This window comes from Kushneria indalinina DSM 14324 (assembly GCF_003385845.1).
GTDB classification, from domain to species: Bacteria; Pseudomonadota; Gammaproteobacteria; order Pseudomonadales; family Halomonadaceae; genus Kushneria; species Kushneria indalinina.
The window spans coordinates 552620-608104 of sequence record NZ_QRDJ01000007.1 but is presented as its reverse complement, the minus strand read 5'-3'; the positions used below and the strand labels follow the sequence as shown (position 1 = coordinate 608104).

Annotated in this window: 53 protein-coding genes (2 of these 53 only partly in view); 23 read left to right on the top strand and 30 right to left on the bottom strand. The window is 61.1% G+C overall.

The features are described from left to right. From C8D72_RS09475 to C8D72_RS09455, 5 genes are all read left to right on the top strand, one after another. On the top strand, positions 1–868 hold the 3' portion of the coding sequence (locus C8D72_RS09475; RefSeq protein ID WP_115854162.1) for an SIS domain-containing protein. Its footprint begins 44 nt before the window's first position; 868 of the gene's 912 nt are visible here — the last part of the coding sequence; its start codon lies off the left edge, out of view; its stop codon occupies positions 866–868. Between the two features lie 114 nt (positions 869–982). Beyond that, positions 983–3181: a DNA helicase II gene (gene uvrD, locus C8D72_RS09470; protein ID WP_115854161.1), complete on the top strand. Its 2199-nt coding sequence runs from the start codon at positions 983–985 to the stop codon at positions 3179–3181. 130 nt (positions 3182–3311) lie between these two features. Further along, positions 3312–4037 (top strand): phosphate signaling complex protein PhoU, encoded by a 726-nt coding sequence (gene phoU, locus C8D72_RS09465; protein ID WP_115854160.1) that lies wholly within the window; start codon positions 3312–3314, stop codon positions 4035–4037. A gap of 101 nt (positions 4038–4138) precedes the next feature. Next, positions 4139–4867: a sulfate transporter CysZ gene (gene cysZ / locus C8D72_RS09460; protein ID WP_115854159.1), complete on the top strand. Its 729-nt coding sequence runs from the start codon at positions 4139–4141 to the stop codon at positions 4865–4867. 172 nt (positions 4868–5039) lie between these two features. Then, positions 5040–6011, top strand: a complete 972-nt coding sequence (locus C8D72_RS09455) for an N-acetylmuramoyl-L-alanine amidase (protein WP_115854481.1) — start codon at positions 5040–5042, stop codon at positions 6009–6011. 32 nt (positions 6012–6043) lie between these two features. Here C8D72_RS09455 and phoR read toward each other — a convergent pair whose 3' ends face one another. The 4 genes from phoR to C8D72_RS09435 form a co-directional block, all read right to left on the bottom strand. Next, positions 6044–7348, bottom strand: a complete 1305-nt coding sequence (gene phoR / locus C8D72_RS09450) for a phosphate regulon sensor histidine kinase PhoR (RefSeq protein ID WP_115854158.1) — start codon at positions 7346–7348, stop codon at positions 6044–6046. A gap of 5 nt (positions 7349–7353) precedes the next feature. Then, positions 7354–8037 carry a phosphate regulon transcriptional regulator PhoB gene (gene phoB, locus C8D72_RS09445; protein WP_115854157.1) on the bottom strand — a complete coding sequence of 228 codons (684 nt, stop codon included), beginning with the start codon at positions 8035–8037 and terminating at the stop codon, positions 7354–7356. A gap of 156 nt (positions 8038–8193) precedes the next feature. Next, entirely contained in the window at positions 8194–9060 is an 867-nt protein-coding gene (gene ubiA / locus C8D72_RS09440; RefSeq protein ID WP_115854156.1) for a 4-hydroxybenzoate octaprenyltransferase, read from the bottom strand. 78 nt (positions 9061–9138) lie between these two features. Continuing rightward, entirely contained in the window at positions 9139–9690 is a 552-nt protein-coding gene (locus C8D72_RS09435) for a chorismate--pyruvate lyase family protein (RefSeq protein WP_115854155.1), read from the bottom strand. Positions 9691–9968: 278 nt separating this feature from the next. Between C8D72_RS09435 and C8D72_RS09430 the strand changes: the two genes are divergently transcribed. Next, positions 9969–10265 carry an HU family DNA-binding protein gene (locus C8D72_RS09430; RefSeq protein WP_281271620.1) on the top strand — a complete coding sequence of 99 codons (297 nt, stop codon included), beginning with the start codon at positions 9969–9971 and terminating at the stop codon, positions 10263–10265. Between the two features lie 70 nt (positions 10266–10335). Here C8D72_RS09430 and trpA read toward each other — a convergent pair whose 3' ends face one another. Together trpA and trpB are read right to left on the bottom strand one after the other, a co-directional pair. Continuing rightward, on the bottom strand, positions 10336–11151 hold the full coding sequence (trpA, locus tag C8D72_RS09425) for a tryptophan synthase subunit alpha (RefSeq protein WP_211308824.1): 816 nt from the start codon (positions 11149–11151) through the stop codon (positions 10336–10338). Next, the gene (gene trpB / locus C8D72_RS09420; RefSeq protein ID WP_115854480.1) at positions 11151–12479 is read right to left on the bottom strand and encodes a tryptophan synthase subunit beta; all 1329 of its coding nucleotides are present in this window, start codon (positions 12477–12479) and stop codon (positions 11151–11153) included. Before trpB ends, trpA begins: the two co-directional genes overlap by 1 nt. A gap of 157 nt (positions 12480–12636) precedes the next feature. Between trpB and C8D72_RS09415 the strand changes: the two genes are divergently transcribed. The 3 genes from C8D72_RS09415 (at position 12637) to C8D72_RS09405 (ending at position 15125) form a co-directional block, all read left to right on the top strand. Continuing rightward, positions 12637–13536, top strand: coding sequence for a LysR family transcriptional regulator (locus tag C8D72_RS09415; protein ID WP_115854152.1), 900 nt, complete (start codon positions 12637–12639; stop codon positions 13534–13536). Between the two features lie 128 nt (positions 13537–13664). Further along, on the top strand, positions 13665–14498 hold the full coding sequence (locus tag C8D72_RS09410) for an AraC family transcriptional regulator (protein WP_115854151.1): 834 nt from the start codon (positions 13665–13667) through the stop codon (positions 14496–14498). Between the two features lie 15 nt (positions 14499–14513). Beyond that, on the top strand, positions 14514–15125 hold the full coding sequence (locus tag C8D72_RS09405; protein WP_115854150.1) for a LysE family translocator: 612 nt from the start codon (positions 14514–14516) through the stop codon (positions 15123–15125). Positions 15126–15250: 125 nt separating this feature from the next. Here C8D72_RS09405 and C8D72_RS09400 read toward each other — a convergent pair whose 3' ends face one another. The 5 genes from C8D72_RS09400 to C8D72_RS09380 all read right to left on the bottom strand — a co-directional run bounded on the left by C8D72_RS09400 (position 15251) and on the right by C8D72_RS09380 (position 20101). Next, the gene (locus C8D72_RS09400) at positions 15251–16528 is read right to left on the bottom strand and encodes a TRAP transporter large permease (protein ID WP_115854149.1); all 1278 of its coding nucleotides are present in this window, start codon (positions 16526–16528) and stop codon (positions 15251–15253) included. After that, positions 16525–17019: a TRAP transporter small permease gene (locus C8D72_RS09395; protein ID WP_115854148.1), complete on the bottom strand. Its 495-nt coding sequence runs from the start codon at positions 17017–17019 to the stop codon at positions 16525–16527. The genes C8D72_RS09400 and C8D72_RS09395 overlap by 4 nt, the downstream gene beginning before the upstream one ends. Positions 17020–17081: 62 nt before the next feature. Next, positions 17082–18056: a TRAP transporter substrate-binding protein gene (locus C8D72_RS09390; protein ID WP_115854147.1), complete on the bottom strand. Its 975-nt coding sequence runs from the start codon at positions 18054–18056 to the stop codon at positions 17082–17084. Positions 18057–18328: 272 nt separating this feature from the next. Continuing rightward, positions 18329–19048 (bottom strand): transcriptional regulator NanR, encoded by a 720-nt coding sequence (gene nanR, locus C8D72_RS09385; protein WP_115854146.1) that lies wholly within the window; start codon positions 19046–19048, stop codon positions 18329–18331. Positions 19049–19078: 30 nt separating this feature from the next. Then, positions 19079–20101, bottom strand: a complete 1023-nt coding sequence (locus C8D72_RS09380; RefSeq protein ID WP_115854145.1) for a Gfo/Idh/MocA family protein — start codon at positions 20099–20101, stop codon at positions 19079–19081. A 173-nt stretch (positions 20102–20274) separates the two neighbouring features. On the opposite strand from C8D72_RS09380, the gene C8D72_RS09375 reads away from it, so the two are divergent. From C8D72_RS09375 to C8D72_RS09360, 5 genes are all read left to right on the top strand, one after another. After that, on the top strand, positions 20275–20979 hold the full coding sequence (locus tag C8D72_RS09375; RefSeq protein ID WP_147301524.1) for a D-apionate lactonase family protein: 705 nt from the start codon (positions 20275–20277) through the stop codon (positions 20977–20979). Then, on the top strand, positions 20976–22151 hold the full coding sequence (locus C8D72_RS09370) for a D-apionate lactonase family protein (protein ID WP_115854143.1): 1176 nt from the start codon (positions 20976–20978) through the stop codon (positions 22149–22151). Before C8D72_RS09375 ends, C8D72_RS09370 begins: the two co-directional genes overlap by 4 nt. 147 nt (positions 22152–22298) lie before the next feature. Beyond that, positions 22299–22421, top strand: coding sequence for a hypothetical protein (locus C8D72_RS17750; RefSeq protein WP_281271615.1), 123 nt, complete (start codon positions 22299–22301; stop codon positions 22419–22421). An 18-nt stretch (positions 22422–22439) separates the two neighbouring features. Then, positions 22440–23240: a sugar phosphate isomerase/epimerase family protein gene (locus C8D72_RS09365; RefSeq protein ID WP_211308823.1), complete on the top strand. Its 801-nt coding sequence runs from the start codon at positions 22440–22442 to the stop codon at positions 23238–23240. Further along, positions 23233–24105, top strand: a complete 873-nt coding sequence (locus C8D72_RS09360; RefSeq protein ID WP_115854141.1) for a phosphogluconate dehydrogenase C-terminal domain-containing protein — start codon at positions 23233–23235, stop codon at positions 24103–24105. The genes C8D72_RS09365 and C8D72_RS09360 overlap by 8 nt, the downstream gene beginning before the upstream one ends. Positions 24106–24214: 109 nt before the next feature. On the opposite strand, the gene C8D72_RS09355 is transcribed toward C8D72_RS09360, so the two are convergent. The 3 genes from C8D72_RS09355 to C8D72_RS09345 all read right to left on the bottom strand — a co-directional run bounded on the left by C8D72_RS09355 (position 24215) and on the right by C8D72_RS09345 (position 28208). Next, positions 24215–25054 (bottom strand): oxygenase MpaB family protein, encoded by an 840-nt coding sequence (locus C8D72_RS09355; RefSeq protein WP_115854140.1) that lies wholly within the window; start codon positions 25052–25054, stop codon positions 24215–24217. 134 nt (positions 25055–25188) lie between these two features. Beyond that, the gene (gene recG / locus C8D72_RS09350; protein ID WP_115854139.1) at positions 25189–27294 is read right to left on the bottom strand and encodes an ATP-dependent DNA helicase RecG; all 2106 of its coding nucleotides are present in this window, start codon (positions 27292–27294) and stop codon (positions 25189–25191) included. Then, positions 27291–28208: a hydrogen peroxide-inducible genes activator gene (locus C8D72_RS09345; RefSeq protein WP_115854138.1), complete on the bottom strand. Its 918-nt coding sequence runs from the start codon at positions 28206–28208 to the stop codon at positions 27291–27293. The genes recG and C8D72_RS09345 overlap by 4 nt, the downstream gene beginning before the upstream one ends. A gap of 111 nt (positions 28209–28319) precedes the next feature. Between C8D72_RS09345 and C8D72_RS09340 the strand changes: the two genes are divergently transcribed. Then, complete coding sequence (locus C8D72_RS09340) at positions 28320–29195, top strand: SDR family oxidoreductase (protein WP_115854137.1); 876 nt, start codon at positions 28320–28322, stop codon at positions 29193–29195. A 110-nt stretch (positions 29196–29305) separates the two neighbouring features. On the opposite strand, the gene C8D72_RS09335 is transcribed toward C8D72_RS09340, so the two are convergent. The 7 genes from C8D72_RS09335 to C8D72_RS09305 form a co-directional block, all read right to left on the bottom strand. Beyond that, positions 29306–29695 carry a RidA family protein gene (locus C8D72_RS09335; protein ID WP_115854136.1) on the bottom strand — a complete coding sequence of 130 codons (390 nt, stop codon included), beginning with the start codon at positions 29693–29695 and terminating at the stop codon, positions 29306–29308. 59 nt (positions 29696–29754) lie between these two features. Next, positions 29755–31881 carry a RelA/SpoT family protein gene (locus C8D72_RS09330; RefSeq protein ID WP_115854135.1) on the bottom strand — a complete coding sequence of 709 codons (2127 nt, stop codon included), beginning with the start codon at positions 31879–31881 and terminating at the stop codon, positions 29755–29757. Between the two features lie 26 nt (positions 31882–31907). Beyond that, positions 31908–32159 carry a DNA-directed RNA polymerase subunit omega gene (gene rpoZ, locus C8D72_RS09325; protein ID WP_115854134.1) on the bottom strand — a complete coding sequence of 84 codons (252 nt, stop codon included), beginning with the start codon at positions 32157–32159 and terminating at the stop codon, positions 31908–31910. A 91-nt stretch (positions 32160–32250) separates the two neighbouring features. Further along, entirely contained in the window at positions 32251–32883 is a 633-nt protein-coding gene (gene gmk, locus C8D72_RS09320; protein ID WP_115854133.1) for a guanylate kinase, read from the bottom strand. A gap of 74 nt (positions 32884–32957) precedes the next feature. Beyond that, a complete protein-coding gene (gene grxB / locus C8D72_RS09315; protein ID WP_115854132.1) occupies positions 32958–33614 on the bottom strand; it encodes a glutaredoxin 2 in 657 nt (218 codons plus the stop codon). 72 nt (positions 33615–33686) lie between these two features. Further along, on the bottom strand, positions 33687–34421 hold the full coding sequence (locus tag C8D72_RS09310; protein WP_115854131.1) for a glutathione S-transferase: 735 nt from the start codon (positions 34419–34421) through the stop codon (positions 33687–33689). Positions 34422–34537: 116 nt separating this feature from the next. Then, complete coding sequence (locus tag C8D72_RS09305; RefSeq protein WP_115854130.1) at positions 34538–35929, bottom strand: aminotransferase-like domain-containing protein; 1392 nt, start codon at positions 35927–35929, stop codon at positions 34538–34540. Positions 35930–36041: 112 nt separating this feature from the next. Between C8D72_RS09305 and C8D72_RS09300 the strand changes: the two genes are divergently transcribed. The 3 genes from C8D72_RS09300 to C8D72_RS09290 all read left to right on the top strand — a co-directional run bounded on the left by C8D72_RS09300 (position 36042) and on the right by C8D72_RS09290 (position 38543). After that, complete coding sequence (locus tag C8D72_RS09300; protein WP_425453279.1) at positions 36042–36641, top strand: LysE family translocator; 600 nt, start codon at positions 36042–36044, stop codon at positions 36639–36641. A gap of 35 nt (positions 36642–36676) precedes the next feature. Continuing rightward, positions 36677–37243, top strand: a complete 567-nt coding sequence (locus C8D72_RS09295; RefSeq protein WP_115854128.1) for a GNAT family N-acetyltransferase — start codon at positions 36677–36679, stop codon at positions 37241–37243. 250 nt (positions 37244–37493) lie between these two features. Continuing rightward, positions 37494–38543, top strand: a complete 1050-nt coding sequence (locus C8D72_RS09290) for a homocysteine S-methyltransferase family protein (RefSeq protein ID WP_115854127.1) — start codon at positions 37494–37496, stop codon at positions 38541–38543. A 109-nt stretch (positions 38544–38652) separates the two neighbouring features. Here C8D72_RS09290 and C8D72_RS09285 read toward each other — a convergent pair whose 3' ends face one another. After that, positions 38653–39891, bottom strand: a complete 1239-nt coding sequence (locus C8D72_RS09285; protein WP_281271614.1) for an MFS transporter — start codon at positions 39889–39891, stop codon at positions 38653–38655. 413 nt (positions 39892–40304) lie between these two features. Here C8D72_RS09285 and C8D72_RS09280 point away from each other — a divergent pair, with 413 nt between their 5' ends. Then, complete coding sequence (locus C8D72_RS09280; RefSeq protein WP_170140557.1) at positions 40305–42461, top strand: TonB-dependent siderophore receptor; 2157 nt, start codon at positions 40305–40307, stop codon at positions 42459–42461. Between the two features lie 113 nt (positions 42462–42574). On the opposite strand, the gene C8D72_RS09275 is transcribed toward C8D72_RS09280, so the two are convergent. From C8D72_RS09275 to narH, 4 genes are read right to left on the bottom strand one after another with little or no spacing between them, the layout of a single operon-like run. Continuing rightward, on the bottom strand, positions 42575–43393 hold the full coding sequence (locus C8D72_RS09275; protein ID WP_115854124.1) for a peptidylprolyl isomerase: 819 nt from the start codon (positions 43391–43393) through the stop codon (positions 42575–42577). Between the two features lie 12 nt (positions 43394–43405). Then, complete coding sequence (gene narI, locus C8D72_RS09270) at positions 43406–44083, bottom strand: respiratory nitrate reductase subunit gamma (RefSeq protein ID WP_115854479.1); 678 nt, start codon at positions 44081–44083, stop codon at positions 43406–43408. Between the two features lie 21 nt (positions 44084–44104). After that, the gene (gene narJ / locus C8D72_RS09265; RefSeq protein ID WP_115854123.1) at positions 44105–44842 is read right to left on the bottom strand and encodes a nitrate reductase molybdenum cofactor assembly chaperone; all 738 of its coding nucleotides are present in this window, start codon (positions 44840–44842) and stop codon (positions 44105–44107) included. Then, positions 44835–46412, bottom strand: a complete 1578-nt coding sequence (narH, locus tag C8D72_RS09260) for a nitrate reductase subunit beta (RefSeq protein WP_115854122.1) — start codon at positions 46410–46412, stop codon at positions 44835–44837. Before narH ends, narJ begins: the two co-directional genes overlap by 8 nt. A 371-nt stretch (positions 46413–46783) precedes the next feature. Between narH and C8D72_RS09255 the strand changes: the two genes are divergently transcribed. Further along, positions 46784–47530: a KilA-N domain-containing protein gene (locus tag C8D72_RS09255; protein ID WP_115854121.1), complete on the top strand. Its 747-nt coding sequence runs from the start codon at positions 46784–46786 to the stop codon at positions 47528–47530. A 40-nt stretch (positions 47531–47570) separates the two neighbouring features. Then, positions 47571–48569, top strand: coding sequence for a DUF3644 domain-containing protein (locus tag C8D72_RS09250; RefSeq protein WP_115854120.1), 999 nt, complete (start codon positions 47571–47573; stop codon positions 48567–48569). 233 nt (positions 48570–48802) lie between these two features. Here the strand turns inward: C8D72_RS09250 and C8D72_RS09245 are convergent, their stop codons facing one another. Continuing rightward, entirely contained in the window at positions 48803–49480 is a 678-nt protein-coding gene (locus C8D72_RS09245) for an RES family NAD+ phosphorylase (protein ID WP_115854119.1), read from the bottom strand. Then, positions 49477–49878 carry an antitoxin Xre-like helix-turn-helix domain-containing protein gene (locus C8D72_RS09240; RefSeq protein ID WP_115854118.1) on the bottom strand — a complete coding sequence of 134 codons (402 nt, stop codon included), beginning with the start codon at positions 49876–49878 and terminating at the stop codon, positions 49477–49479. Before C8D72_RS09240 ends, C8D72_RS09245 begins: the two co-directional genes overlap by 4 nt. A 230-nt stretch (positions 49879–50108) precedes the next feature. Between C8D72_RS09240 and C8D72_RS09235 the strand changes: the two genes are divergently transcribed. Next, positions 50109–52148 (top strand): glycerophosphodiester phosphodiesterase family protein, encoded by a 2040-nt coding sequence (locus C8D72_RS09235; RefSeq protein ID WP_115854117.1) that lies wholly within the window; start codon positions 50109–50111, stop codon positions 52146–52148. 42 nt (positions 52149–52190) lie between these two features. On the opposite strand, the gene C8D72_RS09230 is transcribed toward C8D72_RS09235, so the two are convergent. Both C8D72_RS09230 and C8D72_RS09225 read right to left on the bottom strand, forming a co-directional pair. Then, positions 52191–52577 (bottom strand): hypothetical protein, encoded by a 387-nt coding sequence (locus C8D72_RS09230; protein WP_115854116.1) that lies wholly within the window; start codon positions 52575–52577, stop codon positions 52191–52193. Positions 52578–52727: 150 nt separating this feature from the next. After that, positions 52728–54797, bottom strand: a complete 2070-nt coding sequence (locus tag C8D72_RS09225) for a TonB-dependent receptor family protein (protein WP_115854115.1) — start codon at positions 54795–54797, stop codon at positions 52728–52730. 191 nt (positions 54798–54988) lie between these two features. On the opposite strand from C8D72_RS09225, the gene C8D72_RS09220 reads away from it, so the two are divergent. Further along, a protein-coding gene (locus C8D72_RS09220; RefSeq protein ID WP_115854114.1) for a TetR/AcrR family transcriptional regulator crosses the window boundary here: on the top strand, positions 54989–55485 show its 5' portion. The gene runs 28 nt beyond the window's last position; 497 of the gene's 525 nt are visible here — the first part of the coding sequence; its start codon is at positions 54989–54991; its stop codon lies beyond the right edge, outside the window.

The window sequence follows — 55485 nt, the reverse complement described above, 5'->3', positions numbered from 1 at the left end:
CTTTCGCCGCTCCGAACAGAAGGTGGCCCGTTTTGTACTGCGCAATGCCGATGAAGTCATTCATTTGCCGCTGGCCGCGCTGGCGGCCCGCGTCGGCGTCAGTGAGCCCACGGTGATCCGCTTCTGTCGCGCCATCGACTGCACGGGCTATCAGGATTTCAAGCTCAAGCTGGCGCAGACGCTGGCCACCGGCGAGCAGTTCTCGGAATTCTCGATGAACGAAACCGACAGCGTGGCGGAGTTCTCCCGCGGCATCTTTGACTCCACCGTGGGCACGCTGCTGGGCGTGCGCGACCGGATCGATGCCACCAGCATGACCCGCGCCATCAATGCCCTGTCGGACGCCAGCCGGGTCGAGTTCTACGGCTACGGCGCCTCCGGGGCGGTGGCCATTGATGCCCAGCACAAGTTTTTCCGCCTGCGCATCTCGACGGCGGCCTACTCCGACCCGCACATGCAGCACATGTCGGCGGTGACGCTGGGCGAGCATGACGTGGTGGTGGCCATCTCCCAGACCGGGCGCTCCAGCTCGCTGCTCTCCAGCGTCGACATCGCCCTGTCTCACGGCGCCACGGTCATCGGTCTGTGCCCGGCGGATTCGCCGCTGGCCGAAAAATGCACCATTGGGCTTTATATCGATGTCTTTGAAGACAGCGAGGTGTATCGGCCCATGAGTTCGCGCATCGCGCATCTGGTGGTGATCGATATTCTCGCCGTGGGCGTGGCCAAGACCCGCGGACCGCAGCTGGCCGAGCATCTGGTGGCGGTCAAGCGCAGCCTGGACCCGCTGCGCACGGCGCGCCCCGACCCCTTTGATCGGGCCCGTCAGGACAGCACCCGCACCCGGGGCAAATCCGACGATAAATAGGCGTCGGGCGGCCTCACAGGAGGGACCGGCGGCGCCGTATATGCTAGGGTAGAGACTTCTTTTTGATCTCTTCTCTCAGGCCGTTTCCGGCCGATTTCCAGGGTATCTGATTTCATGGACGCCTCTGCGCTACTCGATTCTCTCAATTCCGATCAGCGCGACGCGGTCGGCGCCCCGCAGGGCAACATGCTGGTGCTGGCCGGTGCCGGCTCCGGCAAGACCCGGGTACTGGTGCACCGTATCGCCTGGCTGATGGAGGTCGATGGCCTGTCGCCCTGGTCGATTCTGGCCGTGACCTTCACCAACAAGGCCGCCCGCGAGATGCGCTCGCGGCTGGAGACGCTGTTGAAGGTCTCCCCGCGCGGCATGTGGGTCGGCACCTTCCACTCCATTGCCCATCGGCTTTTGCGCACCCACTGGCAGGATGCCGGACTGCCCGAACATTTTCAGATCATCGACAGTGATGACCAGCTGAGGCTGGTCAAGCGCTTGCTGCGCGATCACGGTATCGATGACGAGCGCTACCCGCCCAAACAGGTGCAGTACTTCATCGGCGGCTGCAAGGAAGAGGGCATGCGCCCGGGCGATATCGACGCCCACGGCGACGCCTACATGCAGCAGATGATCGATCTCTACGAGCTCTATCATCTCGCCTGTGAACGCGGCGGGCTGGTCGATTTCGGTGAGCTTTTGCTGCGGGCGCTCGAGCTTTTGCGCGATAACCCGCGCCTTTTGCAGCACTATCGCGAGCGCTTTCAGCACCTGCTGGTCGATGAGTTTCAGGACACCAACACGCTGCAGTACGCCTGGCTCAAGCTGCTGGCCGGCGACCGTGCCTGCCTGACCGCCGTGGGCGACGACGACCAGTCCATCTACGGCTGGCGCGGCGCGAAGGTCGAAAACCTGGCGCGCTTTCGCGAGGAGTTCCACGACACGCGTCTGGTGCGCCTTGAGCGCAACTACCGCTCGACCAGTGCCATTCTGGAGGCGGCCAACGCGCTGATTCGCCACAACGCCGGGCGCATGGGCAAGGAGCTCTGGACCGATGTCGCCGAAGGCGAGCGCATCTCTCTCTATGGCGGCTTCAACGACCTGGACGAGGCGCGCTTCATTGTCGATACCATCGCCACCCAGGTGCGCGAGAAGGATCGTCCCCGCAAGGACATCGCCATTCTCTACCGCTCCAACGCCCAGTCCCGGGTGCTGGAGGAGGCGCTGATTCGCCAGGGGGTGCCCTATCGCATCTACGGCGGTCAGCGCTTTTACGAGCGCCTCGAGATCAAGAACGCGCTGGCCTATCTGCGCCTGCTGGTCTCGCGCGATGACGACGCCTCGCTGGAGCGCGTGATCAACGTGCCGGCGCGCGGCATCGGCACCCGCAGCGTCGAGCTGCTGCGCGCCCATGCCCGTGACGAGGGCGTCTCCTTGTGGCAGGCCCTCAATGATGCCCCCTCGAAAGGGCTTTTGAAGGGCCGCGCCGCTTCGAGCGTGACCACCTTCAGCAACCTGATTGATCAGCTCGACAACGACACCGCCGGCCTGTCACTGCACGAAATGATCGATCACGTGATCGGCCAGACCGGGCTGATCGAGCACCACCGTGCCGAGAAGGGCGAAAAGGGCCAGGCGCGGGTCGAAAACCTGGAGGAGCTGGTCAGCGCGGCGAAGGCGTACACCCAGGGCGACCCCTTCAGCCCGGTCAATGACGGCGAAGATGATTCACTGGGCACCTTTCTGGCCGAGGCGGCGCTCAACTCCGGGGACCATGAGGCCGACGAGTTCGAGGACGCCGTTCAGATGATGACCCTGCATTCGGCCAAGGGGCTGGAGTTTCCGGTCGTGTTCGTGGCCGGCATGGAAGAGGGGCTCTTTCCGCACAAGATGTCGCTGGAAGAGCCCGGGCGTCTCGAGGAGGAGCGCCGGCTCTGCTATGTCGGCGTGACGCGGGCGATGGAGAAGCTCTACCTGACCCATGCCGAATCGCGACGTCTGCATGGCAAGGAAACCTTCCAGCGACCGTCGCGCTTTCTGCGCGAGCTGCCCGAAGAACTGGTCGAGGAAGTGCGACTGCGCGGTCAGATCTCGCGGCCGGTCACCTCAAGGGAGTCCTCCCCCCGCCAGGAGCAGGTCGATGGCGGTGAGGCGCTGCCGAGTCTGTCGCTGGGCCAGCGGGTCAGCCATCCGGTCTTTGGTGAAGGCGTGGTGATCAACGCCGAAGGTCAGGGTCAGCGTGCGCGAGTACAGGTCAGCTTCGAGGACGACGGTGACAAGTGGCTGGTACTGGGGTTTGCCAAGCTGGTGCCGCTGGGCTGAATCTTGCCGATCACGTGAACGGGTAACAGGTATGTCAGCGTTTGTGTCATCAAAGTGTCATTATCGTACGCGATGCTTTTGCCAACATGGCGCTGCCAGGCAGCGCCCCTGATACGTGAACGGAGTCACCATGGACATTACCAACGACCCTCACAGCCAGCATATTTCGCGTCAGTTCAATCAGGAGCTGGAGTCACTCAAGACTCAGCTGTTGGCCATGGGGGGGCTGGTAGAGCGCCAGATCAACGAGGTCATTGCCGCGCTTCTGGAAGGCGACTTCGAGGCGGCCGAGCGGGTGCGCGACAACGACCGGGAGGTCAACAATTTCCAGCTCGAGATCGATGACGAGTGCGCCCATATTCTGGCCCGTCGCCAGCCCACGGCCTCCGATCTGCGCCTGGTACTGGCCGTTACCCGTGCCACCTCCGATCTGGAGCGCATGGGCGATGAGGCCAACAAGATCGCTCGTCATGCGCTGAGCCTGATCGAGGAAGGGCTGACCAGCCGCGGTTTCACCGAAATCCGCCATATCAGCACCCGCGTGCGGGACATGGTCCGTCATGCCCTGACCGCCTTCGCCCGCATGGATGTGCCCATGGCCCGCGAAGTGCTGGGGGAGGACGAGATTGTCGATCAGGACTATCAGACCGCCATGCGCTCGCTGGTGACCTTCATGATGGAAGATCCGCGTTCGATCAGCTCGGTGCTCAACGTCATGTGGATCCTGCGCTCGCTGGAGCGCATCGGCGATCATGCCGACAACCTGGCCGAATCCGTCATCTATCTGGTCGAGGGCGACGACATTCGCCATGCCAGCAGCGGCCAGTCCGCAAGCGACAGCGCCCCCAAAGCGTAAGCCGCCCGCCTCCTCCCCTGACCGGTTCGCCATCTCTGCGATGGCGACCGGGTATGATAGTCTGCCTGCCCAACCCCTTTTGATGACTGGATAATCCTTCAATGGTGTATGCCGTCTCCGCGCTGGGGCGCGGATTTTCCATGGTGCTCTCGCCCGGGCTTCGGCGTTATGTCGTGATTCCGTTGCTGGCCAATCTGGCCATCTATGCCACGCTGTTTACCCTGGTGATTCAGCGCTTTTCCGGCTGGGTCAACTACTGGATGGCCAGCGTTCCGGGCTGGCTCGAGTGGCTTGAATGGCTGATCTGGCCGCTGGTGGTGCTGTGTCTGATCATCGTGTTGGCCTTTACCTTCACCGTGGTGGCCAACCTGATCGCCTCACCCTTTTACGGCTTTCTGGCCGACAACGTCGAAAGACGCCTGTCCGGTCAGCAGGAGAGCATCGACAACCGCTCCCTGTGGCAGCAGGGCATCGACAGTCTGAAACGCGAGCTGCAAAAGCTGGCCTGGATGGCGCCCCGGGTGCTGCTGCTGCTGTTGATCGGGTTCGTGCCCGTGCTGCACGTGGCGGCGCCGCTGTGCTGGGCGCTGTTTTCCATCTGGAGCATGTCGATCCAGTATCTGGACTACCCAATGGACAACAATGGGGTCAGCTTCGCCGACATGAAAAAGCGCCTGAGCGCGCGCTGGTGGCCCACGCTGACCTTTGGCGGTGTGGTCTCGGCGTTGATCTGGATTCCGATCGTCAATCTGCTGGTCATGCCGGCCGCCGTCGCCGCCGGCGTCATGATGTGGCGCCGACACTACATGGCCCTGCCGCCGCCCCGATAATCACGGCGCACCCTGCGATCACGCCGGCAGGGGTGAATAACACTGCCATGATGACACCGCATTGTTGTAACCTTGCGTAACCCATGGTTTGAGGCAGGCCTTTGTGCCTGCCTCGTAGCGCTTGTCACATGGCGTCCCGGGTGTCCTGATTACCGTCGTGATGGAAAACAACATGTCAAAATTTCCCCTGATCGGGCTGGCCGTGGCCCTGATCCTGGCCGGCTGTGCCAGTACGCCAGCACCGGCTCCCTCGCCCGTGGTCGATACCGACGCCATCGATCGCATTTTCAGTAACGTGCCGGTCATTGATGACGCCGCGCCGCCCCGGCGCTATAGCCCGGCGCAGGGCGCGGCACTCGAGCGCCGCAGCGGCTATCGGGTGGATCGCTCGGTGTCATCCAGCGGGCAGAATCAGCGTATTCGCTTTCTGGTGCTGCACTACACCGGCGGCGATGATACGGCCGCCTTCCGGGCGCTGACCGGGGGCAACGTCAGCGCCCACTATCTCGTCACGGCCGCTCCCGGTGAGTATCAGAACCAGCCGGTGGTGATGCAGCTGGTAAACGAGGACAAACGGGCCTGGCATGCCGGTGTGAGTGCCTGGGGGGATCGCGTCAATCTCAACGATACGTCAATTGGCATCGAGATCGTCAATCGCGGCCATTACAACTCGCCCGATGGGCTGGTCTGGGATCCCTACTCCCGTGCCCAGATCGAGCTGGTCACCGCCCTGACCCGCGATATCGTCAACCGCTACAACATCGCGCCGGAAAACGTACTGGGCCACAGCGACATTGCGCCGGGGCGCAAGGTGGACCCGGGCCCGTTTTTTCCCTGGCAGCGCCTTCATGAGGCCGGTGTGGGTGCCTGGCCCGAGCGCCATGTCGTCACGCGCTATCAGCGCGAGCTGAGCACCGCGCCCCTGTCCATGGCACAGCTACAGCGTGCGCTGGGTGTCTGGGGCTATCCGGTGGCCGTCACCGGTACCCATGACGAGCCGACCCGCAAGGCGCTGGGCGCCTTCCAGATGCACTTTCGACCGGCGGATACACGCGGCAATGTCGATGTGGAAAGTCAGGCGATTTTGCTGGCGTTGATCGAGCGCTATCACGGCCTGGCAGACGTGCGCACCGTTCGTCAGTAGGGCTGCTGTGACGACATGCACGCCGCCTGCGCTCAGGCAGACGCTGCTTCTGCTTCCATGCGGGTGGCGGGGAAGATACAGCGAAAGCAGGCGCCCTCGCCGGGCTGGCTGTCGATATCGAGCCGGGCGTCATGGCGCAGCAGCACGTGCTTGACGATGGCCAGCCCCAGTCCGGTACCGCCGCTGGCCAACGAGCGGCTCTTGTCGATCCGGTAAAAGCGCTCGGTCAGGCGCGGCAGGTGCTCCGGAGAGATGCCGTCGCCGTCGTCGATGACTTCAACGGCGGCGCCGTCCTTGTCCCAGCCGCGATAGCGAACGGTAATGTGACAGCCCGGCGGCGTGTAGCGCACGGCGTTGTAGATCAGATTGGACAGCGCGCTCCGCAGCTCCTCGACATCACCGAACACTCGCCGCGTCTCCTCGATCCGACAGCTGATCTCATGGCTGCCGGCGGAGAGCTCCTGTCCATCCTCGGCAATCTGCTCGCACAGCGCGGCCATGTCGATCGAGCGCTCGGTGTGCTGGCGCTCGCTGGTTTCCAGCCTTGAGAGGGTCAACAGGTCCTCGACCAGATGCTGCATGCGCACGGTCTGTTCCTGCATACGACTCAGGCCACGCTTGTAGGAGGCAGGCAGCGCGCCGTCGTTGTCCTGCCAGGTCTCGACATAGCCGGTCAGCACCGTCAGCGGGGTGCGCAGTTCGTGGGAGACATTGGCGACGAAGTCCCGGCGGGTCTGTTCCAGGCGCTGCAGGCGGGTGACATCGCGAATGATCAGCAGCCGTTCATCGTCGCCAAAGCGGGTGATCTGACACGACAGCGTGCGCGCCTCGTTGGTGGGCGCCCCGATCGTGATCGGCTCGCTGTAGTCCATCTGGCGGAAGTAGCGGATAAAGGCGGGGTCGCGCAGGTAGTTGGTCAGGTGATGACCGCGGTCGTGGCGATTGTCCAGCCCGACCAGGCGTTCGGCGGCGCTGTTCCACCAGTCCAGACAGCCACGGGAGTCGAGCATGACCACCCCTTCGCTCATCGACTCGGCGGATTCCTGAACGCGCTTTAATACCGAACGCAGGCGGCCCTGCAGTTGCTGCTGGCCCTTCTGATAGCGATAGAGCCGGTCAAACAGATCGCCCCACACCCCTTCACCATCCGGCGGGCGCTGCTCCACCGGCGCCTCCAGCCAGCGATAGAGTCGTCTCAGGTGTCTGAGGGTAAAGGCGAGATGAATGGCCAGCCCCAGGGCCAGCCCCCAGCCCGGGTAGCCCAGCAGCGTGCCCAGAATGGTGAAACATACGGCCAGATAGGCCAGGCGCCAGAGTTCATTGAGCCAGTAATGCATACAGGCTACCGCGACGAGAAGCGATAGCCGGTACCCCGTACGGTCTGCACCAGATGTTGATGGGCGTCGCCCAGCACCTTGCGCAGGCGGCGAATATGGACATCCACGGTGCGCTCCTCGACATAGACGTTGCCCCCCCACACCTGATCAAGCAGCTGGGTGCGGGTATAGGCCCGCTCCTGATGGGTCATGAAAAACTGCAGCAGGCGGTATTCGGTCGGCCCGATTTCCAGTGCCCTGCCGTCGACGCTGACGCGATGGCTGACGGGATCGAGCAACAGACCGCCCACCTCGACCGTCTCCTCAACGCCTGCCGGCGTGGTGCGGCGCAGCACGGCCTTGAGCCGGGCGATCAGCTCGCGGGGCGAAAAGGGCTTGGTGATGTAGTCATCGGCGCCGCTTTCCAGCCCCTGGACCTTGTTGTCTTCCTCGCTGCGCGCGGTCAACAGCACAATCGGAATATCGCGGGTGGTGGATTCGCGCTTGAGCCGGCGAGCGAGATCGATGCCGCTGATCCCCGGCAGCATCCAGTCCAGCAGGATCAGGTCCGGGCGTTCATCGACCACCAGTTCGTGAGCCGTTTTGGCATCCTCGGCCTCGAGAATGCGAAAGTCGGCCATCTCGAGTGCCATGGCAATCATTTCACGAATCGGCGCTTCGTCATCGACGATCAAAACGGTTCTGGACATGAATGGCTTCCCCTGCCGGATAACAATGGCGACTGCCGGGACGATAAACACAAGGGTGTTCAGTCATCGGCCCCGTCATGTGATCGTCATTCAAACGTCTTCATGTGACAACTTTATGACAGGCCGATCAAGTATGACGCCATTGCTTTCAGGGGATTAGGCCTGCCAGGTCGCCAGCGCGATACCGGCAAAGAGCAGGATACCCACCCAGTGATTGTTCAAAAAGGCCTGAAAGCACCCCTCGCGGGTGCGCGTGCGACACAGCCGCTGCTGGTAGCCAAACACGATGGCGATGGCGACCAGTGCGGCCCAGTAGAAACCGTCCAGTCCGGCCAACTGACCGACGACGGCCAGCAGCAGTAGCATCAACACCTGAAGCGCGCCCTGAATGACCAGATCCATACGGCCGAACAGTACCGCCGTCGACTTGATGCCGATTTTCAGATCATCGTCGCGATCGACCATCGCATACCAGGTGTCATAGACCAGCGTCCAGACGATATTGGCAAAAAAGAGCCACCAGGCCACGGCCGGCACATGACCCTGCTCGGCGCCGAAGGCCATCGGAATGCTCCAGCCAAAGGCTGCGCCCAGCACCACCTGCGGCAGGTGGGTATAGCGCTTCATGAACGGGTAGCTCGCCGCCAGCGCAACGGCCCCGAACGACAGCATGATGGTAAAGGTGTTGGTAAAGCAGACCAGCACAAAAGCGATCACCAGCAGGGCGCCAAATAGCGTCAGCGCCTCGCGCTCGCTGATGCGACCAGTGGCCAGCGGTCGGTCATGGGTACGCTTGACGTGGGCATCGAAGTGGCGATCGGCGTAGTCGTTGATTACACACCCCGCCGCGCGCATGACGTAGACCCCGGCGATAAAGATGATCAGATTGTGCCGCTGTGGCAGGCCATCACCGGCCAGCCACAGCGCGGCCAGCGTCGGCCACATCAAAAGCCAGGTGCCGATGGGACGATCAAGCCGGGTCAGGCGCAGAAAGTCGGGGAGTCGAGCGAGGGGCGACGGCATCGTCGGGGCTCCAGTCAGCGTAAAAACACGAGTCTACCCGAAATGACGCCGTGTCGAAGGGTCCAACCATGCCGCCTGTTATTGACGGTAAAAGCGCTCATGCACGAAATACTCCTGCACCAGCAGCGGGGGACGACCGGCGCCCAGGGTGAACAGCGAGCGCCGGCCCCATGCCGCGGGCAGTGCCAGAAAGCCGGGATCGGATCGGGTCATCTCGATGCGGGAGCGCCTGACGAGGGCCTTTTGCGGTGCGCGGGCGCTTCTGGCAAAAAGCTGATGGCCCAGCGCCTGTGTGCCCAGTCGGGCCATCCAGGGCGGACAGCCCTCAAGCGTCGTGACCGAGCGTGCGGCCACCAGCACTTCCCCGTTGGCTTCCAGCGTCACTTCCCGTCGCCAGACCCGCTGCCCGGCCGGCAGGCCCAGTCTTGTCAGTTCATCAAGGCGCCCCCGTCCGGCACCCTGAGCGTGCAGACGAACCGTGATGGGGGCATCCACCAGACGTGACAGACGCACCGTGAGCGAATCCCGTGAGGCCATCAGGGTTCCGAGCGGGTCTTCAAGCCAGATACCGGCAAGTGCAATCGGCTGCCAGCGCCGCGGCAAGGGGGGATATCGGGGGCATTCGGGCATGTATAAAACATCCACAAAGAGGGCCAGCGGGTATTTTTTTGTACTCGTAAGGTAAAAATATCATCCATTAGGGGGGATAAAGGCCACAAAGTGCCATTTTGTGCAGTTTTGGCTGGCGTGAAGCAGGGCGGCGTTGCTAGTCTAGGCCCGTCGAACAGTGTTCGCCCTGCAAGGCCGGCCTCATGGCGCTGGTGCAGGGCAGTGAGCGACCCTTCGCGCACCCCTTGCAGTGTGCGAATTCGATATAACAATGGGCGGCACTAAAAAATCGCCATGTTATTGCCCAACCAGGAGGCGTTATGCGCAAACCAGAACTCGCCGCGGCCATTGCCGAGCAGGCGGATCTTTCAAAGGACAAGGCAGGTCAGGTACTCAACGTCGTACTCGACGAGATTACCCGCAGTGTCGCCAAGGGCGAAGATGTCACCCTGATCGGGTTTGGCACCTTCACCGTACGCGAGCGCGCCGCGCGTACCGGCAAGAACCCGCAGACCGGCAAGGAAATCCAGATTCCTGCCAGCAAGAACGTTGCGTTCAAGGCTGGCAAGGGTCTCAAGGACGCCGTTTCCAAGTAATCCCCGCCAAAGGGATGACAATGGCGTTGATATCACCGGCTGCCCCAGGGCAGCCGGTGCTGTATCCGGCCTACACCTGACGCGCGCGGCGCACACCGCTTGAGAGTTCGCGCACCAGCGCATGCACATCACGCGTACCGGCGTCCACGCTGTCGGCCTGTTCGATGCACTGAATCAGCGCTGAACCCACCACCACAGCATCGGCAAAGCGTCCAATCCTGGCCGCCTGCTCGGCACTGCGAATGCCAAAGCCCACGGCAATTGGCAGGTCGGTATGGGCCCGAATGCGCGTGATCGACTGCTCGACACTCTCCGGCGTCGGCGCCTGAGCACCGGTCACACCGGCCACCGAGACGTAGTAGATAAAGCCCGAGGTGTTTTCCAGCACCCGCGGCAGACGCTTGTCGTCCGTGGTGGGCGTGGCCAGACGAATGAAGTCGATCCCGGCCCGCGCTGCCGGCAGACACAGCTCACTGTCATGTTCCGGCGGCAGATCCACCACGATCAGCCCGTCAATGCCGGCCTCGGACGCGTCCTTTAGAAACCGTTCGACGCCATAGCGGTAGATGGGGTTGTAGTAGCCCATCAGCACGATCGGCGTGTCCTGATCATCGCGCCGAAACTCGCGCACCATCTCCAGCGTTTTGTGCTGGGTGTGCTCGCCTTTCAGCGCACGCAGGGCCGCTTTTTGAATGGCCGGGCCATCCGCCATCGGGTCGGTAAACGGCATGCCCAGCTCGATGATGTCGGCACCGGCCTCGGGCAGCCCCTTGAGGGTGTCGAGCGAGGCCTGATAGTTGGGGTCACCGGCCATGGTAAAGGTGACCAGTGCCGCACGGTCTTCGGCCTTCAGCGCGTCAAGGCGACGGGTAATACGTGTGGCCATTATTCGGTCTCCCCGGTTTTCTTCGCCACGTCATGCGGCGGCTGCATGTCATCGATGCGGCCGGGCTCGGCGGCCTCCACCGTGGTGTCCGGCAGCTTCTCGGTGTCGCCGTGCTCCTCGAGCCAGTTGGCAACGCTGGCCATGTCCTTGTCGCCGCGCCCGCTCATGTTGAGCACGATCAGGTGATCACCTGGCAGATCCGGGGCGATCTTTCGCAGATGCGCCAGAGAGTGCGCCGACTCCAGTGCCGGAATGATGCCCTCGAGTTCACAGCACAGCTTGAAGGCCTGGATTGCCTCGTAATCGGTAATCGAGACGTATTCGACCCGTTTTTGGGTGTGCAGCCAGGCGTGCTCGGGGCCGATGCCCGGATAGTCCAGACCCGCCGACACCGAGTGGGCATCGGTGATCTGACCGTCGAGGCTTTGCAGCAGGAAGGTGCGGTTGCCGTGCAGCACGCCCGGCTCGCCACCGTTGAGGCTGGCGGCGTGTTCGCCGGTCTCGATGCCGTGACCGGCCGCTTCCACGCCGATCATGCGCACGCTCTCGTCATCGAGCATCGGGTGGAACAGCCCCATGGCGTTGGAACCGCCGCCGATGCAGGCCATCAGCGTGTCCGGCAGGCGCCCTTCCTTGTCCAGAATCTGCTCGCGGGTTTCACGTCCGATCACCGACTGGAAATCGCGCACCATCGCCGGATAGGGGTGCGGACCTGCCACGGTACCGATCAGATAGAAGGTGTCGCTGACGTTGGTGACCCAGTCGCGCAGCGCCTCGTTCATGGCGTCCTTGAGGGTGCCGGTGCCGGATTCGACCGGAATGACCTCGGCGCCCAGCAGCTTCATGCGAAAGACGTTGGGCTGCTGGCGCTCGATGTCGGTGGCGCCCATGTAGATCACGCACTCCATGCCAAAGCGCGCCGCGACCGTGGCGGTCGCCACGCCGTGCATGCCGGCACCGGTTTCGGCGATGATGCGCTTTTTGCCCATCTTGCGCGCCAGCAGGATCTGGCCAATGCAGTTGTTGATCTTGTGCGCGCCGGTGTGATTGAGATCCTCGCGCTTGAAGTAGATCTTCGCCCCACCCAGATGCTCGGTCAGGCGCTCGGCGTAATACAGCGGCGTGGCCCGGCCGATGTAGTCGCGCTGATAGCCTTCAAGCTCGCGGCGAAAGGCCTCGTCGGTACGTGACCACTCCCAGGCCTCCTCGAGTTCGAGAATCAGCGGCATCAGAGTTTCGGCGACAAAGCGGCCGCCGAAATCGCCATAGAAGCCGTCGGCGTTTGGCCCCTGTGAAAAGCGTTTGGTGGAATCAGTAGCAGACGACATGGTGATCTCCCTGTCCGTCATGAAGGTCGGTCATGAAAGCACGAACTCATGAAATGGGTATCGATGCGACGATCGATAATGCCCCCTATCCTGGCAGCTCGAGGCGCGGTATAACATCGATAAATCAGCCACCACCGTTGAGAAAAACTCACATTACATGCTGGATTCACTACCGCCACTCAATGCCCTGAAAGCCTTTGAAGCCGCCGCCCGGCTGGGCAGCGTCACGGCCGCCGCGCAGGAGCTGAGCGTCACCCACGGCGCCGTCAGTCGCCAGATTCGTGCGCTGGAAGCACATTTTGACACGTCCCTTTTCGAACGGGCCGGCCGCGGACTGGTGCTGACCCGCTACGGCCGCCAGCTTCACGCCGGCGTCAGCGAGGCCTTTACCGGGCTGCGGGCAAGCTGTCGCGCCCTGAATCGCGAGATCGAGGGCGCGCCCTTTACGCTGGCCTGCCCGGGAAGCCTGTTGGCGCGATGGCTGATTCCGCGACTCGACCGGCTGCATCGGGAACTGCCGTCACTCAGACTTAATGCGCTGGCCAGCGACGGTGAACCCGACCCGCGGCGTGGCGATATCAGCGCGGCGCTGGCCTTCATTGCCCCGCCCTGGCCCTCTGATATGGAAGTCATCGAGATCGCCCCCGAGACCATCGGCGCGGTGGCCGCCCCCGGTATTGCCGAACGACTGACGACGCGCCCGTTTGATGCGCTGTTCGACGAAACCCTTCTGGATACCGCCTCGCGCCCCCAGGCCTGGCCGCAGTGGGCGCATGCCTGTGGACTGGATGATGACGCGCTGGTTCGCGCCCGCCAGTCGGGGCAGAGCTTCGAGCACCTCTACTATCTGCTGGAGGCGGCGCTGGCGGGGCTGGGCGTGGCCATCGCGCCACGGCTGGTCATCGAGGGCGATCTGCAAAGCGGCCGGCTGGTCGCACCCTGGGGCTTTGTCGACACCGATGCCCGGCTGTGCCTGCTGCTGGCCCGTGGCACGCCCCGCCAGAGCGGTGAGCAGCTGGCGACGTGGCTACGCCACGAGGTGACGACCCGGGCGTGAGGCCGGGGCGTGAGGCCGGGGCGTGAGGCCGGGGCGGTGATTGAGCAATAATGTTCAAGCATTGTGAGGTCGACACCCCGTAAGCTTCAGGACTGACGCTTTGGGACTGAAGTTTTGGGAGAGCCATCATGAGCCGCGCGTTCGAATTTCAGTTTGCCAGCAGTCGACATGTCCCCACACTCAAGGTGCTTCGGGCCTCAATTGATGATTTTCGCTACGACCGCCACGCGCATACGGAGTACGCCTTCGGCGTGACCCTGTCCGGCCGGCAGGATTTCTTCAGCGCCGGGGCCTATCACCGCAACCCGCCGGGCAGCGTCATCTTTTTCAACCCCGAACAGCCTCATGACGGCGAATCCGGCGGCGAGCATCGTCTGGACTACGTCATGACCTACATCGCCCCCGGGGCGCTGGCGCCGTTATTTGCCGAGGCCGCCGGTGATGAGCGAGCACAGCGTCTGATCAGCCCTCGGACCCTGATCACGGACCCCTTCCTGCGCAATGCCATTCTGGCGCTGTCGCGACTGGTCAGAAGCGGCATTGGCAGTCGCATCGATCAGGAACATCTTCTGCAGCAGATTGCCACGAGGATGGTGCAGCGTGCCGGGCGCTATCAGAGGACCTCCCCGAGCGTCGGGCGCCCCGATGCGCTGTTAAGGCGTGCCTGCGACTACATCCGGGCCCATCTTGAAGAAGAGCTGTCGCTGGAGCGCATCAGCGCTGCCGCGCATCTCTCCCGCTATCACTTTCTGCGCCTTTTCCGCGCGCAGTTCGGCATGACCCCGCATCAGTACGTGATCAGCTGTCGCATTGATGCCGCGCGAGGCGCGCTGGAAGCGGGCGCAACCCCCGGTGAGGCGGCGCTGCGCTACGGCTTTGCCGATCACAGTCACTTCAATCGCCGCTTCAAGCGCATCCACGGTGTCACGCCCTTTCATTATCAGCGCTGTCTCACCCACTGACCCGGAACGACCCTCATGCTTGCGATCATCATCTACGCCCTGGGCATCATGTATTCCCCCGGGCCCGTGAACCTGCTCGGCCTTAACATGGGCCTGCACGGTCAGGCGCGACGCTCGATCGGATTTTGCTTCGGGGTGGGACTGGCCATGCTGAGCCTGTTTCTGCTGTTCGGGCTCGCCGGCGCGGCCTGGGTGCAGCCGAACGTGCTGGCCCTGCTCGGAGCGCTGGGGTGCGGCTACATCCTCTATCTCGCTGTTAAAATCGCCCGGGCCAGTATCGACCCGGCCTCGATGACGCCCGCGCCGCGCACGCTGGGGTTTCGCGATGGCCTGATCATGCAGCTGGGCAATCCCAAGGGCGTGGTCGCCACACTGCCGATTGCCACCCTGCAGTTTCCGGCCGCCGGCATCGATGGCGGGCTGCTGATCGTCTGGTCACTCGGGCTTGCCGCACTGGCCGTGGGCGCCCCGGGCAGCTATGCGATGCTCGGGGCGCTTCTTGGCCGCCGGCTGGAGAGTGTGCGCCTGCTCCGGGGGATCAATCTGGTCATGGCGGCGCTGCTGGCAGGGGTGGCGCTGTCCATGGGATGGGAGCATGTCTGGACGCCGTTGGTTGAGCAGGTATAAATCACGGGAGTCGACATACCCGGTGCTCACGATCATGTAGGCGGTTCGAAGAAACAGATCAATGTAATACACAAGAGCCGCACTCGAGCGACCCCGAGTGCGGCCAACCCTTGTCTCGCAAGCAATCAACCGGCAAGAAGCTGGTTGAGTCCCAGTGACAGCATGGGGACATAGGTGATTAACAGCAGTGCGGCCAGCATGAAGGCGATGGGAATCAAAAGGGGGCCGAACAGGCGCTGGACCGGTATTTTTGCGACCGAGGCGGCGGCGAACATGTTTACCCCAAGCGGCGGGGTGAACATGCCCAGTGCCAGATTGACCACCATGATCACGCCGAAATGCACCGGATTGATCCCGAAGCCGATGGCGACCGGCGTCAGGATGGGCGCCAGCACCAGGATGGCGGCGGCGGTTTCGACAAACATGCCGACAAACAGCAGCAACACGTTAACCCCCAGCAAAAAGAGCACGGCCGACCCGAGGTGCGCCTCGGCCCAACTGCCGATGGCTGAGGGCAGATCCGACAGGCTGATGAGAAAGCTGAACAGCGAGGCCGCCGAGATGATCAGCATGACGACCCCGGAGGCCACCGCGGCTTCGCGAAAGAGCTCAGGCAGATCCCGAAGGCGAATCTGGCGATAGACGAAAAGGCCCAGAATCAGCGCATAAACCACCGAGACGGCGGCGGCTTCGGTAGGCGTAAAGATGCCGCCGTAGATGCCGCCGATGATAATGATCGGCATCAACAGCGCCCAGAACGCCTCCTTGATGGACTGTAGAAGCGATGACCGCCCTTCGCCGTCGCGCTTGCCATGGCCCTTGAGGCGGCACCAGAGCTGCACCATGATCAAAAGGCTGCCCACGATCAAAAGCCCCGGCCCCAGACCCGCCATAAAGAGCTCGGTGATCGAGGTTTCGGTGGACACGGCATACAAAATCAGCGGCACGGAGGGGGGAATGATGACTCCTAGCCCCGCCGATGACGCCTGCACCGAGGCGGCCATGGTCACCGGGTAGCCGTAGCGGACCATGGCGGGAATCAGAATGCCCCCGACGGCAAAGGTGGTGGCGACCGAAGAGCCTGAAATCGCGGCGAACACCATGCAGGTCAGCACGCACGAGCAGGCCAGTCCGCCCTGCAGGCCGCCAACCAGGGCACGGGCGAATTCAACCAACCGGTGTGAGATGCCGCCTCGGGTCATGATGACGCCTGCCAGAATAAAAAACGGCACGGCCATCAGTGGAAAACTGTCCAGACCGGTAAACATCTTCTGGGGCACGACCAGCAGCGGCAGCGACGAGGCAAACGTAATTGAAAAGATCGACGCCAGCGCGATCGAGACGGCCACCGGCACCGAGATGGCAAACAAAGCCAGCAGGGAGAACATCAACAGCGCATTCATGATGTCTCTCCTCCTCCAGCCGCCTCACGTTCCATCTGCAGGTGGCGCAGCAACACGCCGGGAATGGCCATCAGACCGCCTGCCGGTAGCGCGGCGTAAAAATAGCTCATGGAAAAGCCCAGCATGGCGATCCGCTGAGAAGACACCCGTTCGGTCATGGCCCAGCCCTGCTGGATCAAAACGCCCAGAAAGACCAGGGTCAACAGCGTGACCACCCGCAGCACCCAGATCTGCCCCTTTGCCGGCAGCTGTTCGCGCAGAAAATCGATGGGAATCATCGCACCCAGCCGAAAGCCGGCCGCCGCTACCAGAAAGGTGGACCAGATAATGACACCACGCGCCGTTACCTCCGACCATACGGCGGCGTCGCCCAGCAAAAATCGCGTGACGACCTGAAAAAAGACCAGCGCTGTGGCCAGCGCCAGAAGCGCTGCCGCCAGATTGTGCGCCAGGCGGACAACCCCTTCTCCAACGCGCTCCAGAAGATGCATGGGCCTTGTATCCTGTCTTGGGCGGCCCTGCCCAGGCAGGGCCGTGAAGATGGCGTCCGAACTCACTGCTGGGCGGCGCGAATACGCTCGATCAATTCGGGGGCGTAGCGCTCGGCATACTGGTCGTAGACTGGCTGTACGGCCCGCTCGAAGGCCTGCTGATCGATCGATTCGACCACCGTCATGCCGTTTTTCCTCATCCTTTCAATACCGGCCTGCTCATTGTTGGCCACGGTCTCGCGTGAGGCTTCAGCGGCAGCTTTGGCGGCTTCGCGAAACCATCCCTTCTCCTTCTCGCTGAGCTGATCCCAGTAGATCTCCGACATGACCACTGCTGCCGGTGAATAGGCGTGGCTGGTGAGCGTGGCGTAGTCCTGCATCTCCCACATGCTGTTGGCCGTGATGATCGGTACGGGGTTTTCCTGACCATCAATGGTGCCCTGCTGCAGCGAGGTCAGTACCTCGGTCCAGCTCATGGGCGTCGGGGCGGCGCCCAGAGCCTGAAAGGCGGCAATGTGCACTTCGTTTTCCATGGTTCGAAGCTTCAAACCCTTGAAATCCTCCGGATTTTCGATCGAGCGTGTGGAATTGGTCACATGACGAAATCCGTTCTCCGCCCATGCCAGTCCAATCAACCCCGCCGGCTGCAGGGCATCCAGAATGTCCTGGCCAATCTCGCCATCCAGCACCTCATGGGCGCTGTCATAGCTTTTGAACAAAAATGGAAAATCCAGCGCATAGACTTCCGGCACAAAATTACCTATGGGCCCTGTAGAGGAGATCGCAAGCTCCACGGTCCCGATCTGCATTCCCTCTATCACGTCCCGCTCGCCCCCCAGGGCGCCGGAAGGTTTGAGTGCAATATTGATCTCGCCGTCGGACAGTGAATCGATTCTATCGGCGAAGGCGCGCCCTGCATCGCCATAGTGGGAATCCAGCGGTGGGGTAAAGGCGAGGTTCATGGTGCGTTGCGCCAGAGCGTCGGTGCCCAGGGTGGCGCCGGCGAGCAGCGTGGTCAGCAGAGCGATCTTTTTCATGGGTTTCTCCAGCAGGAAAGCAGCAAGCGGACTCGCTTCACGTCAAGTGAGTCGCTGATAAACACACGATGAGGCTAGAGGTATGATGAGGTGATGATGATACCCGGCGATATTACCCATGGGTCTTATAGCCACTGGTCGTAAACGATCGATACTGCGATGGCGTTTGTCGTGTTTCGTGGTGGCATCGGCTCCCCGGGCAAGACCGGGGGCCGTCACCCGAGGAAGGATTGTTACGAAGGAAAGGTTATCGAGAAGGCAGGATCGCTGGATCAGGCCTGATCGGAGCGCTGTCGATAAAGCTCGCTGGCGCGGGTCAGGTGGTTGCCCATGGCGCGGGCAGCGCCCTCGACGTCATGTCTTGAGAGGTAGTGAACGATCTCCCGATGCTCCCTGAGCGTGACATCTTCGGCGCCCTGAAAGCTGACGATCGCGACATGATAGTCCTTGAGCCAGTGCAGCATGCCCCTGGCAGTGGCGGCAAAAATGGGGTTGCCGGTCATGTCGGCGATCGCGTGATGAAAGGCCATGTCCTGTTCGATAAAGGCGGCGCCGGTCTGCTGGTGGCTGAGTTCTTCGGTCAGGGCCTCGAGATGAGCGATGTCCTCGGGCGTGGCACGAGCTGCGGCCATGCGTACCATGCCGGTTTCGAAAAAAAGGCGCGCCTGTATGAGATGATCGACATTTTCCGTCGAGCCCGACAGCAGCAGTCGTGCGGTGGTGTCGAATTGATCGATCATCGAGGCGACACTGAACTCGCTGACGCGGGCCCGCTCACCATGGGAAATGGTGATCAGGCCTCTTGAGGCCAGACTCTGCATCGCCTCACGAACGGCCGGGCGACCCACGCCAAAGCGGGTCATCAGCTCGCGTTCGGGTGGCAGCTGATCGCCGGGTCTCAGCGCGCCGCTGCGGATATCGTCCAGCAGTCGATCCAGCACCTCATCAGAGAGTTTGCGCCGTCGAATCGGCTCATTGGTGGTTGGGAACATCGAGGTGATTTCCTTGTGTCGAACACATCATTATGACCAGCGCTCTGGCATCACGACCGTGTGGCGGTCGGCGGCTTCATAGGCGGCCTCCACCAGTGCCAGCGTGTTGTAATTGTCCCTGCCCGAGGTATCGGCTTCAACGCCGGCGCGTCGACATTCGAGCCAGTGCGCCTGAAAAGCCACCACGCTTTCCTGAATGATCGTCCAGGGTGGCGTGCTCCAGTCGGGCGCAGACACCTCAACGCGGTGTGTTTCACAGCCCTCGCGGGTATGAAGGTAAAGCCTTGCATCGGCGGTCAGTCGCAGCGAGCCTTTTGCGCCATCGATGTCGATCAGCGTCTGCGGGAAGGGGTCGGGCGTGAGATGCGTGGCATAGCTGCAGTCGACAATCGAGGTGGCACCATTGTCATGGCGCAGCATCAGGGTGGCGACATCCTCGCCGACAATGTCGGGATTGATGCGGCTTGTCTCGCAGCTCAGGCGGTGAACGTCGCCAAAAAGTGCCCGGGCAATGTCGAGCACATGAATGCCCAGGTCCTCGATGATAAAGCGCTCGGCGCGGGCCAGATAGGGCTGGCTTTTATACACATCAAAGCCGTTGCGATAGCTGATACGCCCGAAAAAGGGCGTGCCGATCTCGTCATTACGTACCCGTCGGATCACCTCGCGCACCGCGTACTGAAAGCGGAAGTTCTCGTGGATGCTCAGGCTCACGCCCTTTTGCGCGCAGTATTCGATCAGTGATTTCGCCCGGTCGGGCGAGCCGGCAAAGGGCTTTTGACAGATGATGTCCACACCATGGTCGGCCGCTAGCCTGACCAGCGCCTCATGGGTCGGCGTGGGTGCTGCGATGTCGACAAAATCGAGCCGACACTGCTCAAGAAGTTCGCGGGCCTCGGCAAATGCCTGTGTCACGCCAAAGGCCTTTTGAAAGCGCTCGCGTCGCGCGGGGTCCGGATCGCACACCGCGGCAATCTCCACCCCCGGCAGCGACTGCCAGGCCTTCATTTGGTTTTCAGCAAAAAAGCCGCAGCCGAGCAGGGCACCCTTCATGTCAATTACTCCCGTAGGATTGCGTGGCGGCCTGCAGAGTCCGCCCCCGTGTCGTAATTAAGAAGACCGCCAGTGATGATGTCATTATACCAATGGTCGAATATCGGCCCGTCTGCTCTCCCCTCTATGCTCGAAAACAATGGCCATGTTCAGACCCTGTTCGGGAGAGACGCATGCAGGACATACGATGGCATGAGAGGCACTACGGCACGGCGATGATCGAACCTTCGGTTGAACATCATCGAGTGAATGATCTGTCTTTTGATCGTCAGGCTGGCGCCCTGCGCACGCTCTGTTACCAGGGTGTGGAGTGCTTGCGTGGCATCCGTCCGGTCATTCGGGATGATCAGTGGGGCACGCATGCGCTGGTGACCCGCACCGAACACGTTACCTCGCATTCGACGGGTCTTCAGCTGGTCCATGAGTTTGACGCCGCCGAGCGTGCGTTCGAGGGCCGGTTTGAAACGCGGATGGATGCTCATGGGGCCGAGGTTTTCCTGACCCTGAAAGCGACGCGCACGCTTGAGACCTGTCGCAGCGGGCTGATCGTGCTGCTGCCTCTCAAGGGGGTGGTGGGTTGCCCCGTACAGATCACACACAGCAATGACACCGTGACAACGTCGCGCTTTCCTGAACTCATCAGCCCCGGCCAGCCCTTTTTTGACATCCTCGGGCTTGGTTACACCCCGCTGCATGGCCCTGCGGTTCAGCTGTCGTTTGAGGGGGATATCTTCGAGATGGAAGATCAGCGCAACTGGTCGGATGCCTCCTTCAAGATCTACAGTCGTCCGCTGGCGTGGCCTTCGCCCCATGTCATCGAGGCCGGCGAGACGGTAGTGCAGCGGTTGTCAGTGAAGCTTGAGGCGCGCTCGCCATGACCTCTTCCAGCCTGCTGAACTGCACGCCCCTGGCGCTTGCCGGATATCGAATGCCGCCCATCGGCTTTGGGCTGTGGCTGGATCGCGAAATGGATGTCTCCCGCGTCGAGCACTACCTCAAGGCCCTGCAACCGTCTCATCTGGATATCCTGCTGGACATCGCAATCCCCGAAACCCGGGCACGTCTTGAGGCCGTCATGGCGCTTTGCGCTGCAAGTGCCGTGTCGCCCTGGCTTTATGTCATCTGTGATGATGAACGCCCCGAGCCGGAATTGAGGCGGCTGGCGGGCTGGCTTGAAAAGGCGAAGATCGTACCGGCGGGCATGCTGGTGACCCCTCGGGCCTATCTCAAGAGTTATCAGCCCGACGGGGCCTGGCCTGCCGGGGTGAGCCCCGAGGAGGTGCGCGCGCTGGCACGTCGACACTGGCCCTCGATCGCGCTGGGCGGTGGCTTTCCGACCTGCTTCACCGAGCTCAACCGCTGTCGGCCTGATCCTTCGCAGATCGATTTCATCACTCATGCCACGTCTCCGCTGGTGCATGACGCCGAGGATCACGGCGTCATGGAATCGCTCGAGAGCCTGGCGTATATCTTCCAGAGCGCTCGGGCGCTGGCACCAGGGCGGCCTTACAAGCTCACTACCAGTGCGATCGGTGCCTGGACCAACCCCTACGGCGAGCAGCTGACGCCCAACGATGGCACCCGGCGCGTCACGCTCAGCGACCGCGACCCGCGCCAGCGGGGGCTATTCGGGGCGGCCTGGCAGATCGGGTACGTCGCGCACGCGGCCATCGCCGGCGTCGATACGCTGACACTCTCCTCGTTGGGCCCGCCCTTTGATATTGCTGGAGCGACGCCGTACCCGCTCTTTCACGTGCTGCGCGGGCTGATCCGCGGCGGCGGTCAGCCATTGCTGACCTGCTCCGATGCGCCCGCCAGGGTGGCCACCGTCGGGTGGCAGGCGTCCGATGGTACGGATGGCGAACTGTGGCTGGCGAACCTCTCCAGCGAGCCGGCCAGCGTATCCATTAAAAACGTCACTGTGCGGGCGCTGGCACTGCTGGATGCGCAGGCCGCGCTCGACGATGCGCAGTGGATGGACCGTCTTCAGCCGGCCCGCTCACTGGTGGCATTACCGGCGTTTGGTGTTGCGCGACTGATGCTTGAATGATCGCTGGCGCCTTGTATGCGACCTGAGTTGTATTGCACCAGTGGTATGATGAGATGATGATTATCCAGGTTTGGGCCGATCCATCGGGCGTCGTTTGTTTTTTCGGAATTTTTCTGCCTGTCCAGCTATCTGACCAGCAGCTACATCATGGCGATGTTCGTGGTCGGTGGCCTGATGCTGATGTCGGGCGTTTTGATGGTCGCGATCAGTCGTGCGCCCCGACCCGGCGGCGGCACCCACCTGTCTCACGCCGGCGCCCACGCCCACTGAGCCCTTTCAGGAGACATCATGGTCATTGGATTGAGTACCTACGTTTTTTTCTGGCGCGGCTCACAGCAGGTCGAAACGCCCATGACGCTGGAGGCGATGCTGGAAGAGACGGCCGAGCTGGGCGGTGAGGTTTTCCAGATCTGCGATTACCCGGCCATCGAGAGCTTCGACGAGGCGCGGCTGACGGCGCTGCGCGATCGGGCGCGCTCGCTGGGTGTTGTGCTGGAGCTGGGCACCCGCGGGACCGACCCCGAGCATCTAAAGCGCTATCTGGCGCTGGCCCATGTGCTGGGCGTGCGCCTGATCCGCAGCATGCTGTATGCCGGTGAGGATCGTCCCTCGTTTGATCAGGCCGTACAGCGACTCGAGCAGATCCTGCCGGCGTTAAAATCGCAGCAGGTGACGCTGGCGCTGGAGACCTACGAGCAGGTCAGCGTCGAGACCCTGATGCAGGTGATCGAGACGCTCGACGATGACCACATCGGGGTGTGCCTGGACCCGGGCAACTGCGTGGCCGCACTCGAACTGCCCGAAGCGGTCATCGCACGCACGGCCGACCGGGTGGTCAATCTGCACATCAAGGATTTTGCCTTCTCCCGCGCGCCGGGCTGGGTCGGCTTTCAGCTGACCGGCTGCCCGCTGGGCGAGGGCCTCTTGCCGCTTGAAGAGATGCTTGAGGCCGTCACTCCCGAGGCGCGTGGCATCAACGCAATCCTCGAACACTGGCTGCCCTGGCAACGAGACGAAGCAACGACCTGCGCGCTGGAAGCGCAGTGGACCCGTCACAACATGGATCTTTTGAGGAGTCATCATGGATAGCGTCTATCAGCACATTGCAATGGTGGGTGCCGGCGGCAAGATGGGCATGCGCATCTCGGCCAATCTCGAAGCCAGCGACAGCACGATCTACTACTGCGAAAACGCCCCCGCCGCGCAGGAGAAAATGCGCGAGGCCGGCCGCGAGGTCAGTGATATCGAGCAGGTCATCGAGCAGTGTGATCTGGTGATCCTGGCCGTGCCCGATATCGTGCTGGGCAAGGTCTCCGAGCAGCTGGTGCCCCGTATGAAGGCTGGCGCCACGGTGCTCACGCTCGATCCGGCGGCGGCCTACGCCAACCTGCTGCATCAGCGCAGCGAAATCCATTATGCGGTGGCCCACCCCTGTCATCCCTCGGTCTTTCTGGAACGCCGCACCGATGAGGAGTGGGGCGATTCCTTTGGCGGCAGCGCCGCCGTACAGTCGGTGGCGGCCGCCTTTGAACATGGCAGCGAAGCAGAACGTGCCTCGCTCGAGACGGTTATCTGCCAGATGTATGCCCCGGTCGATCAGGTGCACTGGATGACCGTGACGCAGCTGGCCTATCTGGAGCCGACGCTGGTCGAGACGGTGACCTGCATGCTGGGGACCTTCATGAAGGAGGCGCTGGACGAGACCGTGGAACGTACCGGTGTGGCACGCGAGGCCGCCGAGGCGATGCTCTACGGCCATATCCAGATTGCGCTGGCCGTGGCGTTTCGAAGCACCAATCCGTTTTCGGATGCCTGCATGGTGGCGATCGATTATGGCCGCGAAAACATCCTCAAGGAGGACTGGAAGAAGATCTTCGAGCAGGAGGAACTGGACAAGGTCATCGCGCGGATGCTCAAGATCGATCAGGTGCGTCGCGACCCGCAGCTGTCCTGAACCCCGGTCGCCGGGTCAGGGCATTCGTGCCCTGCCCCGCCTCTGATGAACCTGTTTTACCCGGGGCCGGACAGCGATGTCCGGCCCCATCTTTTCTGCGCCGACACGTTTATTGCTGCAGTCGCTCCAGCGCACGTCGGTAGGCACCGCTGCGCACCGCCCGACTGATCATCGGCATCGCGCTTTTGATCCCGGTACGCACCGCGCGCCTTTGAAGGCGTGACATCCGCAGGTCCAGCATGTCATTGGCCCAGTCGGGCAGCAGATCGATTCCGGCGCGCATGAAGATCGCCCCGGCCGGTCGCAGCACGAGATTGCGCGGCGGGGCATCGAGCAGCACCCGGATCACCTCGCGGGTGCGCTCGTCACACACCAGCTCACGGCGCTCGCGCGTTAGATAAGCCTCGATTGCAGCGCGACTGTCGGGCACGTTGCGCGCGCCCAGCGCCTCGGCGATGCAGGCGGTCTCGAAGAAATAGCGGTCCTGCTCGGCGTGACTGAGCTGCGGGTTGCGATAGCGCAGATGCCCGGCCATGAAGCGGCTCATCTCGGCGACATGCACCCAGACCAGCAGGTCGGGGTCGTCGGCGGCGTAGGGGCGACCGTCGGCGGCGTGGCCCTTCACATACTCATGGACCCGGCGCACGCGGGCAATGGCGGCTTCGGCCTGCTCGAAGGTGCCGAAGCTGGTGGTGGCGATAAAGTCGCTGGTGCGACGCAATCGGCCGATCATGTCGTCGCGAAAGCGCGAGTGGTCCCAGATGCCGGCCAGCGCCAGCGGGTGGAGCATCTGCAGCAGCAGCGCGCTGATGCCGCCGCACATCATCGGCGTGAAGTCGCCGTGAATGTTGCGGACCAGACCGTCGCGGGGAAAGGGGCCGGGGTTGGCATCCGTGCGCGCCTCGCCCAGGCGCTGAATCATGGCATCACGCAGAAAGGTCGAGGTCATAGGTGTTGAGTGGCTCGTGTGCCCGGCGGTGCAAGGGAAGCGTCAGGACAGTCCTGATCCACTATCAGTGTAGGACACCATGACGGGGCAGCGGGGTGAGATCGGTCATGCCCCGCTGTCCGAGCGCCGGGTACCTATACCTGGCCGTACTGCCCGGCGGCGTCACCCAGCCAGCGAAGAATCAGTGGCTCGACCGAGTCGGGGGCCTGCTCGAGCATGGCGCGGGTCAGCTGGCGGACCGGTTCGAGCAGATCCCGGTCGCGGGTGAGATCGGCAATCTTCATGCCGACAAGCCCCGTCTGACGGGTGCCGAGCACTTCGCCGGGCCCGCGCAGCTCCAGATCGCGCTCGGCGATGCGAAAGCCGTCATTGGATTCGCGCAGCACCGCCAGACGCTCGCGCGAGGTATCCGACAGCGGCGGATGATAGAGCAGCACGCAAAAGCTCTCTACCTTGCCGCGCCCTACCCGACCTCTGAGCTGGTGCAGCTGGGCGAGCCCGAGACGTTCGGGGTTTTCGATGATCATCAGACTGGCGTTGGGCACATCCACGCCCACTTCGATGACCGTGGTGGCGACCAGCAGATCCAGCTCGCCGTCGCGAAAGGCGTTCATGACGTTAGCCTTCTCGGCAGCCTTCATGCGACCGTGCACCAGGCCGACCTGAAACTCCGGCAGTGCCTCGGTCAGGGTATCGCGAGTGACCTCGGCGGCCTGACAGGTGAGCGCTTCGGACTCCTCGATCAGGGTGCAGACCCAGTAGGCCTGGCGGCCGGCCAGACAGGCGTTGCGAATGCGCTCGGTCACCTCGCTGCGGCGCTCATCCGAGACCGCTACCGTCTTGACCGGCGTGCGACCGGGCGGCAGTTCATCAATCACCGAGACGTCGAGATCGGCGTAGGCGCTCATGGCCAGCGTTCTGGGAATCGGTGTGGCGGTCATGATCAGCTGATGCGGGGTGCTGCCGCTGGCCTCGCCCTTCTGGCGCAATGCCAGGCGCTGGTGCACGCCGAAGCGGTGCTGCTCATCAATCACCGCTAGGCCCAGTCGGTGAAAATGCACGTCGTCCTGAAAAAGCGCGTGGGTGCCGGCCACGACCTGCGCGCGCCCTTCGCTGATCATCGCCTTGGCTTCCAGCCTTGCCTTGCCCTTGAGCTTGCCGGAGAGCCAGGCCACCTCGATGCCCAGCGGCTCGAACCAGGCCTTGAGGTTTTTGTAGTGCTGCTCGGCGAGCAGTTCGGTGGGGGCCATCAGCGCAGCCTGATAGCCGCCGGTCACGGCCTGCAGCATGGCCATGGCGGCCACCACCGTCTTGCCCGAGCCGACATCGCCCTGTACCAGGCGCAGCATGGGGGTGGTCTGCTGGATATCGGCGCTGATTTCGCTCAGCACCCGGCGCTGGGCGCCGGTCAGCGAAAACGGCAGCTGGGTCAGAAAGCGGGTGGCCAGACCGCCGCTGCCGGGCAGCGCCGGAGCGGCGTCGTCCTGAATGCGCAGGCGAATGCGATACAGGCTCAGCTGATGGGCGAGCAGCTCCTCCAGCGCCAGGCGTCGCTGGGTAGGGTGATGGCCGTCGGCCAGCAGCTCCAGCGGCGCCTCCGGTGGCGGGAAGTGAAGATAGTCCAGCGATTCGCGCAGCGCCGGCAGACGAAAGCGGGTGCGGATGTGTTCGGGGATCAGCTCCTCAAGCGTGAGACTGCCCTGGTCGAGATGCTCAAAGGCCTGACGGACCAGCGCACGCAGGCGCGGCTGGGCCAGCCCTTCCGTGGTCGGATAGATGGGAGTTAGCGTCTCCTCGACCTCCTGCCCGGTATCGTCCTTTAACAGCCGATACTCGGGGTGATACATCTCAAGGCCGGTACTGCCGGAGCGCGCCTCGCCAAACAGGCGCATTCTGGCGCCGCGGGTAAACTGCCCGACCTGGGCCTGGGAGAAATGAAAAAAGCGCAGCGACATGATGCCCGAGCCATCGCGCAGGCGGACCAGCAGGCTGCGCCGGCGGCCCTGAATCACGTCAGCGGCGGTGACCTCGCCCTCCACGACCGCCTCGTGCCCGGCACGCAGGCCCGCAATCGGGGTGACCCGGGTGCGGTCCTGATAGCGCAGCGGCAGATGAAAGAGCAGATCCTCGGCCACCTGCAGCCCAAGGCGCTCCAGGCGCTCGCGCATCGCTGGCCCCACGCCCTTGAGCGTGTTGAGATCCGTGGCGCCGCTGACGGGCCGGGTCACGGCAGTGCTCATTGCGAATCGATCGCCTTCTGGCAGGCGCGAATGGCGCGGGTAATCGAGTCGATCGCCTTCGGGCGCGGGAAGCTGGCCCGCCAGGCCAGCGCCACGGTACGACTCGGTGCCGGGTCCTTGAACGGCCGGGTTTCCAGCAGGCCGTTGGCGTAATGGACGCTGCTGGTGGCCGAGCGGGGCACCACGGTGATGCCCAGCCCCGAGGCGACCATGTGGCGAATGGTTTCCAGCGACCCGCCCTCGGCAATCAGGGTGTTGCCGGGCTGATGGACGTGATCCTTGATGGTCGGACAGGCCTCGAGGACCTGATCGCGAAAGCAGTGGCCTTCGCCCAGCATCAGCATCTTTTCGTCATAGAGGATCTCGCGGTCGATCTCCTCGTGGGCAAGCCAGGGGTGACCGGCCGGCATCAGCACTTCAAAGGGCTCATCATAGAGCGACTTGGTCAGTACGTCGGGCTCGGCAAAGGGCAGCGCCACCAGAATCACGTCCAGCTCGCCGGAGCGCAGCTTGCGCCGCAGCTCGCCGGTCAGATTCTCCTCGATATACAGCGGCATCTGCGGCGCTTCCTCGGAGAGTCTGGGAATCAGATGCGGGAAGAGATAGGGGCCGATGGTATGAATCGCCCCGACCCGCAGCGGACTGGAGAGCTGGTCCTTGCCTTCATTGGCCAGCTCCTTGATGGCGCCGGCCTGTTCGAGCACGCGACTGGCCTGCTCGACGATCTTTTCGCCCAGCGGGGTCACCTGGACGGTAGACTTGCTGCGCTCGAACAGCGCCACGCCCAGTTCTTCCTCCAGTTTCTTGACCGCCACCGACAGGGTCGGCTGGGAGACGAAGCAACGCTCGGCGGCGCGTCCGAAATGACGCTCCTGGGCCAAGGTTACGATGTAACGAAGTTCTGTTAGAGTCATGTAGCAGACCGAGCCAGCACGTGGAACAGGGAGTTGTCGCATGATGCGACCGTTCAATTCAGGGCCTTATAGTCAAACCTTATCGGCCCTATCAAGCAAGGAGCTTAGCGGGTGAATAAAACAATACTCATCCTTGGATGCGGTGATGTCGGTACCGCGCTGGGGCAGCGCAAGCTCGCGCAGGGGTACCGGGTGATCGGCGTGCGTCGTCATGCGGCGGGGCTCCAGTCGTATGGCATTGAAGGCCTGTCGATGGATATCAACGAGGAATCCGCCCTCGAAGCGTTACCTGATGCCGACATTGTAGTCTATGCACTCAGCGCTGACCGCTTTGAAGAGAGTGCCTATCAGGCCGCCTACGTTGATGGCCTGAATCGAATACTGAATCATTTCGAGCAAAGAACACAGGCGCCGAAGCACGTCGTCTTTGTCTCCTCGACCTCGGTCTATGGCCAGCAGGACGGCGAGACGGTCGACGAAGACAGCGTTCTCGAGCCCAAAAGCTTCTCCGGCCGGCTTTTGATCGAGGCCGAGCAGCGTCTGGCCGCCAGCACCCTGCCGGGCACCACCGTGCGCTTTTCGGGCATCTATGGCCCGGGCCGCGAGCGGCTCATCAGCCAGGTGCAGGAAGGACGCATTGCGCCCAAAAGCCCGCCGATGTACTCCAACCGCATCCATCGCGATGACTGTGCAGGCGTGCTGGATTTTCTCATCGAGCGCGCCGTGAACAATGAACCGCTCGAGCCGGTCTATCTGGGCAGCGACACCGAGTCCACGCCGCTGCATGACGTCATGATGTGGCTGGCGGCCCGACTCAACGTCGAGCCCAGCAGCACCATCCAGTCACCGCTGCGCCGACGGGCCAGCAAGTGCTGCGACAGCCGCCGACTGGTCGAGGCCGGTTATCAGTTTCAGTATCCGACCTTTCGCGAGGGCTATGCCCAGGTAATGCAGGCGGCAGGCATCAAGGTCAGCGAGCAGGCCTGACGCCATACGCCCGCGGCGAACCGCCATGAAACCGATCACGGCAAAGGGGGCGATGGCTGGTGCCATCGCCCCCTTTCACGAGCGGCCCCGAGCGCGGCTCAGTCCGCGACTCAGTCGCCCAGCACCATGACCCCTTCGGCCTCGAACAGGCTGCCTTTGGGCAGCTCCTTCACGCCCACCGCGGCACGGGCCGGATAGGGGGGCTGGAAATACTGCTCCATGACCGAATTGACCGTCGCAAAGTGCGACAGATCGGTCAGGTAGAGGTTGAGCTTGACGATATCGGCCAGCGTCCCGGCCGCCTCTTCACATACGGCCTTCATGTTTTTGAAGACCTGATGCGCCTGCTGCTCGATATCATCGCTCACCATTTCCATGGTGTCCGGGTCGAGCGGAATCTGCCCCGACAGATAGACGGTATTGCCGGCCTTGACGGCCTGTGAATAGGGGCCGATGGCCTGCGGGGCCTGATCGGTATGGATGGCAGCACGATTGCTCATGAACACTCCCTGCGTTGTTGTTGAAAGGACGCTCTAAAAAGGGATGACGCCACGGATCGTCAGCTCCCGGTACGCGAGACGCGCCCCACATAGGCCAGATTGCGGATGCGCTTGATGATCCGCGCCAGATGCACGCGGTTGCGCACCGACAGTGTCAGGTTGACGATCGACAGACGCTCATCGCGTTCTTCGATATTGATGCGCTCGATATTGGCTTCGGCGTCGTTGACCAGGCTGGCAAGTTCTGCAACCAGCCCTCGGCGCGTCTCAATCTCGAGGCGCAGCCCCACCGGGAAGTCGTCCTCCACGGTGTCGGACCACTGCAGCGGGAAACACTTTTCGGGATCCTCGCGGCAGTCTTCCAGATTACCGCATTCACTGCGATGCACCACAATGCCGCGACCGGCACTGAGATTGCCAACGATGGTATCGCCCGGCAGCGGATAGCAGCAGCGGGCAAAGCTGATCACCATGTTGCGGGCGCCGCTGATGGCCATCGCCCCCTGTTGTTCGTCGCTGTGGGCCTGAATCTGCTCGGGCTCGCTGTCGGCCAGCCGCCGTGCGACGCTGTAGGCTACGCGGCTGCCCAGCCCGATCTCCTCGAGCAGGTCATCCAGCGACTCCAGCGTCAGCGCCTCGAGCAGCGCGTCAACATGGGGCTGCGACAGCGTCTCCAGCGTCAGGCCAAACGAGCTCAGCGCCTGATTGAGCAGGCGCCGGCCCAGCGCGACCGAGTCGTTGCGCTGCTGATGCTTGAGGGCGTGACGCACCGCCGAGCGGGCCTTGGCCGTGATCGTGAACGACAGCCACGCCAGGTTGGGCTGGGCGCCCGGGGCGGTAATGATCTCGACCGTCTGGCCGCTTTCCAGCCGCGATGACAGCGGGGCCAGATGCCGGTCGATACGACAGGCGATGCAGCTGTTGCCGATATCGGTGTGCACCGCGTAGGCAAAGTCGATCGCGGTGGCGCCGCGCGGCAGCTCCATGATGTCGCCCTTGGGGGTGAACACGTAGGCGTCATCGGGGAACAGGTCATTTTTGACGTGCTCGATGAACTCCAGCGAGTTGCCGGCGTGGCGCTGCATTTCCAAAAGGCCGCGCACCCATTCCCGGGCGCGGGCATGGCTGCCCATCGCGATCGGCCGGTCGGTCTGGCCGGCCTTGTAGAGCCAGTGGGCAGCAATGCCGTTGTTGGCCATCGCCTCCATCTCGCGGGTGCGGATCTGCACCTCGATGGGAATGCCGTTGGGCCCGAAAAGCGTGGTATGCAGGCTCTGGTAGCCGTTGGCCTTGGGGATGGCGATATAGTCCTTGAAGCGCCCCGGCACCGGCTTGTAGAGATTGTGCACCGCGCCCAGGATGCGATAGCAGGTATCGATCCGGTCGGTGACGATGCGAAAGCCGAACACGTCCATCAGCTCGTTGAAGGGCTTGCGCTGATCGCGCATCTTGCGATAGATCGACAGCAGGTGCTTCTGGCGGCCCATGACCGTGCCGGGCAGCTCGTCGCCATCCAGCGTGGTCTGCAGGGTGCTCTGGACGTGGCGCACCATCGAGCGGCGATTGCCGCGTGCCTTGACCACCGCGCGCTGAATGCGCTCGGCGCGCATCGGGTGAATGGCCTGAAAGGAGAGATCCTCAAGCTCCACCCGAATGGTGTTGATGCCCAGTCGCCCGGCAATGCGGGAGTAGATCTCGAGCGTCTCGCGCGCGATGCGGCGCTTCTTGTCCGGGCGCAGCGCGCCCAGCGTACGCATGTTGTGCAGCCGGTCGGCGAGCTTGACGATGATGACGCGAATGTCGCGCGACATCGCCAGCACCATCTTCTGGAAGTTTTCCGCCTGGGCGACGGCCTTGTCCTCGAAGGTGATCTGGGTCAGCTTCGACACGCCGTCAACCAGTTCGGCGACTTCCTCGCCGAACTGGCGCGACAGCGCCTCCTTGGTGATGCCGGTATCCTCGATTACGTCATGAAGCATCGCCGCCATCAGGCTTTGATAGTCCATGTGCATGTTGGCAAGGATATTGGCGACGGCCAGCGGGTGGGTCACATAGGGCTCGCCGGAGCGGCGGCGCTGGCCGTCGTGGGCCTGTTCGGCGTAATAGAAGGCGCGTCTGACCTGCGCGATCTCATCGACGGTCAGGTAGCCGTCCAGGCGGTCGGAGAGATCATCGATCGTGAACATGGCAGGTCAGCGTATGGGCAATGGGCTTATTCGCTTTCGGGTTCGTAGCGAGGGCGCTGCGGGACCATGGCTTCCAGCGGCTCGTTGAGCACGGAGCGATCGACCTTTTGCGCCGCAATTTCACGCAGGGCCATGACGGTGCACTTGTCATTTTCCCAGGGCAGTTCGGCATTGCGCGAGCCGCGGGCCAGCTGACGGGCGCGATGGGTGGAAACCATGACCAGCTGGAAGCGGTTATCCATGAATTGGAGACAATCTTCAACCGTTACTCGTGCCATGATGCTGGCTCCTGAATGCGTGTGATCTGAGTGAAGGCGCCCGGCGCGTCATGCGCCGGACGTTATTCGTGTTCGGAAGGGGGAACCGAGTCTACCGGAGCCCTTCCACTTCTGACAAGAGCTCGCCGAGCAGCGCCCGGTTTGCCGCCTGTACCCGCGCCATTCGAAGACGTTCGGCACTGATCAGTCCTTTCATCTCAAACGCGGCGGTGGCGAAATCATCGTTGATGACCAGGTAGTCATACTCGTTGAAATGCGACATCTCGCTGATGGCGTCACGCATGCGGCGATCGATGGTGGCGGCGTCATCCTGGCCGCGGTTGGACAGGCGCTCGCGCAGCGCCTCACGCGAGGGCGGCAGAATGAAGATCGACACCGCCTGTGGCATCTGTTCGCGTACCTGGCGTGCCCCCTGCCAGTCGATTTCGAGAATGACATCCTCGCCCCGGGCCAGGCGCTTTTCCACCTCGAGGCGCGAGGTACCATAGTGACGATCAAAGACCCAGGCGTGTTCGAAAAATTCATTGCGCTGGATCATCGCCTCGAAGGTGGGCTCATCGACGAAGTGATAGTTGATGCCATCGGTTTCGCTGGCGCGCCGCTGGCGGGTCGTGTGGGAGATCGAGACCCCGATGTCATCGGTCGCGGCGATAAGCTCGCGCACCAGACTGGTCTTGCCGGCGCCCGACGGGGCGGAAACGATATAGAGCGTGCCCTGAGACATGAAAGCGGTCCGAATGAATGGCTGCAAGGCGCGCCATTATGGCACAGCCCCGCAGACTTCGGTGAGGGGTTTGCTCAGGCCGCGATGGCGATCTCGTCGTGCAGGGGCACATCGGCCAGCTGCGACATCGCCTGACGATAGGCCTCGACGTTGTCGGGGTATTTGACCCCTTCCACCAGTGAGAGCTGGCGCAGCACCGGGAAGAGTTCGATGTCATCCAGCGAGAGCACCTCGTTGACGGCCTGCGGCGACAGGATCAGCGCATCCAGCTCGTTGAGCCAGTGCTGGACCTCCACCAGCAGCTCGGGCGTCTGCTCAAGCAGTGTGTCGAAGCTGCCAAACGCCACCTCCTTGTTGTCGGTGAAGTACTCGGCGGCCTCCGCGGTGGCAAATTCGCCCAGCGGTGCCCTCGGCACGCGGGGAATAAAGAGCTTTGCCACGGAGTCGGAGGCGGCGCGGACCCAGCGTTCGATCTCCGGGTTGCGCGGGCCATCCATGACCTTGACGCCCTCGGCCTGGCTGTCGATGGCCTTCACGATATCCATGCTCTCGGCCATGGTATAACCATCCTCGAATTCGAGAATCGGCACCTTCTTCTCTTTGATCAGTCGCGTGGGGGTCTCGGCGTCGTTGTTGAGCAGCGTCTGCAGCGTGATCGGTACGTCACGCAGGCCGAAGATCATGCGGGCCTTCACGCAAAACGGGCAGTGATCATAGATATAGAGGTCCATCTTTACGTTCTCCAACGGGTCCTTGTCGTCAACCAAGTCTGGGCGAGGACAGGCTTCCCTGCCACCCGAGTATTAATTCCCGACGCGATCCAGCGCCGGGTAGTGGCGAAAAAGCCCCTGCTCGGAAAACGCCAGGCGCCGCTCGGAGGCGAGATACTCGCTGATCAGCGGCAGCTCCAGCACGTGATCGTGCAGGGTAATGACCTTCGGGATTTCCGGTTCCAGAGCGGCCATGGCGTTGGGGAAGGCGTAGCGCAGCCCCTGCACCATGTGAAAGAGCGACAGATCCACATAGGAGAGCCGCTTGCCGACCAGATACACGTCGCTGTCGGGATTTTTGTCGATGATGCACTCGAAGTAGCCGAAAAACTTCGGCAGGCGCTGGTCGATGAAGTTTGCGGCGCGACGAAGGGCCACATCCTGCTGGTCCTCGTAATACAACTCCGGGCCCAGGGGGTGATGCACGTCGTGGGCCTCGGCGGCAAAGTCGGTGATGGTCAGCTGCAGGCTGTGGGCCCAGTACTGATAGACCTTGTCGTCGTTGATCAGCTTGAGGCGCGGGGCGAGAAACAACAGGATATTGGCAACGTGGGAGATGACCTCACGGCCTGCCTTTAAAAAGGGCGGTGCAAAGGGCGGATAGTCGGTCACGCTGCCCTCGAGCCAGGGCGTGATCGCCTCGATGCCGTAGCCGGGCTCGCTGCTGTTGCCTACATCGATGTAGTCGGCACCGCCGGCCTCCAGTGCCAGCCGAATGAACTCCCCGCGGCCGGGAATGCTCGGCCAGTAATAGAGCTCGTAACGCATGATGTTCTCTCCGTACTGACGTCCTTGATTGCCCTATATTGGCAGTTGATGAGAACCGGGATGAAGACGTCCCGGTCACCGGGCATGAAACGGCACAGTGACCGCCGCGCCGGCGTCTAGACCGTCTGCCAGCGCGGCGGTGCCGCCTCGGACAGCGCCCGGGCGATGACGGCCAGCGCCTGCGCCAGCGCCTCGCGATCCGGCGCCGCACTCAAACAGATCCGGATCGCCTGAGGCGCTGCGGTACTGCCGACACAAAAGGTTTCCGCCGGCGCCACTCGCACGCCGTTTTGCTCCAGCGTCTCGACCAGCGCCTGGGCGCGATGCTCGCCGGGCAGCGTCAGCCAGGCATAGAAGCCGCCGCGACGCATGGCCACCTCAAACCCGCCCAGCGCCTCGCGCACCATTGCCTGGCGGACCTCGAGCTCCTCGAACTGCCACGCCAGCAGCCGGTCGGCATCATTGCTTTCAAGCCAGCGCCCGGCGATCTCACTGATAAGCGCCGGCGGTGCCCAGCACTGGTTGCGCAGCGCAATGCGCAGCTGCGCCAGCAGGGAGGTCGGCGCGCGAACCACTCCCGAGCGCAGCCCGCCGCCCAGAATCTTGGCCACCGAAAACACGAATATCGTGCGCTCCGGTGCCAGCTGATACAGCGGCGTGCCGCGGGCCTCCAGCGGCAGATGCATCACGCCGTCCTCGATCAGCCAGAAATCGCGCTCGCGGGCCAGAGCGACCAGCGCCTCGCGGCGCTTTTCAGACAGTTGCACGGTAGTGGGGTTGTGATGCTCGGGCATGAGATAGAGCGCCTTGAAGGGCGTGCGCTCATGGCGCGCCGCCAGCGCCTCCACATCGATGCCTTCTTCATCAAACGGCACGGCCACCGTTTTCAGCGACCGCTCACGGGCGGTGCTGATCACGCCTGGATAGCTCAGCGCCTCGGCGGCCAGTCGATCGCCGGGCGAGAGCAGTACCGACAGCGCCAGCGTAATGCCGTTGGTACCGCCCTGGGTGATCAACAGCTCCTGCGGATCGACGGCCAGCCCCTGCGATGTCAGCCAGTCGGCGTAGCGCCGGCGCTGCGTGGCCATGGTGTCATCGAGGGGATAGTTGATGGCCTGATCAAGCGCTGCGGGGTCCTGGGTAATGGCTGTCATGAACCGGGCCAGCGACGCCTGACGCTCGGGATGCGGCGGCGGCAGTGACATGCCCAGATCCACCAGCCCTTCATGAGGCGCCTTGATGACCCGTGCAAAGCCCTCGCACGCCCGTTCGACCTTGACGAAGGTGCCGCTGCCCACCTGGGCGCTGACCAGCCCGCTTTGTTCCACCAGCGCATAGGCCCGGGTAATGGTGCCCACCGTGACGCCCAGCGCATCGGCCAGCCGGCGCTGGGGCGGCAGCCGTTCGCCCGGTGGCAGTTTGCCCTCGTTGATGGCCCGTTCGATGGCGTTTGCCAGGGCGCGATAGCGCGGGCCTTCCGGAGAAAGTTCGGGTTTCCATATTGTCATGGTGACAATAAATCCATTGACGGTGACATTGGAGAACGTATGCTCGAATTGTCACCCATAAGCGGGTAACACTTCCACAATTGTATTCATACAATGTAGCGAGGCCGTCATGATGTCTGTCAGCTGGTGGGTTTCCGTGACCCTGTTCGCCATTACCATGACCGGCACGCCCGGCCCCAACAACGTGATGCTGACGGCCTCCGGCGCGATGTACGGCTTTCGCCGCACGCTGCCCCACATTGTCGGTATTTTACTGGGCGGGCTGGTGCTCTTTACCCTGCTGGCGCTGGGACTGGGCACGCTGTTTCAGCGCTATCCGCTGATCCAGCAGGGACTGCAGATCGTCGGCATCCTTTATCTGCTCTATCTGGCCTGGCGCATCGCCTCGGCACCGCCGCCCGAATTTGATGTTACAGGGGACGCCCGCCCTCTGACACTGTGGCAGGCGGCCACCTTCCAGTTCGTCAATCCCAAGGTCTGGGTGATGGGACTGACCCTGATGGCCAGCTTTCTGCCCTCTGAAGGCCCGATCTGGCTCAACGCCTTCGGTCTGGCGCTGTCCATGGAGATCGTCGCCCTGCCCTGCATTTCGCTGTGGGCCGGCTTTGGCATGGTGATCGCGCGCTTTCTAACCACGCCGCGGGCGTGGCGCATTTTCAACGTCACCATGGGGCTGATGACTGCCGCCTGCGTGGTGTTCATTGTAAAGTGAGGCTCCCTTCAACGATCAGCAAAGGCAGTATCTTCATGAGTGACCGGTCAGAACGCTCCGGGGTGAGCGTACGTGAGGTGATGGATCAGGATCTCGACGCCATCCATGCCATCTACAGCTACCATGTTCGCCACGGGCTGGGCTCCTTCGAAGAGGTGCCGCCGACGCTGGAGGAGATGACGCGGCGCTGTGCCGGCACACGCGAGGCGGGCCTGCCCTATCTGGTCGCCGTGTTCGATAACGTGGTGGTGGGCTACGCCTACGCCGGGTTTTTCCACCCGCGCAGCGCCTATCGCTTCTGTCTGGAGGATTCGGTCTATGTGAGCCACGATGCGCATGGTCGCGGCGTGGGCAGTGCCCTGCTGGCGGAACTGCTTGAGCGCTGCGAACAGGGGCCCTGGCGTCAGATGATTGCGCTGATCGGTGACAGCGACAATCAGGGCTCGATCGCGCTGCACAAGCGTTTCGGTTTCACCCATCAGGGCGTGATCGAGGCCTGCGGCTTCAAGTTCGGCCGCTGGGTGGATGCGGTGATCATGCAGCGCCCGCTCAACGAGGGGAATACCACCCTGCCGGAACAGGACCACCAGAGTCTGTCCTGAATGCCATTTTCGTCGACAGTGCGGTGGCGAGAGGCCACGGCGTGAGTAGCAGCACCGTGATGTGGCCTGTCTGGCAGAAAAAGCAGGACAGGCCATTCATGGCCGCTGCATCATTCACATGATTCCTGGTTTGTTCTCTAAAAATGAAACTGATTCATTTTCAAGCGGGCAATACTTCATTGGTGATGGTCACGACCTGTCTCCAGAATAGGGGCTCCTGCAAACACGGTTCCCTCTGGAGATTCTGCCCATGACGCAAGACCTGATTACCCGGCGACTCGACCAGGGCCCGCTCATCTGTGCCGAAGGCTTTCTGTTCGAACTCGAGCGGCGCGGCTACCTCTCGGCGGGCGAGTTCGTACCGGAAGTGGCGCTGCTGCGCCCGGACGCTCTGGAAGCGCTGCATCGCGATTTCCAGCACGCGGGGTCCGATATTGTTCAGGCCTTCACCTACAACGGTCACCGCGAAAAGATGCGAGTGATCGGCAAGGAAGAACTGCTGGAGCCGTTGAACCGCGCGGCGCTCAAAATCGCGCGCAAGGTTGCCGACGAGCAGCCGGGTAACCTGATGGCCGGCAACATCTCCAACAGCAACGTGTGGGACCCGCAGGACCCGGCCGCGCAACGCAGCGTGCGCGCCATGTTTGACGAGATGGTGCAGTGGGCCGTCGAGGAGGGGGCCGATCTCATTATCGGCGAAACCTTCTACTATGCCGGCGAGGCGCAGGCCGCTCTCGAGGCCATCAAGGCAAAGGGGCTCCCGGCGGTCATTACCCTGGCGCCAATGGCCGAAAATCGCATGATCGATGGCCCCGGCATCGTCGAAACCTGTGTTGCGCTCGAAAAGAACGGGGCCAGTGTCGTCGGCCTGAACTGCTTCAGGGGGCCGGACACCATGCTGCCGTGGATTCATCAGATCCGCGAGGCCGTCTCCTGTCATGTGGCGGCACTGCCCGTAACGTTTCGCACCACCGAGCAGGCGCCCACCTTTTTCAATCTATCCGACACTCAGGGCTGCAGCTGCCCGTCGCCCCACGGCCGCCCTTTCCCGACCGCGCTGGATCCCCTGTCCTGCAACCGCTATGAGCTGGGCGCCTTTGCCCGGGAAGTGTACGACAGTGGGGTCCGCTATCTTGGCGTCTGCTGCGGTGGCTCGCCGATGCACATCCGTGAAGTGGCCATGGCGGTTGGCCGTGAACCGGAGGCCGCCCGATTCGCGGAACGCATGGAGAATCACTTCATGTATGGCAGCCACGACCGCCTGCCAGAGCATATCGCCGCGCTGGGGGACAAGGCCTGAGCAGTACCGAAGGTCTGCTGACGACAACGCCATCGATGCTGTCATCGATGGCGTGGTGGTGTGTGAAACGCTGTCGTGATTCAAAAAACGCGGTGGGTGGATTACTGCATCAGCGCCCCGCATGCGATCGCGAGCCGTGGCGAAGCTTTCGAAACGCCAGAGCTGCCGTGCCCAGAATTGTGATGCTGGCGCTGAGGATCAGGGCAACGGCCGGATTCGCACTGGCATCGAGCATGTAGCCCGACCAGGTTCCTGCAAGCATCGCAAGGGAGGCCATCGAAAAGGCGATGCCTACCATGTCGGGGTATCGCCTGCCGGCATAGCGCTTTTGACGCGCGGAAAGATTGGCCACGTTGCAATAAGATGCGGCCAGATAAAGCAGAAATATTAAAGCCATGTATCCCGACAGGGCCGGTATCGATAGCGCATTGCCAAAAAATCGGATCATGGCGATCAGCAGAATTTCATCCACGGCGACCATCAGCATCGCCAACGCTACATGACATCGATAGCTGCAGCGATGCTTCATGGCATAAAACAAAAGCGGCCCGGCCATTGAGCCAAGACCACCAAACATTCCCGCCATGGCCACGATTTCTCCTTTGCTATCGGCCCCTTCAGCCAGCCACAGCGGCAGGTAGTAGAGAAACAGTCCCATGGACAGATAGACCAGCGGCGTCGTGATCGGCGAGCTGGCAGAGAGCCGAAAGGCTTGAACGCCAAAATAGCGCACCCCTTCTATCAGGCTGACCCGAGAGACATGATGTGTTCGCTCATATCGGGCCTGATCGGGGATAAACAGTGTGTCACGTTTCATCGCAGCCCAGCGGAAGACAAACGAAATCGCGGTCATGAACAGATTGACCAGCAGCACCATATAGATGGAGTAATCGACCAGAAGGCTTCCCAGTGGGCGACCAATGACCATGGTGGCAAGCGTCAAAAGGCTGAGTGAAAAGGCGTTGAATCTGACGGCGGTCGATTCCGATTGAAGCATCATGGCACCGGCGTAGGTGCCATTGGCGATATTGGTAATGACCGGAATAAAAGAGGCAAGAATGAAATAGGTCATCAACACGATCAGGGTTGAAAAAGACCCTTCGTAAAGCAAAAAAATAACAAGTATCGTGATGGTCATGTCATAGACCTCACAGATCAAAAGCACTCGATAAGGCGAGTAATGTCCGAGGAATCTGGCCACGATATACGCAGAAGCGTTAATCGTTCTGGACAAGGTGGTATAGAGCGGAATCCACACGGGCGACAGCATGCCAACGGCGACCAGCGTCGGAATGGCGCCTTCAATGACAGAGGAGCCTGAATAGGAAAACATTAATCCCAGCAGCATTAAAACATGAGGTTTTTTTAATGCCTTGCATGATAATGATCCTGCCGCCTGCCATGGCAATAACACCCTGCCAATCCGTTTCATGCCTTTTTATTCCATATGCTGGTATCGCCTGATCATTCAGACGTTCCTGATGATGCGTGTCTTTTTGATGCGAAGATGCACTTTGTAAAGGCCAATATCCAGTCTGCCTTCAGTGGAGGACATGAGCCATGACACTGTTAGTGAAAAATCATACAGAAAAGGTGACTAAAAGCTATAGATGATAATGATAATCAATATTATATTAGCGCTTCTCGGTCCAGGCTGTGGGCAGGGATCAATAACAAGGGACGCTAATATCAATGCCAGCCTTCTCGCTTTATGCCTTCACCCCGCGCAATGCGACTCTACTTGTCATTTCAGGCATGCTCATGCCGATTCAAGCACTGGCACAAACATCCGATGGTTCATCGATGGATACCCGACCACAGGCGCTGTCGACAGTCGTGGTCGAGGCTCGACGCCCCATCGGACAAGGCGGTGATAACGAGGGTTACAAGACCGCACGCATGAATACCGCTACGGGAATGAATCTCAGTGCCAAAGACACTCCGCAGTCGGTGACGTCAGTCACCGCGCAGCGCATGGCGGATCAGGGTAGTGACGACACCATCAGTGCCCTCGATAATGTGGTCGGGCTGCAGATCAAAACTGTCGATGCCGACCGTCTTCGGATCTATTCCCGGGGATCAGTGGTGGCCACCACCATATTCAACGGCATGCCGATCACGGCGCCGGACTCCTCGGATCACCGCTTTGATTTCGGCGACACCTTTGTGGACAGCGCCCTGCTGGAGCGCATTGAGGTCTTGAGAGGCGCCAACGGACTGATGCAGGGCGCCGGTACGCCTTCGGCGGTCATTAATTTGGTGCAAAAAAGACCCACCTACGACTATCAGGGCAGCTTTGAGCTGGGGACGGGTAGCTGGGACAAGAAGCGCGGCGTGATCGATCTTTCGGGGCCGCTCAATGGAGACAGGAGCGTACGCGGTCGATTCGTCTATGCCAGTACCGAGCAGGATGCCGAAATGGATCGGTATTCACGCGAGCAGCACTCCCTTTACGGCGTGGTCGAGGCCGATCTGGACGATCAGACCACGCTTACCCTGCGCAATACCTATCAATACCGTGATTCGGATTCGCCCATGGTCGGCGGGCTACCCATTTTCTATTCCGATGGCTCACGCACCCGCTATAGCCGCTCTGCCAGCACGGCCCCCGAATGGGCAAGCAACACGACGCGCAACTACATCGGTCAGGCCGAGCTTGAGCACTATCTCAACCCCGACTGGTCCGTTGATTTCAGCTTTATGTACAGCCGTGCGACCATGGATCAGCCCTCTCTCTGGTCATCCGGCGCGCCCGATCCGCAGACCAACGAAGGCCTCGTGCCGGGCAGCTTCTATGACATCGACAGTGAACGTATTCAGAGAACCTTTAATGTGCGCGTGAACGGCCGCTTTGATTGGCTGGGACGTGAGCACGAGATGGTCATGGGCGCCACGCAATGGCATCAGGACTTTGAATTCCCCTATTACAGCCCATCGAATTTCTCCCGGCCGTACTCGCCGTTGGGTGATTTTACGCGTTCCGATTTTGATTACGGCGACCAGCAGCCGGACTGGGACAAGAGTACGGTCATCCGAAATCAAAACGGCGAGCAGGAGCAGACCAGTGCCTATGTCGCCACCAACTGGGCATTGACCGATGATCTGCACTTGCTGCTCGGCAGCCGTATTGATCGATGGGAAACCGATCAAAACGCCTTCGGGACACCCATCGACAAGTCAGTCCATGAGTGGACGCCCTATGCCGGGCTGACCTGGGCGCTCACACCACAGGTCAATCTCTACACCAGCTACACCCGAATCTTCACCCCTCAGAACAAGCTGGCGCGCAGCAGAGACGTCATTGATCCGGTCACCGGTTCCAATTACGAGGCCGGCATCAAGTCCAGTCTGTTCGATGATCGACTGGATCTCTCCGCCGCGGTCTTTGAGTCCGTACAGGACAACTACGTTGACAGCACCAGCGCCCGGCTTGATAACGGTCTTTATACCTATGAGGCTTACGATGACGTCAGGACCCGCGGGTTCGAGTTCGAAGCTAATGGTGCCGTGACCCCGCAGTGGAACATTTATGGTGGATACTCCTACGCGCGCATTGAAAGCCCTGATGACGAGCGCATGAATACCGACATTCCCACCTCGCAGGTCAAACTCTTTACCACCTATGATCTCGCTGGCCCGCTTGATGGCCTGACCGTGGGTGGCGGTGTCAAATGGCAGAGCAAGACCTTTTCCGATATCACCAATCCGGCGTCAGGAGAATCGGAGCGCATCCAGCAGGATGATTTCTTCACGACGGATCTGATGGCGCGCTACAGGGTCAACCAGAATCTCAGCCTGACTGCCAACATCTATAACGTGTTTGACGAGAAGTACTACTATCTCGAGCCGGTGTCGTTTTCACAGTACTTCTACGGTGCGCCGCGCAGCTTTGCTGTCGGGCTCAAATATGATCTCTGATGTCCAGAAACGAAACGCCACGGCCCGAATCGATAACGGCTGTGGCGTTTTCATGACAGGGCAGGCCGGGTGATCGCCTATGGTGAGATATGACGTCGGCTTGAAAGTGCGGCCTACTGCATCAGCGCCCCACCCGCCTCGTCATCCAGCGTCATACCGGTGACGCCGATCTCTTCGGCCAGCGCCAGCAGATAGTGTCGCAAGGCGCGGCGGGTGGCCTGCTCGCGCAGGGTATGGCGTACCCGGTCGATCACGGCCTCCAGCGGCAGCGCCTCGCCGTCGAGGCGCTGATCCACCTGCACCAGATGCCAGCCGTAGCGCGATGCCAGCGGCCGATCATGCAGGCCCTCGGGCAGGTGTTTCAAAGCGTCATCCAGCTCCGGCACGGTCTGACCCGGCGAGAGCTCCCCCAGTGATCCGCCGGTCTCTTTTGAGGGGCAGGCTGAATGGCGCATGGCGACTTCATCAAAGCGTTCCGGATGCTCAAAAAGCTCGGTGAGCAGGGATTCGCCCAGCGTTTTCATCTCGTCACGCGCGTCCTGATCATCCGGCGCCGCCGGCAGCAGAATATGGCGCACCTGATAGCGCGGCGGCGTACAAAAGCGCTCGCGATGGGCCTCGAAATAACGGGCGCAGGCGGCGTTATCGGGCTCGGGTGTGGTCAGCGCCTGATCCAGCAGCGTGCTGATCGCGCCCTGCTCATCGTGGTGGGTCGCCTCCCGGCCCAGCGTCATTTCGGCTTCCTGACGCAAAAGCTCACGGATCACCAGCGCGCGCGCGGCTTCAAGCTGCGCCTTTTCCGGTGAGTCTGCGCCGTGATACTGCATCTCGCCGGCAATTTCGGTCGGGTCGATGGGGATATCGCCCACGACAATGGGCGACAGGGCCAGGCTTGGATCATCGGGCAGGGTCTGTGTGTCGATCATCTGCATGGTGTTGTCTCCTCAGGCGCGGCGGCGTACCAGCTGATAGCGCCTGCCGATGTAGCCAAACGGCGCGCTCCAGGCATGGACCAGGCGGGTGAAGGGAAAAATCATCACGATGGTCAGGCCCACCACGATGTGCAGCTTGTAGATCAGGCCCACATCCATCAGATGGCTGGCGGCGCCCGAGCGGAAAAACACGATCGACTGCGCCCACTCGGCCAGCGGCAGCATGACACTGCCATCGAGATGGTCGACGGCGGCAATGATGGTGAAAAGCCCCAGTGTCACCTGCACCATCAGAAGCGCCAGAATCACGATATCCGCAGTGCTCGAGCTTGCCCGCACGCGCGGGTCAAACAGGCGCCGATAGAGCAGGATCATGCCGCCGACCAGACACAGCACACCGGCCAGACCGCCGACGAGGATCGCCATGATCTGCTTGTTGCCAGGCGTGATCGCCCACTCATAGGCCCAGTGCGGCGTGAGAAGGCCGACCAGATGGCCGAAGAAGATCACGATGATGCCGATGTGAAAGAGGTTGCTCCCCAGGCGCATGTGCTTTTTGGTCAGCATCTGGCTCGACCCGGTCTTCCAGGTGTACTGGCCGTGATCAAAGCGCAGCAGGCTGCCCAGCAGAAAGACCGTCCCGGCCAGGTAGGGGTAGAAGCCGAACAACAGGGTATGGATGTAATCCATCATGAGGGTGACTCCCGGGGCTCAGTGACCGTGAACTGCCGAAGCAGGATCGATGACACGGACGGGTTCGGCCTGCTCGCGCGCGCTCTGACGCTGCTGCGCGCGGCGCTGACCGGCAGCGGACTGCACCGCACAGTCCTGATCGGAGGTGGCGGAAAAGCGCACGGCTTCCTCTTCCCATACCGCATCCAGCGCGGCCGGGGTGTCATCACGCTTTTCTTCGCGCACCTTCTCCTGATGCTCGGTGATCTCGTCCTCGGCACCGATCAGCGCCAGAAGCGACGCCGTGGCCAGTGCCTGATCGGCCTCACGCTCTTCAAGGCGGGCGGTCAGGCGGGCCAGAATATGGGCGATCTCGCCGAGCTGGCCGGCAATCTCGTCTTCCGTCCGGGTCGAGAGATACTCCAGAAACAGCGGTAGATAGTCGGGCAGCTCGCGGGCATCCAGCTCGAAGCCGGCCTCGCGATACTGCGCCAGCAGATCGACCATCGCCTGGCCGCGGTCTCGCGACTCGCCATGAACGTGTTCAAACAGCAGCAGCGAGGTCGCCCGGCCCTTGTCGAAAAGCGCCACATAGTCGGCCTGCAGATCGAGCAGATCGGCCTGGGCCAGGCGGCGAATCCAGCCCACCAGCGTTTCCCGTCGCAGGGGCGTGAGCCGGTCCTCGGCCTTGATCACTGCCGTCATTTCGGGGGCGGCCTGTTGCAGCGCTTTTGTGGGGTAATCCAGCAGTCGTGCCAGTACGATCAGACTACGCATGGCGATCCTCCTCGGCGTCATAGGGGGCCACTTCGGGCTCGTAGTGCGACACCACCGGCTTGACCAGCGTGGAGGTCTGTTTGCGACCGCCAAACAGGCTGCCGGCGCTGTCGCCACCGTTGCAGCCCTGACCGAACGTGAAGCCACAGCCGCCGCGTTCGGGGAAGGCCTCGCGGGCCTGTTCGCGATGGGTGGAGGGAATCACGAAGCGGTCCTCGAAATCGGCCAGCGCCAGATAGCGATACATGTCCTCGATCTGCGCGGCAGTGAGGCCCACGGCTTCCAGCACCTCGGTGGCCTCGCGGCCTTCGACCTGCTGGGCGCGCTTGTACAACCGCATTGCCATCAACCGCTTGAGGGCGCGTATGACGGGCTCTTCTTCCCCGGCGGTGAGCAGGTTGGCCAGGTAGCGCACCGGGATGCGCAGCGACTCGATATCCGGCAGCACGCCGTCACTCGGCACGTTTCCCTGATCGAACGCGGACTGGATCGGCGAGAGCGGCGGCACGTACCAGACCATGGGCAGCGTGCGGTACTCCGGGTGCAGCGGCAGGGCCAGCTGCCAGTCGATGGCCAGCTTGTAGACGGGGGATGCCTGGGCGGCCTGGATGACGTTCTCTTCAATGCCGTCGCGACGCGCCTGGGCGATCACTTCCGGGTCATGCGGGTCGAGAAAGATCTCGCACTGGCGATGATAGAGATCCTGCTCATCGGCGCTGGCGGCGACCTCCTCGATGCGATCGGCGTCATAAAGCAGCACGCCGAGCGAGCGGATACGGCCCACACAGGTCTCGGAGCAGATGGTCGGCTGGCCGGATTCAATCCGCGGATAGCAGAAGATGCACTTCTCGGATTTACCGCTTTTCCAGTTGTAGTAAATCTTCTTGTACGGGCAGCCCGACACGCACATGCGCCAGCCGCGGCACTTGTCCTGATCGATCAGCACGATGCCGTCTTCCTCGCGCTTGTAGATCGCCCCGCTCGGGCAGGACGCCACGCACGCCGGGTTCAGGCAGTGCTCGCACAGGCGTGGAAGATACATCATGAAGGTGTTTTCAAATTCACCGTACATGTCGGCCTGAATGCGATCGAAGTTCTTGTCGCGGCGGCGCTTTTCGAACTCGGTGCCCAGAATCTCCTCCCAGTTCGGGCCCCACTCGATCTTCTGCATGCGCTTGCCGCTGATCAGCGAACGCGGCCGCGCCACCGGCTGATGCGTGCCTTCACCGGCGCGGTGCAGGTGCTGGTAGTCAAAATCGAACGGCTCATAGTAGTCATCGATCGCCGGCAGCTCCGGGTTGGCAAAGAGCTTGGCCAGCACGCGAAAGCGCCCGCCGATGCGGGGTTCAATGGCGCCATCCTGGCGGCGCAGCCAGCCGCCCTTCCACTTGTCCTGATTCTCCCACTCCTTCGGATACCCGATGCCGGGCTTGGTTTCGACGTTGTTGAACCAGGCGTATTCCATGCCTTCGCGACTGGTCCAGACGTTTTTGCAGGTCACGGAGCAGGTGTGACACCCGATACATTTATCGAGATTGAGCACCATGCCTACCTGTGAGCGAATCTTCATAATCACGGCCTCCAGGAATATCGCGCATTGGGCTGTCCGCCACCGACAGGATGCGCAGTTATGGGGCCAAGCGTGCGCGTGGCAGGGGGTGGTGGTTTTGATGCAGGTCAAGGCAGGCGGGGTGGGGAACGGGGGCTACCTCTTTAGGGGTAGTTAGTGCACCGAGTATAAATTATATTAAATTCAAAGACTTGGATAATAAAGCTGACTTTAGGAAGTAATTCATCTAGGAGGAAAAGTTCTTTTTAGGTAGGGAGATATGAGTGCTGGAAAAACCAATTGCATAAGACAAATGTCTTATTAAGGCAACTTTGAGGAGGCCTATATTTAGAAATTATTTTCAATAAATTTCAAATGAGTCGAAAAATAGAATGCATCAGATAGCCATGATTCCGCGCATAGAAGAGGGTGGCGTTATCCCACAGCGAGTCGGGGACGGGTATATCAGTGCAACAGCACTTTGTAAATCTGTCGACAAGAGATATTCGGATTATAAATCTTTAAAATCTACTGCTGAGTTTATTGCTGAACTGGTAAAGCAAACAGGGTTGCCTGAACAACAACTTATTCATGTTGTTAGCGGAGGGAATTCTAGTTTGCAAGGCACCTGGGTTCATCCTTACCTGGCCATAAATCTTGCTCAATGGCTTTCGCCGAGGTTTGCAGTAAAAGTTTCTCAATGGGTTACAGAATGGCAGCAAGGATATTCTAAACCTGTAATGCCTGTTCATATCGAGAGGTACTTAGAAAATAGAGGTAAAATTCCTTACACTCATTTCTCCATGCTCAATGAAATTACGCTTAATCTAATTGCTCCGCTTGAGCAAGCTGGATACACCCTTTCTTTAGATATGGTGCCTGATATATCCGAAGGAAAAATATTCTGTAAGTGGCTTAGGAATGAACGTGGCATTGAGCCTAATTCTTTTCCAACTTACCAACATGCTTATCCTGATGGACGAGTAGTTAAAGCGAAGCTTTATCCTATCGATTTATATGAAGATTTTAAGCGGCACTTCAATGAAATTTGGTTGCCTCAACATGCACCAAGATATTTTGGGGATCGTGATAAAAAAGCGCTTCATTTTGTCAATACTTTACTTATTCAGTCCAGTTAACCTCCTTCCAAGAATAATTCTGATTTGAGACGAGCAAGTAATGAAATCAAGAAATAGAATGATGCTAGAAAAATCTATATCAGCCATGCTTGCTGCTATGGAAATATATAATAAGCCTGATTTTAAATATCGTGAAGAAGCATTTTCGGTGCTGTGTGTTAATTCATGGGAGCTATTGCTTAAAGCTAAGGTCCTGTTGCTTTCGGCTAATAATATTTCATCGCTATATATTTGGGAGAAGAAAGTAAGAAAAAACAAAGAAAAAACTAAAAGGAGTTTTAAGAAGTTAAACCGTTCTGGCAACCCTATGTCTGTCAGTATACATGAAACATATCGAATAATTGTGGAAGAATACGGTGTGAAGATTGATAAAGCTGTTAAAGATAACCTTGAGATGCTTATAGAAATACGTGATAACAGCGTGCATTTTATTAATAATGACTTGAGCTTGGCTCTTAAAGTACAAGAAATTGGTACTGCTGCTCTTCAGAATTATCTGCACTTGGTTAAAGAGTGGTTTGGAGATGTTCTTTCTAAGTATAATTTTTACTTGATGCTTTTATCTTTTTTTAGAGATTTTGATTCTATAAGCGGAGAAACTTTAAACTCAAGTGAGAAAAAGTTGTTAAACTATATCAAAGCAGCTGAAAAGGTATATGAGAAAGATAGTGAATCACTAGGAGAATATAACCTTGCTATCAAAGTCGACGTTAAGTTTTTTAAAGCTAAAAGCTCCTCTGGATTACCTGTGTTAGTAACCAATGATCCAAGCGCGCCTACTATAAGGCTAAGTGAAGAACATATCTTCGAAAAATATCCATGGGACTTTCGTGTTTTAACTACACGTCTTAAGAAAAGGTATTCAAATTTTAAATGTAACAAGTCTTATCATGATTTAAGAAAATCAATGGAGGGTGATGAGAGCCTTTGCCATCAAAGGTATTATAATCCTAGTAAGTCAGATAGCGGTAAAAAGGTTTTATACAGCCCTAATATTCTAAAAGAGTTTGATAAGCACTATGAAAAGTCGGGGAGATAATGCTTTTAGGTTTTATCTTTTATTGTTTTCATAAGGATCGGTTTAAGTTATAAGCTGCTTGCAATTATGCAGCAGTTATCTATCGCTTCTAGTGTCAAGCGGGCGGACCTTGGTTACTTAATCAGTAAAGGATTCGCACCATGTTTTTGTTCAATCGGGGACTCTCTCCTCTGTCTTCTCCACAATGGCTCCAATATTGATACGGCCTCAATGTTGAGGAGCCTGGCCTCTCTTCACCCCACCCACGTCAGCTCCAGCACATGCCGAATCCGCTCGCCGTCCCACTCGTAGCCCAGGTGTCTTCCCTGTCGGGTCGCGCTCATGACGGGCGAGCGTAGTACCGCTGCGCATTCACCTTGCGGGTCTCTCACGCTGGGGTAGACGATGCCATCGGCGCCTTCTTCCCGGAGACGCGCCCCGAAGGCCTGCCCTTCACGCCAGCTCTCAGGGCTTAACAGTGGCGCTGCCTCAGGGTTATTACGAAGGTCATGCAGCTCGCCCTGCAGATCGGAGAGATACACGCGCTGCTGGAGCTGCATCGGCGGCTCATCGGACTCCTTCATGAACCGTTCCATGTGATAGCGCGTCTCGGCAATCGCTGTAGCCTCGGAGAGTGCGCAGTAATAGACGCCGAAACTGCCATCGCTGAAGCGTGAGCCCTGTCCGCTGAAGTGGCAAAAGGCCGCCATGACGGGTGTCCAGCCCGGTCCGTAACGTCGATCTTCTTCCGCCACCTTGTGGATCGCGCCGGCTTGTTCTCTCAACCGCGCAGAGGTTTCGCCTTCCAGCTGGGCCAGTAGTGCCCAGTCGTCGGGTTTGGCCACGCGTTCAAACAGATCAATGGGTGGAAAGCGTGAGGGCACCACCCGATAGCTGGGTTGCCAGTGTAGTGCAGTACGGGGAAAGCTCATGCGTGCCCGGCGCCTCTCGCACCGTCCAGGTGCTGCCGGACCACGTAAAGATCGGACACCAGGCCGCTGCGCAGTCGATCCAACGGGGCCTGCCCGGAGAACAGCGGGTTGCGGTTGGCACGCCTCAGCCAGCTGTCGGCGGCATCCGTTCGCGGCAACAGAATCTGCAGCGCCTTGTAGATGCCCAAAATCAGCGACATCCGCTCCATCTGACTCTGATCCAGCCGCGCCTTTTCAGGGGTCTGTTTCCAGCGGCGATAGGTGCCATCAGGTACGCCCAGCAGCAGTGCGGCTTCCTGCTCCTTCAGTCCCCAGTCCCTGACAATATTGGGGTAGGTGCGCATGGCCGCGGCACTCATGTTCTGACGCTCCCCATGGGACATCGTGGTGATGGCCATGCGGCCTCCTTCGTTCATATGGCGGTTTTTATTCATTTTACGCCAAATGAAGGCTTTGTCACTGTTGATGATGGCCCCTACATGACTGCCATTACCCAACCCTCGCCCCCGGCAACCTTTCTTCTACCCGTTATTACACTCGGGATACCGGTACATCATCGAATGGTCATGTGCGACGCCTAGCGTCGATCCGGCAGGTCTTTCCCACTTCCTTGTTGAGGATTCGCACCATGCCCTTGTTCGATCGTCCGTTTCTCACCACCTCCCCCCGTGACGCCTTTGATATCGATATGGCGCGTCTGGCGGATTTTAGTGCCGATGATTTCGATCTCGTCGCCCACCGCGGCGCCAGCGGCTATCGCCCCGAGCACACGCTGGAGGCCTACCGCGTGGCCATCGAGCAGGGCGCCGATATCATCGAGCCTGACCTGGTGCCCACTAAAGATGGCGTGCTGGTCGCGCGTCACGAAAATCTGCTCAACGACACCACCGATGTGGCCGAGCACCCGGAGTTTGCGGAGCGCTACACCACCAAGAGCATCGACGGAAGCGAATATTCGGGCTGGTTTACCGAAGACTTCACGCTGGCCGAGCTCAAGACGCTGGGCGCGCGCGAGCGTATCCCCGAGATTCGCGGCGACAACATCGCCTATAACGACAAGTTCGAGATCGCCACGCTGGACGAGATGATTGAGCTGGTGCGCCAGGTAGAAGCGGAAACGGGACGTGAGATCGGCATCATCCCCGAGCTCAAGCACCCGACCTACTTCGAGAAGGAAGGCACTCTGCTTGACGGTGAGCGGATCAACATCGATACCAGCCAGCTCTTGATCGATACCCTGGTGGCGGCGGACTTTACCGATCCCTCGCGCATGTCGATTCAGTCGTTCGAGGTGGAAAACCTGATGCGGCTGGACAAGACCATCATGCCGGCGGCGGGAGTCGATCTGCCGCTGGTACAGCTGATTGGCGGGGGCGGTACACCCTGGGATATCCAGTACAACCTCAATCGCGACAATGACGGCGCCAACCGCTGTGCCTACAAGGATCTGGATATCAAGGTGACGGCGGAGACCACCTACAGCGATCTGTGGACGCCGGAAGGCGCCATGGCGGTGGCGGGCTACGCCGATATTCTGGGGCCGTCAAAAAGCGTGATCCTGCCGACCCGTGCGCTCTCGGTGCCGGTGGATGGGGACGGCAACGGCCAGGCGCAGGTCAGTCAGGTGGCAACCGGTAAGCAGAGTGCGCTAGTGGCCAACGCCCACGCCGCGGGTCTTGAGGTGGTGCCCTACACCGTGCGCAACGAGGAAAGCTTTCAGGCGCTGCATCCGGACGGCACGCTGCGCACCCCGGTGGAGGAGTATGTCGGGCTGATCTCAACCGGTATCGATGGCGTGTTCACCGACTTCCCCGCCAATGGACGTCAGATCATCGATCAGCTGGATGCCGGCGCCGGCGTCATTGCGCATGATCGCAGCGATATCGCCCTGCGCGAGCTGCTGGTGCTCGACAGCAGCGAGTTGAACGTGTCACACGGTACCCCGGGGCTGGATGTGGCGCTGTACAGCGGTGACGGCACCCTGACCCTGCCGTTTAATGTGGAAAATGCCCGACTGCGCGGCACCGATGACACTACCGTGGTGGGCCATGAAGGCAACAACATCATTGCCGGCAACGCCGGGGACAACGTGATCTACAGCGGCGGTGGCAGCAACATGATCGATGGCGGCTACGGCCACGACGTGCTGGTGCTGCCCGGTCAGACGTATGACTACAACGTGATGCTCGACGGCGGCCGGGCCGTGATCACCGATCGCAATGGCGATCAGACCCACGCGATCAACATTCAGGAGATCGGCTTTAGCGACAGCGATGTTCGCTGGGGCCTTTTTGCCACCGGCCAGGCAGAATACTCCGGCGTTTCACGCGCCTTTCTGGGCAGCGGGCCGGACGCGGAGACACAGAGCATCATCGCCACCTATAGCCTTCGCGGCATTGGGCTGGAGGACCTGGGTGGCTTGCTGCCATACGCTCCTGGTTTCAATGGGGACGATGAAGTGCTCAGCGACAGCGAGTTCGTGCAGACGCTCTATACCAACGTGCTGGGCCAGTCGCCCGATGACGAAAGCCTGGCGTTCTGGACCGGAAAGCTGGAGGACGAAGAGATCGATCGCAGAGAACTGGCCTGGGACATCGGTACCAGCGATGACTATGCCCAGGTGGTGGCGCTGGTCGATCCGGGTCAGGAGTGGTGGGCTGCAGCGTAAGGGGTGATCAGGCCCCCGTCCGTTGTCGGGCGGGGGCTTTTTTTATTGGTAATACTCGACGATGGCTCGGCCCTGCTCGTCGCTGTCGACCCGAGTGGTAACGGTGTCACTGAGGTGGCCGAACACATCGGCGTCACGCACCAGATCCTGATCGTCAAATCGAAGCGACATCTGGTCGCCGACGTGGGTTTCGGTAAATTCCCTGAGCGCGCCACTGCACTCGGCCGAGTCGATCAGATCGACCGTGACGGCGGGGTTTGACGCCTCGTCATGATCCAGAGCAATGCGCTCGACGCAGTCCCTGTCGATGGGGTGCGTATAGCTGCCGGATTGGAATACCAGCCCGTCGTCAGAGCGGTCGGGCGCCTCACCGCTACAGCCGGCAAGCGCGATGACAATGGCGAACGGATAAAGGCTGGCTTTCTTCATATAAAAGGCACTCTCCTGGCCGGTGAGACAGATACGGTGGCTCACACTGTAGCCCTGAACGCTGATCCCGGCAGTATTCGCGGCGCCTTTAATGGGGTGGTGGGTCAGGCCCGCGCCAGCGCGGGCCTTCTCTTCTTTAAAACCTGATGTCTAGAATCCGACCTCGACCCCGGCATAGAAGGTCCGCCCCGGTGCCGGCTCGAAGTAGCGGGCGTTGCTGGCGTTGATGCGGGTATTGGCGAAGTGCTCGCGATCAAACAGGTTGCGAATGCCGGCGTAGAGGTTGAGTCGGCTGTCACCGTTGAGCTGCCAGCCCTCTCCCGCGCGCAGGTTGATCAGCCAGTAGCTGTCGACGTCCACGTCGTTGGCGTTGTCGGCCACCATGTCGCCGATGTACTGCGTCTCGAGCGTGGCAAAGCGCTGATCCCGCCCCTCCCAGGTGAGCCAGTTGACCCAGGTCTGCTCCGGCAGGCCGGGAATGCGGTTGCTGTCATAGCGCCCTTCGTCGTCTTCGAAGCTGTCGAAGCGGTAGTGGGCCAGCGTCAGCGCGCTGTCCAGCCGCCAGGTCTCATCGATCTGCCAGCCCAGCGCCGCTTCCAGACCGTCACGGTCGGTGTCGCCGGCGTTTTGATAGAAGGTTCGGTCGTTATCACCGTCCAGGGTGTAGGGCACCAGCTCGTCGCGCACCCGCACCGAGAACAGCGCCACGTCGTAGTCCAGACCGTTGCTGAAGTGGCCGCGCAGACCGAGCTCGCGGTTCCACGCCTTCTGCGGCTCGACGCTTGAATTGAAGCCGCCGCCTCCGGCGGGGTTGGCAAATTCGGAGAAGGTCGGTGTCTCAAATGAGGTGCCGGTGTTCACATAGGCCTGGTGGTCGGGCAGATAGCGATAGCTTAAGCCCGCGGAGCCGCTCCACTCGTTGAATTCGCGATCACCACTGTTATCGTCGCTGTCAGTGAAGTCATCGTCGATCTTGAGCCTGACGCGGTCATAGCGCGCGCCCAACGAGGCGGTCCACTGATCGGTCAGATCCAGATCACCCTGCACAAACACCCCGGTCGAGGTGGCGGTCTGGGTCTCGTCTTCAGATTTGGCCAACCGATTGCCGTCTACGTCTGAGCCGTAGCGGTAACGATCATCTTCCTGGCGCGCGATATCGATGCCGGCCACGTAGCGTAGCGGCATCTCGCCCAGGCTCAGCGTCTGATGGTACTCGGCACTGGCACCGTAATAGTTACGATCATAACCAAGAAAATTGTCGTCACCGACATAAGGAAGCTGCTGCTCGAAATTGCGCCAGGTGTAGAAGCCCTTGAGATAGAGCTCGCCCGGTCCGGCAGAGAGATCCTCGTACTGAAGCCCCAGCACCTGCTGATCGACTTCCTGACCGGAATCTATACGGGTTGGGGAATAAAAGTTTGAGTTTGCTGTACCACGACGATTTTCACCGACCTGTTCGCGAGTCAGGCCGCCCGGGTCCTCGGAGCGCGGGTTGTCGAGCAGGTTGACGATGGCGGTCAGCGCGCGGTCATCGTCAAGCTCGCGGCGCAATTTGGCGTTGAGCAGATACTTCTCCACCGAGCTGTGGTCGCGGTAGCCGTCCTGGTTGAGCGCCGAAAGGCTGACGTGATGCGACCAGTCGCCGTTGGCGCCGCCGGTCTGTAGGGAGGCTTTTTTGTAGCCGTCGCTGCCACCTTCCACGCGCAGGCGCGTGCCGGGGTTGTCGCGGCCGTCGGCAGTGGTCACCGAGATCACCCCGCCGGCGGCGTTGCCGTAGAGCACCGACGACGGTCCGCGGATCACCTCGATGCTCTCGGCGCTGTCGAGATCGATCGCATCGACCTGGGCCTGGCCGTCCGGCAGCGTATAGGGGATGCCGTCCATCAAAATGGTAATGCCGCGCACGCCAAAGGGCGCCCGGGCGCCGAAGCCGCGGATCGCGATGCGCTGGCCCTGGGCGAAGTTGTCGCGGTTCTGGATAAACACGCCCGGCACCTGGCCGAGCGTTTCATCCAGCCGCACGCGCTGCTGGCCGCGCTGGATGCTCTCGCGCTCGACGGTCGAGACCGCCGCCGGTGTGTCATAGAGCTCGCGGGCCAGGCGCGGCGCGCTGACCACCATGGTCTCCACGGCATTCGTCGTCCCGGTCTGCTCGCCATAAGCCGGCCCCGTGGCCACGGCGCCTGCCAGTGCCAGCAGCAGCGTCCTGCGTGATGTCATGTTGTTCCCCTGCAAATGGTGATGGTGTTGTTGTCGTTGTGTTGTCTGGTTTGACGCTGATTCTAGCACCCGCCGCCCCACGACCTCCCTGTAATGGAGCAAGGCATTTCAATAAGCCGTGTCATTACATTGACAGTGTAAACCGATCGTTTTACATTGAAGGTGTGGTTTCACTCCAGAGAGGCGTCAACATGACCATCATGGACAAGCTCGTGACAGCATCAGAAGCACTCTTCGACCGCCACGGCTTCACTGCCACCGGCATGGACAAACTCACTCAGGGCGCGGGCATCTCAAGCCGCACCCTCTACAAGCACGCCGGCAGCAAGAACGCACTGATCGCCCGGGTACTTGGCGAACGCGACAAGCGTTTTGCGCGGCGGCTGGAGGTGGAGAGTATCGATGCGCTGTTCAAGGCGCTGGAGGACTGGGTGCGGGTAGAGGGCGCGCGCGGCTGCCTCTTTTTGCGGGCGCTGGGTGAGACCGGCGGCGATACACCGGAGATCGTGGATGCGGTACTGGCGCACAAGGCGCGGGTTGCGGAGCGTATCGCCGTGCTGGTCGAGGGTGAAACCGGGCGCGATGATCCGATGCTGGTCGAGCAGATCATCGTGCTCTTCGAGGGGGCCACCGCCGCTGCGGTCTATCGCGGCGAGCAGGCGGTCGTCGCCGCCCGACAGGCGGCGGC

Excerpts from the sequence above, each read along its gene's own strand:
- uvrD (WP_115854161.1), top strand. The coding sequence starts at position 983 with ATGGACGCCTCTGCGCTACTCGATTCTCTCAATTCCGATCAGCGCGAC.
- phoU (WP_115854160.1), top strand. The coding sequence starts at position 3,312 with ATGGACATTACCAACGACCCTCACAGCCAGCATATTTCGCGTCAGTTC.
- cysZ (WP_115854159.1), top strand. The coding sequence starts at position 4,139 with ATGGTGTATGCCGTCTCCGCGCTGGGGCGCGGATTTTCCATGGTGCTC.
- C8D72_RS09455 (WP_115854481.1), top strand. The coding sequence starts at position 5,040 with ATGTCAAAATTTCCCCTGATCGGGCTGGCCGTGGCCCTGATCCTGGCC.
- phoR (WP_115854158.1), bottom strand. The coding sequence starts at position 7,348 with ATGCATTACTGGCTCAATGAACTCTGGCGCCTGGCCTATCTGGCCGTA.
- phoB (WP_115854157.1), bottom strand. The coding sequence starts at position 8,037 with ATGTCCAGAACCGTTTTGATCGTCGATGACGAAGCGCCGATTCGTGAA.
- ubiA (WP_115854156.1), bottom strand. The coding sequence starts at position 9,060 with ATGCCGTCGCCCCTCGCTCGACTCCCCGACTTTCTGCGCCTGACCCGG.
- C8D72_RS09435 (WP_115854155.1), bottom strand. The coding sequence starts at position 9,690 with ATGCCCGAATGCCCCCGATATCCCCCCTTGCCGCGGCGCTGGCAGCCG.
- trpA (WP_211308824.1), bottom strand. The coding sequence starts at position 11,151 with ATGGCCACACGTATTACCCGTCGCCTTGACGCGCTGAAGGCCGAAGAC.
- trpB (WP_115854480.1), bottom strand. The coding sequence starts at position 12,479 with ATGTCGTCTGCTACTGATTCCACCAAACGCTTTTCACAGGGGCCAAAC.
- C8D72_RS09415 (WP_115854152.1), top strand. The coding sequence starts at position 12,637 with ATGCTGGATTCACTACCGCCACTCAATGCCCTGAAAGCCTTTGAAGCC.
- C8D72_RS09410 (WP_115854151.1), top strand. The coding sequence starts at position 13,665 with ATGAGCCGCGCGTTCGAATTTCAGTTTGCCAGCAGTCGACATGTCCCC.
- C8D72_RS09405 (WP_115854150.1), top strand. The coding sequence starts at position 14,514 with ATGCTTGCGATCATCATCTACGCCCTGGGCATCATGTATTCCCCCGGG.
- C8D72_RS09400 (WP_115854149.1), bottom strand. The coding sequence starts at position 16,528 with ATGAATGCGCTGTTGATGTTCTCCCTGCTGGCTTTGTTTGCCATCTCG.
- C8D72_RS09395 (WP_115854148.1), bottom strand. The coding sequence starts at position 17,019 with ATGCATCTTCTGGAGCGCGTTGGAGAAGGGGTTGTCCGCCTGGCGCAC.
- C8D72_RS09390 (WP_115854147.1), bottom strand. The coding sequence starts at position 18,056 with ATGAAAAAGATCGCTCTGCTGACCACGCTGCTCGCCGGCGCCACCCTG.
- nanR (WP_115854146.1), bottom strand. The coding sequence starts at position 19,048 with ATGTTCCCAACCACCAATGAGCCGATTCGACGGCGCAAACTCTCTGAT.
- C8D72_RS09380 (WP_115854145.1), bottom strand. The coding sequence starts at position 20,101 with ATGAAGGGTGCCCTGCTCGGCTGCGGCTTTTTTGCTGAAAACCAAATG.
- C8D72_RS09375 (WP_147301524.1), top strand. The coding sequence starts at position 20,275 with ATGCAGGACATACGATGGCATGAGAGGCACTACGGCACGGCGATGATC.
- C8D72_RS09370 (WP_115854143.1), top strand. The coding sequence starts at position 20,976 with ATGACCTCTTCCAGCCTGCTGAACTGCACGCCCCTGGCGCTTGCCGGA.
- C8D72_RS17750 (WP_281271615.1), top strand. The coding sequence starts at position 22,299 with ATGGCGATGTTCGTGGTCGGTGGCCTGATGCTGATGTCGGGCGTTTTG.
- C8D72_RS09365 (WP_211308823.1), top strand. The coding sequence starts at position 22,440 with ATGGTCATTGGATTGAGTACCTACGTTTTTTTCTGGCGCGGCTCACAG.
- C8D72_RS09360 (WP_115854141.1), top strand. The coding sequence starts at position 23,233 with ATGGATAGCGTCTATCAGCACATTGCAATGGTGGGTGCCGGCGGCAAG.
- C8D72_RS09355 (WP_115854140.1), bottom strand. The coding sequence starts at position 25,054 with ATGACCTCGACCTTTCTGCGTGATGCCATGATTCAGCGCCTGGGCGAG.
- recG (WP_115854139.1), bottom strand. The coding sequence starts at position 27,294 with ATGAGCACTGCCGTGACCCGGCCCGTCAGCGGCGCCACGGATCTCAAC.
- C8D72_RS09345 (WP_115854138.1), bottom strand. The coding sequence starts at position 28,208 with ATGACTCTAACAGAACTTCGTTACATCGTAACCTTGGCCCAGGAGCGT.
- C8D72_RS09335 (WP_115854136.1), bottom strand. The coding sequence starts at position 29,695 with ATGAGCAATCGTGCTGCCATCCATACCGATCAGGCCCCGCAGGCCATC.
- C8D72_RS09330 (WP_115854135.1), bottom strand. The coding sequence starts at position 31,881 with ATGTTCACGATCGATGATCTCTCCGACCGCCTGGACGGCTACCTGACC.
- rpoZ (WP_115854134.1), bottom strand. The coding sequence starts at position 32,159 with ATGGCACGAGTAACGGTTGAAGATTGTCTCCAATTCATGGATAACCGC.
- gmk (WP_115854133.1), bottom strand. The coding sequence starts at position 32,883 with ATGTCTCAGGGCACGCTCTATATCGTTTCCGCCCCGTCGGGCGCCGGC.
- grxB (WP_115854132.1), bottom strand. The coding sequence starts at position 33,614 with ATGGACCTCTATATCTATGATCACTGCCCGTTTTGCGTGAAGGCCCGC.
- C8D72_RS09310 (WP_115854131.1), bottom strand. The coding sequence starts at position 34,421 with ATGCGTTACGAGCTCTATTACTGGCCGAGCATTCCCGGCCGCGGGGAG.
- C8D72_RS09305 (WP_115854130.1), bottom strand. The coding sequence starts at position 35,929 with ATGACAATATGGAAACCCGAACTTTCTCCGGAAGGCCCGCGCTATCGC.
- C8D72_RS09300 (WP_425453279.1), top strand. The coding sequence starts at position 36,042 with ATGTCTGTCAGCTGGTGGGTTTCCGTGACCCTGTTCGCCATTACCATG.
- C8D72_RS09295 (WP_115854128.1), top strand. The coding sequence starts at position 36,677 with ATGAGTGACCGGTCAGAACGCTCCGGGGTGAGCGTACGTGAGGTGATG.
- C8D72_RS09290 (WP_115854127.1), top strand. The coding sequence starts at position 37,494 with ATGACGCAAGACCTGATTACCCGGCGACTCGACCAGGGCCCGCTCATC.
- C8D72_RS09285 (WP_281271614.1), bottom strand. The coding sequence starts at position 39,891 with ATGCTGCTGGGATTAATGTTTTCCTATTCAGGCTCCTCTGTCATTGAA.
- C8D72_RS09280 (WP_170140557.1), top strand. The coding sequence starts at position 40,305 with ATGCCGATTCAAGCACTGGCACAAACATCCGATGGTTCATCGATGGAT.
- C8D72_RS09275 (WP_115854124.1), bottom strand. The coding sequence starts at position 43,393 with ATGCAGATGATCGACACACAGACCCTGCCCGATGATCCAAGCCTGGCC.
- narI (WP_115854479.1), bottom strand. The coding sequence starts at position 44,083 with ATGGATTACATCCATACCCTGTTGTTCGGCTTCTACCCCTACCTGGCC.
- narJ (WP_115854123.1), bottom strand. The coding sequence starts at position 44,842 with ATGCGTAGTCTGATCGTACTGGCACGACTGCTGGATTACCCCACAAAA.
- narH (WP_115854122.1), bottom strand. The coding sequence starts at position 46,412 with ATGAAGATTCGCTCACAGGTAGGCATGGTGCTCAATCTCGATAAATGT.
- C8D72_RS09255 (WP_115854121.1), top strand. The coding sequence starts at position 46,784 with ATGCATCAGATAGCCATGATTCCGCGCATAGAAGAGGGTGGCGTTATC.
- C8D72_RS09250 (WP_115854120.1), top strand. The coding sequence starts at position 47,571 with ATGAAATCAAGAAATAGAATGATGCTAGAAAAATCTATATCAGCCATG.
- C8D72_RS09245 (WP_115854119.1), bottom strand. The coding sequence starts at position 49,480 with ATGAGCTTTCCCCGTACTGCACTACACTGGCAACCCAGCTATCGGGTG.
- C8D72_RS09240 (WP_115854118.1), bottom strand. The coding sequence starts at position 49,878 with ATGGCCATCACCACGATGTCCCATGGGGAGCGTCAGAACATGAGTGCC.
- C8D72_RS09235 (WP_115854117.1), top strand. The coding sequence starts at position 50,109 with ATGCCCTTGTTCGATCGTCCGTTTCTCACCACCTCCCCCCGTGACGCC.
- C8D72_RS09230 (WP_115854116.1), bottom strand. The coding sequence starts at position 52,577 with ATGAAGAAAGCCAGCCTTTATCCGTTCGCCATTGTCATCGCGCTTGCC.
- C8D72_RS09225 (WP_115854115.1), bottom strand. The coding sequence starts at position 54,797 with ATGACATCACGCAGGACGCTGCTGCTGGCACTGGCAGGCGCCGTGGCC.